A 55,377-nucleotide genomic window follows, 5' to 3' on the forward strand; every position below is an offset into this window, starting at 1 on the left:
AGAAATGCTGTCGGCTGGTTGCCGGATCAAATGCCGTGACGGTTGAGAACGCGGTCTGGATCAGTGTCGCTCCGTTTTGCAGCGGTTCCGCCATGGCAATTGCCCGAGGGGTTGGTTGCATGCCGTCACGTGTGCGGACGAACAGAGGGTCATCCGCCGCTTCCCGCAGGCGGGCCAGAGAAGCACTGACGGCGGATTGGCTCAGCGCCAGTCGCCGTGCCGCTCTGGAGACGCTGCGTTCTTCCCAGAGTGCCAGAAACGTGGTGGCCAGATTGAAATCGAGGCGTGAAATATCGACCATGGTGATTTTGATTATCAAAACAATCAATTTGCCCGATAATGGGAGAAAGTCCACTCTTCCTCTCACTGTAATCCGCTACATGCATGAGAGATCCGGACATGAGCCAGCGTCGCGTCGCCGTTATTCAGGCGGGAACCAGTCTTTTCGATACGCCCCGGACACTGGATCGGATGGAAGCCCATTGTGATGCGGCTGCCGCACAGGGTGTTGAGCTTGCAGTTTTTCCGGAAGCGTATGTTGGTGGATATCCAAAAGGGCTGAGTTTCGGCGCAATTCTAGGAAGTCGTTTTCCGGAAGGGCGTGAGGATTATCTGCGTTACTGGAAATCTGCCATTGACGTGCCAGGCGCAGAAACGGCGCGGATCGGCTCGTTTGCGGCGAAAATGAAGGCCCATCTCGTTGTTGGTGTCATCGAACGTGATGGGGCGACGTTGTATTGTACGGCGCTCTTTTTCGGACCTGACGGGGCGCTTTTGGGCAAACATCGCAAGCTGATGCCGACGGGAACCGAGAGGCTGGTCTGGGGGCAGGGCGACGGCTCGACCATTCCGGTTTTTGAGACGGATATTGGACGTATCGGGGCTGCGATCTGCTGGGAAAACTATATGCCGGACCTGCGTCAGAGCATGTATGCCCGGGGCATCAATCTCTGGTGTGCACCCACGGTGGATGAGCGCGATATCTGGCAGGCTTCCATGCGGCATATTGCCTATGAGGGACGGACGTTTGTTCTCAGTGCCTGTCAGTACATGACGCGTGCGGATGCGCCGGAGGAGTATGCCTGCCATCAGGGCAATAATCCGGACACCGTGCTTATTCGGGGGGGCAGTGTGATCGTCAGCCCGCTTGGAGACATCATTGCCGGACCAATTTATGACCGTGAAGCGATCCTTACGGCGGATATCGATCTGGATGATGTGATCCGGGGGAAATACGATCTGGACGTGGCAGGCCATTATGCCCGTCCCGATATTTTCAGTCTGCGGGTTCATGACGCACCACGGCGTCCGGTGTCATTCTCTGAAGCTGTGGAGGCTCTGCCCGATTGTAAAGAAGAAGCAACGGTCAAGCCCTGTTCTTAAGGGGAGGGGCTGACGTGGGCATGGGGACGAATCAGTAAAATTAAACATTCCCAATGCTGGCAACTTGGCATTGTCGGGAGGTGAGAAGAAATGTAGCCAATGCGAGTCATTCGCATCTGGAATTAAAGCATCATGCCTGCCTCTCTGCATTTTTCTCGTCTCCGCTCGTGTTCGTTTCTGTTGGGATGTCTTGCAGGAACAGTTTTGCAGTCCCGTGCTTATGGCGCGTCGACAGATTTGTCTTCGTCCGGTCAGAACACTGCTGCACACGGGCTGAACTATCAGGGCAGCAAGGTCTCGGGCGGGCAGGAGCGTTTGACGGTCTGGGGGAAGAATCATCCGCAATTGACCGGGACTTCTCCCAATAAAAAACTGACGGCGTCTTTGCTGGATACGCCCAGATCCATTTCCGTGGTGACGCAGGAGCAGATGAAACTGGTCAATGCGACGTCGTTTGAAGATGCCATGCGCACTGTCCCGGGGGTCAGTTTTCGGGGCGGGGACGCTTATGCCGTGCCGGGCGGGAATTATCCTGTCATTCGTGGATTTGGGTCTTACAGCAATATGTTCATCGATGGCCTGCGCGATAGTGGCGTTAGCCAGCGCGAGGTTTTTGATGTTGACGAGATGGAGGTCTTGAAAGGGCCGGGGTCTGTGTATGGGGGGCGTGGTGGTTTGGGTGGGCAGATTAATATCACGACGAAAAAAGCCCAGCTTGGCAGCCTGACATCCGGGCAGATCGGTTTTGGTACGGCGTCCTACAAGCGTGGAACCGTTGATATTAATCGCCAGATTGGCTCTTCCACGGCGTTTCGTTTGAATGCGATGGGGGATGATGGAGATACGGCAGGGCGGGCGCCAGCGGGTGGGCACAAATGGGGTGTTGCGCCTTCCCTGTCATTCGGGCTTGGCACACCGACCCGGCTGACGTTGGGGTATTACCATCTCTATTCATTCGACATGCCGGATTATTCAGCGCCTTATAGTAAAACGACGCATGAGCCGCTGAATATTCCCCGGCATACGGTGTTGGGATTGCAGGATCGCGATTTTGAACGGAGCACCACGGATCTGGGGCAGATCATACTTGAGCGTGATCTGTGGCATGATTTCGTCTTTCGCAATACGTTGCAGTGGACCAGTACGCAATATGATTACATTGCGACCAACCCCCAGTGGCAGAGCGCGTCTCCGGCAAACCAGACCATTTTGCTGGAGGCGAAATCAGGACTTTTCCATACGGACAATTTTCAGGAACAAGCCATGGTGTCGGGGAAATTCGATACCGGATTTATTCATCATGCGATCAATACGGGAATTGAAGTCTCGCGTGAGCGTCTGACCCGTAATGAATATTACATCAAGGATTCTGCTGGAAATAACCTCCGGAATGGCGGTCCATGCACCGTCGCTTATAACTGTATTCTTGCACCGAATGCAGGGCGCTGGAGTTCATCAAATCCCTGGACAGGCTCTTATTCTGTTGGCGAGCCGGGGATCGCGCCTTTGAATACCAATGTCGATACCGGGTCTGCCTATGCGTTTGATACGATGAGCATGTGGCACGATCATCTGTTGATTAACGGAGGCGTGCGGTTTGATCGTTTCATGACGTCTGCCGTGCAGGGGAATGTGGGTCTGAGTAATAATCAGAGCTTCATCAATTATCAGGCCGGTGCGGTTTATAAACCGATCAAGCCGGTCAGTCTGTATTTCTCCTATGCGACGGCGTCCAACCCTGTGGGTGTGGATGCCGGTGCGGATGGGCAGATTGCTTTGTCGACGGCGAATACCAAGCTGGCGCCGCAGAATGGCAAAAACATCGAAGTTGGAGCGAAAGCGGATCTGTTCAACGGTCGTTTTTCGATCACCGGATCTCTGTTTGACGGCAAGATGACGAATGCGCAGGTTTCTGATGGATATGGCAATCAGATCAATGCGGGAACCCAGCGGGTTCGAGGTGCTGAGATCAACGTTGCGGGGAACATAATGCCACGTTGGGAAATGTTCGGCGGCTGGACGTATCTTGACAGTACGGTTCTCAATGGTGGGCCAACGCATGCGAATGTGGGGAAGCGGTTTCCGTATACGCCGGGAAATTCCGTGGCGTTGTGGAGCACATACCGCGTGTTGCCGCATCTCAAGGCGGGCGGTGGTATTACATATATGAGCAAGCGCTATACCAACGTTAATAATCTGACTTGGGTGCCGGAATATGTGCGCCTTGATATGGTTGCGGATTATCAGATTACACGGACTCTGGATCTTCAGGCCAATTTACAGAACCTGACAAACAAGCGTTATTATGATCGGATCTATACCAATTACTCGCGCATTGCTGCGGGGCGTGCGGTGACGTTCCAGTTGAGCTTCAAGATGTAGGGAAAACGATCTCGCAGCGGAGGCCGGGATGATTATCCGCAAGCCGGATCGAACCTCCGTGCAGGTTCACGATGGCCCGGACCATGCTGAGGCCTAATCCGGTGCCGGGGACGGTTCGGCTGGTGTCGAGCCGGACCATCTTTTCGAAAACGCGCTCATGTTCTTCGACGGGAATGCCGGGGCCATTATCTGAAACGGTTATGATGATCCTGTTGTTCTGCATGTGAGCTGACAGAATGATAACCGTTCCGGATGGTGAATGGTTGATGGCATTTTCGATGAGGTTGGAGAGTGTCTGCGTTAAAAGAATGCGGTTGCCCTCAAGTGTCAGGTTTTGGGCGGGGCTGAGAATTGTCAGTATCTGCTCTTGTTCCTGTGCGACGGGCTGATAGAGGCCAGCGAGCGTGTTGAAAAGATCTGCAACGACCAGTGTCTGGCGATCGGGAATACGGTCTCCGGCTTCAAGCTGTGCAAGTCTTAAAAGAGACGAAAAAATTTCCAGTGCGTCCTGAAGATTGTTTTGCGCCTGTGTGAGCGCAGTGTTCTGGGTGTCATGGGTCGTGGCGGTCTGGGCCTTGTCGAGATTCTGGCCCAGTCGTGCCAGAGGGCGTCGCATATCATGTGCGATGTCGTCACTGATCTGACGGACACTGGCGATCAGTGTTTCATTTCTGTCGAGCATGGCGTTGAGGCTGTGGGCGAGATGATCGAATTCGTCGCCTGTTCCATTCAGGGCAAGTCTTTGGGAAATATCGCCTCGCATGATTTTGCGTGCCGTCTGGCTGATGACTTCGATCCTGCCGAGCACAAGGCGGCTGAGGAGAAATCCGCCGCCCAGTCCGATCAGAAGGAACATGAGTGCGCTCCAGGCCAGTGTCAGCCAGAGATCGTGCCGGAGCGACTGGAGAGGGGTTGCGTCAATTCCAACAAAGAAATAACCGCCGTCATTCAGTGCGGTTCCGTAACCGATGACAGGATGATGGTCAGGCGGGTGCGTCCGATGCGTCCATGACAGCCATCTCCAGCCCGCGATGGGGCGCAGATGAAACATATTTCCGACGACAACCTGTTCCTGCGCATTCTGTAGCAGATAGTAAAATCCTGGTTCGTTCAGGACCAGTTCTTTGACCGTGGATTGAAGATGTGTGACGTCTTGGCCCTGTGCTTCGGACAGGGCTTCGTCGCGTTCATTTGCGACAATGCGCTTTGTCTGCTGTGAGAGCAGGCGTTGGCTGTGATAGCCGGAGAACGCGGTTACGGTTATGCCTGTGAAGAGAAAGCACCCCGCGAACATGGCGATGATCCGAAAGGATGAGCTGCGTAAAACCGGCAGGCGGAGCGGGGCGCTGTGAAGAGAGGCTGGCATGCTAGATGCGCTTCAACATATAGCCCTGTCCCTTGAGTGTCTGGAGGAGGGGCGGGGCGTCTCTGCCCAGACGTTCCCGCAGCCGACTGACGTGGGTGTCCACCAGATTGGTATGGACTGGAAAGTCGATGTCCCACACGGCTTGCAGTATCATTTCGCGTGACAGTGTCATGTGTGGGTGTCGCATGAAATATTCCAGAAGTTTGAGTTCCTGCGCCTGAATGTAGAGTTTTTCTCCACCCCGGCGGACTTCACGCGTCAGGAGGTCAATTTCAAGATCGGCAAAAACCAGGCGGGTCTGATCATAGGATTGCTGTGTTCTGCGCAGCAGGTTTTCGAGACGTGCGGAGAGTTCCTGAACGGAAAAAGGCTTCACGAGGTAGTCGTCGGCGCCGTTTCGCAGTCCGGTGACACGGTCATGAATTCCGTCCATTGTTGTCAGGAACAGGACGGGCGTCTGAATACCGATGGCGCGCAGGTCTTTGAGGATGGAAAGCCCGTCGAGGCGTGGCAGGCGTCGGTCGAGGATAATGCAATCCCAGTGGCCTGATATGGCGGTGTCTTTACCCTGTTGTCCATCCGCAACGATGCTGATTGTGGTGTGTGGTCCTGACAGGGCTTTTTCAATGTAATCGGCTGTATCCAGATCATCTTCGATCAGAAGGATAGTATTCTGGGGATGTGACGGAGGCGCGTTCATCATGTCCTGCCGAGTGATGGTGCAAAGTTGTATTTTCAGCCGATCGAGCGCTCCAGATATAATAGGAGGGTGTGCATGGAATGTCAGCCCTGCCTTATGGCAAAGCTGACATCGGGAAAGCGGGCCATAGCGGTGAGGTCAGGGCTTTGAAGAGTTTTCCTTTTGCCTCTCAAGGCGATCCTGCGTTTTTGTCTCGAAATCGGAAGCGTCGTGACGTTCATGAAGCTGGCTGGAGAGGGCTCCGGATGTCCGGTTGACCATCCGTCCACGTTGCACGGTTGGGCGTTCCAGAAGCCGGTCTGCCCATGCCTTGAGGTGGGGATAATCCTGTACGCTCAGGAACGTTGCCGCATCATTGTAGAGCCAGCCTTCCACCAGGCCACCATACCACGGGAAAATGGCCATATCGGCGATTGTATAGTCTGGCCCTGCTATGAAAGGACTTTCCGCCAGGCGCCGATCAAGCACGTCCAGTTGCCGTTTGGCCTCCATGGCAAAACGATTGATCGCGTACTCGATTTTCTCCGGGGCATAGGCATAGAAATGCCCAAATCCGCCGCCGATATAGGGCGCGCTTCCAACCTGCCAGAAAAGCCAGTTCAGGCACGTTGTTCGATGCGCGATATCTTTGGGAAGAAAGGCACCGAATTTCTCGGCCAGATACAGCAGGATCGACCCGGATTCAAAAACGGCCAGAGGCTGATCGCCGCTATGATCGACAAGAGCCGGAATCTTGGAATTGGGATTGATGTCCGTAAAGCCGGAGCCGAACTGGTCGCCTTCGCCGATACGGATAAGCCATGCGTCATATTCGGCCTGCGTGTGACCCGCAGCAAGCAGTTCTTCGAGCAGGATCGTGACCTTCACGCCGTTGGGCGTGCCCAGGGAATAGAGCTGGAGGGGGTGTCGTCCGACAGGGAGCGCTTGTTCGTGTGTCGCGCCTGCTGTCGGGCGGTTTGTGCTGGCGAATTTGCCGCCGCTTGGTGCCGTCCAGGTCCAGACTTTGGGCGGCGTATAATCGGAAGGTTCGCTCATGACACTGTTCCTTTTGACGCTGGGGAAAAACTGGTCGGGTACATGGCCTGACGCGCCTCTTCGTCCATTGTGGTTTTGAAGGCGTGTCCGCTCATAATGGCTTGCGCGTGTTGAACGGCCGGGCGAGCATTGATCATGTCCATGAAACGGACAAGATTGGGCCAGCGTTCAAGAGGACGGTCTTCAGCGTTCATGACTCTTACGGCCCGGTCCAGCCAGCCCCATGCGGACATATCGACGATGGTATAACGATCGCGGACGATGAAAGATCGCCCTTCCAGATAATCGTTCAGAACCTGATAATGCCGTTCTGCTTCCCTGCGATATCGATTGACCGCGTAGTCCAGCCCTTTGGGTGCGGCATGCTGGAAATGCACAGCCTGTCCTGAGAAAGGACCGAGACCTGTTGCAATAAACATCAGCCAGGACAGAAGCTGGGGGCGGTCCTGCGCTTCTCCGACGAATTGTCCCGTTTTTTCGGCGAGATAAAGAAGAATGGCTGTGGAATCGAACACGATCGCAGGCCTGCCTTCTGGACCATCCGTATCCACGAGGGCCGGCACCTTGCCATTGGGATTGAGGGCCCGAAATGCGGCATCATGCTGGGCGCCGCGATAAGTATCGACGGGTCTGGCTTTGAAGGGCAGGCCGGTTTCAGCCAGAAACAGCGCAATCTTGAGCGGGTTCGGGCCCGGACCATAGTAAAAATCAATCATGTGCCACTTCCCTTGGGCCAATACAGGAAAAATGTTCGTCCGATGGCGACCGGAATGACCCCGAACGAGAAGGTTATACCCGGACGCCAGAAGACTAAGGGTCAGTTTGCCGGAGACTGGGCTGCTTTCCGAAGGGCAGGGAGCATGTCTTCCGGTTCCGGGCGGCGGGTATAGTCCGGATTGACCTCGGCATAGAGGATCACACCGTCCTGTCCGATAACGAAACGGCCGGGCATCGGCAGGGTCCAGCTGTCGTCACCGTTGAAGGACGGAAGATCGTTTTTCAGGTTGGTGTAGAGGTCGACGAGGTAGTCCGGCAGCGCGAACCGCAGGCCGAATGCGGCTGCAACGTCGTTGTGCGTATCTGACAGGATCGGGAAGTCGAGATGGTTCTGACGGACTGATTTGCGGCTGTTCACGGCTGTTTGTGGGGAAATGGCAATCAGGTTCGCCCCCAGTTCGCGGAAAGACGGAAGCGCCGTTTCAAGGGCCTGAAGTTCCATGTTGCAGTACGGGCACCACACGCCGCGATAGAAGCTGATGACCAGCGGGCCTGTTGCCAGCAGATCGGCAGAGGACACCGGATTGCCATCCGGATCGTTCAGCGTGAAAGACGGTGCCTTGTCGCCAGCTTTGAGAGCTTTTTCGGCTGCACCTGAAGCGACCAGTTCAGCGGTCGCACGATGCATGACTTCGATGACTGACGTGGGAACATTGTAAGGCGGCTTGCCTGCTTCGAAGTCCGCTTTGAAGGCATCGAGTTTTGCTTGAAGAGACATTGTTCTTTCCTTTGGAATGAGGCGACGCCTGACGTTAGGGCGACTGCGTTTTTCAGGGATGATGGCATGGAGGACTATTGGTCATTCCGTGCCGGAATAATCGTCAGCTGGAGATTCCGGCGCTTGGGCAATCGGTGGGTCCGTAAAGCCTCGGTGCTGCGTCGGTAAGTTTTCCACGATCTGAAGATGACGGGCCGGAAATGACATGCCCGATCAGGATCGAGACGACGTTCAGCAGGCTGCCTGACAGGTGAAAAGCCAGAAGACTGTCTGTGACGATGGGGCCGGACATGGTGCGTATGAGTGAACCGAACATCTCTGAGATCCTGCAAAACCCGGTTTGTCCGGGGTTATGCACAAGAGATGCCTATTCCATACTCGACATGTCAGATGGCTTAGGGCGATAAGGATCATTCCCTGGAGGAATATCATGGACCGTTATCAGGCAATGGCCACGTTCATCCGCGTGGTGGATACAGGCTCGTTCTCGGCGACTGCCCGACAGCTTGGGGTGGGGCAACCGGCGGTGTCCAAGACCATCGCACAGCTTGAAGCGCGTCTGCAGGTGAGTCTGCTGATCCGTTCCACGCATGGTTTGACGCCGACCGAGGCAGGGCAGAATTTCTACGAGCGGGCACGCAATGCCATTCAGGAGGCTGATGAAGCGGAACTTGCAGCCAAGGGAGCGGGTGCGGGTCTGTCAGGCCGGTTGCGGGTTTCGGCGGCAACGACATTCGCACGGCTGCACATTATTCCGGAATTACCGAGGTTTTTGGCAGAACACCCCCACCTGACAGTGGAGATCATTCTTGATGACCGAATGATCGACCTTGTGGCGGAAGGCGTCGATATTTCCCTGCGGATGGGAACACTTTCGGATTCCACCGCCATCGCCCGGAAGGTCGCAACGGGTCGACGTTCTGTTCTTGCCACGCCTGCCTATCTCAAGCGTGCCGGAAGGCTTCGCGCTCCTGCGGATCTGGCGAACCATGAAGCCATTATTTATAGCCAGTTACCGAGTGTGTGGTCATTCCTGCGCGATGGAGCGGCGGTGTCGGTGTCTGTCAGCGGACGGCTCAAGGTCAGTGCGGCCGAGGGGCTGCGGGCGGCCGTTCTGGCGGATATGGGGCTGACCATTGCGTCGGACTGGATGTTTGCGCCGGAACTCGAAAACGGAGCGGTCGTGCGTGTTCTCGAAGCGTGGACTCTGCCTTCGATCGATCTCTGGGCTGTCTTTCCCGCAGGACGGATGATGACAGCCAAGGCGCGCCATTTCGGAGATTTTGTGGAAAGCATCATGAAGGCCGCAGATGCTTCGCCTGTGTGAAAGGCGCGGTGTTAGGGTGTGTTGACAGAAGGTCTTTTCAGGCTGTTTGGGACGTGATTCAAAACTGGTCTTTGCGGAGACCTGTAGATACGTGGCGATCTGACGGACGAGGAGTGGGCAATTATTGGCGGCTTACTGACGCCTGAAAATGGCCGTTTCTAACGACCAGAACAGGATAATCGCCTGTTTCTCAATGGAATGCTTTATGTCCTGCGTGTCGGTTGCCCATGGCGGGACATGCACGCGCGCTACGGAACATGGAATTCGGTCTATGTCCGGTTCCGTCGATGGGCTGAGCAAGGCGTCTGGGATGCCTTGCTGGAAACGCTGGTCGAACTCGGCCTGACCGATGACTGGCAACACATGATCGACAGTATGCCCGCTCGAGGTCATAGCCAAGCAGCCGACGAAAAAGGGGGACCCATAAGGAGAACACAGTCTCTATGGTTGCCTGATCTTCACTGTAGGCCTCGACCGCTTCTTCTACACAGGCGCCGCTTGGCACCCCTAAGAGCACTAGTCTGCCGGGCTGAAGGCGCCCTTCGCCCCCCGTCTTGACACCTGCAGGCCAATGTCCCTGAATCCCCGCGTTGGCGTTATTGGGGCTTCGTGCATCACAACCCAAATGGTCGAAAAATACATTTCCATCTGGCGCAGTGTTGCAAGCCGCTTTAAATGAAAAGGAATGATGCGAAGTGCGCGGCATAGCGGAGGGAGTCTGGTCTTTTGGCCGCTGGTTCTGCTTGCCATCATTATTCGCCTCAGCGTTGGAAGTCTGCCTTTACCGCAGTTCCTTCTCAATGATCCGTTAAAACAGTTCACCAACTTGTCGACCCTTTGCGACAGCCAGGATTTTGGTCCGCATAGTCCTGATCATCATCACGCAGCGGATGTTGGTGATGGCATTGCAGTGGTCGACGACCTGTTAACAATCCTGATAATTGGATGCGTCGCTGCTGTTTTCCTCGTCCTGTCTGTGACAGGGCGGAGTTTTTTCTGGTGTTTCCCGCCCGTGCGGGGGCCTCCTCTATGGCGGCTATCGGGCATTTATGCTCAAGGACCTCCTAACCTGATCTGACAAAAACTTAGCGCCTTTATCGCATCTGCGATGGAAGGCTTTCTGCGTTTTTCAGATCAGAACGAACACATGAATACTTCTTTTGAATCAAGCCGTCCTCTCGGCTCGCTGGTGCTTGGCTGCGTTTTTCTTGGAGCCTTTCCAGCTCATGCACAACCTCTTCAGGTGCGTCCCCGTAAAACAGCCGCAGTTGCGTCTTCTGCACATCAGAATCAGCATGTCGAAAGCATTCTGGTTCGCGGTACGACGCGTGGCTCGGCACTGCTTCATCCAACCGGTGAAACAACCTACAGCGCGGAACGTACAGATTTCGCACACAGGGCAACACAATCGGTCGCCGATATGGTCGCAACCCTCCCTGGGGTAACTGTTCTGCAAGGTAATGGGCCGCGTGACAGCGTCGTTTCTGTCCGTGGGTCGGGCGCACGTCAGTCCTATGGTCTGAAGAATCTTCAGGTTACGGAAGATGGGTTTCCCATGACGCAACCAGACGGTACGGCCCGGGCAGATTTGATCGATCCGCATGCCTATGAGGGCGTGGACGTCTTTCAGGGACCAGCCTCTACGCTATACGGTAATTACGCGATTAACGGGGCGATCAATTTCCGCACCCGGAACGGCGCTGACATTCATGGTCTGGAACTGGGTTCAGACCTTGGCAGCTTCGGCCTGTTCAATAACTACATAACGATTGGTGCGGGCAATAAACGCTACGATTTCATGCTGTTTGGTAGCGATGTGCGCAGTAACGGTTTCATTGCGAACAGCCAGTACAACACGTCTACCGAAAATATGCGGCTGCGGGTTAATCTGACCTCATCAGATCGCCTCATTCTAAAATTCGTTAATAACGTCACGGATACATCGCTGCCGTTACGCCTTTCTCTGAACCAATTCCGCAGTAATCCCTACCAAAATGGTTGTGCCAATGCGGCATCGGCTGCTGCTGGATGCGCTTCGGTCAATCTTCTGGTGAATGGGGCCTATGGAGCCCGCCAGACGATGAGCCCGCAGCAGGCAGGGCTGGGTCGTTTTGACCGACGCAGCATTGTGGGGCTTCGATGGGAGCATGACTTTGATCCGAGAACAACCTGGCATACTCAGTTTACTTACGATCAACGTCATACCGATCAGCCAACTTCGACAACGGCTTTTGTCGGACCGTTTAATTCCTATAATGTGCAGACGGATCTGACGAACCGCGGCCGTATCGGAAAGACGCCCCTCACCAGTTTTGTCGGTGCCAGCTTCGACTACATGGATTATGGCTATCAGGTCTATAATCTGACCCCGCAAGGCGGCGCGACCCGCGGTGCTTTGAATTCCACGTCATACGGACATCAGTGGAACATCGGCCTCCGCTTTCAGGAAGACTGGCAGTTTTCTCCGCTTTGGCATGCTGTAATCGGACTTGGTGGGACGCAATCTGATGTTGGAGCAGTTCAGACGCTCTACAATAGATCGGCAAGTTCAACCTCTTTGCAGAATATTACGGCCAATCGACGCTTCTTCAATCTCGCACCTGAAGCCTCGCTGGTTTATACACCAACCAAAGACTGGACTTTGCACAGTCGTGTTGGAACAGCTTATGCCACACCTGGCTATTCCAGTTTCTTCGTAACCCCTCAGGGAACCTACGGGAACAATACGCAGCTTAAGAGCGAAACGAGTCTCGGTTTTGATTTGGGGGCCGAATGGCATCCGTCGCCCAGCATCAATATTCAGGCCACTGGCTTTTATGAGTTCTACCGGAACGAACTTGTCAGCCAGTCGGCGGGTGTCAATACACCCGCGGGAAGCTATACTTTCAACGCCCCGGCCTCAGAGCATCGTGGCATTGAACTGGGCGCGACATGGCAGCTATTGCATGCCTCTCTGCCCGGTGCGCGGCTGAAGCTGTCTTATACCTATGACAACCAGATCTACACGAAATACACCGAAACCCTGTCCAACAGCACGATGGCGCGGAATTTCTCGCGGAAGGGGAATCTCATTCCCGGTGTTATGCCGCATTTTTTAGATGCGCGTGTTCTCTATGATCAGCCAGACGGATGGCTGCAAGGGCTGGGAGGTTTTGCAGAAGTGACGTGGAGGAGTTCCTTTTACCTCGACAATGCCAATATTCTGAAAGCCCCCTCATACGCATTGCTCAATCTGGAGATTCATTACGACCCTCCAGAACGTCTGGGCTGGGCTCACCGTCTGCACAGCTACTTCGAAGTACAGAATGTAACCAATCAGGTTTATGCCGCAGGTGCGACTGACATCAGCGATACACTCCTCTCGACCGGGCAGCAGGCTGAGCGACGTGTTTTGGCCAATAAGACAGGCTCAATCTACGCCGGATCGCCAAGAGCGTTCTTTGGTGGCGTGCGGATCAAGTTCTGAAGGTATCCATGATGATGAACGCTTTCAGAACCCCGGTCTGGCCCGATTATCGAACGATCTGGCGATGGCATTTCTTTGCGGGTCTCTTCTGTCTTCCCTTTATTGTGTTGCTATGCCTCACAGGGTCAATTTACCTGTTCAAACCGCAGGTGGATCATTGGATCGACTGGCGTTACGACCATCTCGCAGGCGGTACGACACATTCAACCCCGGTACAGGAAGTCAGGGCCGCACTCGATGCTGTCCCTGGCAGCCATTTTCTAGCCTATGAACTTCCGGAGACGACTTCCGGTGCTGTCCGGGTGATCGTTGATCGTCAGGGCACAGCCATACGCGTGTATGTTGATCCGACATCATGCGTGGTTCTCAAACAGGTTCCTGAAGAAGACCGTTTTGAGCGCATCATCTTTAAACTGCACGGCCAGCTGTTATTGGGGAATACTGGCTCCATCATCATGGAAATGGTGGCCTCCTGGACAATCGTTCTGATTGCTACAGGCCTGTATCTTTGGTGGCCGCGCCGGATAAAGAGTCTGGCAGGTATTCTTTATCCACGGATTACCCGAAACGGTCGTGTCCGGTGGCGAGACCTCCATGCGGTAACAGGGTTGTGGGTCTCCTCGTTTTTGGTGCTTTTTCTGGTTTCCGGCTTGCCGTGGTCTTTTGTTTGGGGGCACGCCCTGGCTCGTGTGGAAACACAATTCAGCCGCCTGACTTCGGTTCCTGACTGGGACATCGGAGCTGTTTCTGAACGCAATCGGATTGCAGGGCGCTCGGTCTCGCCCCAGCAGACCGATACAATGCCGGGTATGGATATGGGGCCCATGGCGATGTCGGACAGCCCCTTATCAGATAGCCTGAACCACGTGGTCATGACGGCGTCCCAACTCGGATTTCCGGCACCTGTTCTCGTAACGCCACCTTCAGCGGGAGAAACAACGTGGACTGTTCGTTCCGACACGCAGAACCGTCCCAACCGCATCAGTGCGATGGTAGAGGCCTCTGGTCGGGTACGGTCAGTCCATCGTTTTGAAGAGAAAGCATGGACTGATCGCATCATCGGTTATGGAGTTGCGGCGCATGAAGGGCAGCTGTTCGGGAAGGCCAATCAGTTTTTGAATTTTCTTGTAGCGGTCGGATTACTTGCGATGAGCATCGCAGCACTTGTCTTGTGGTTTAGGCGCAAACCCCCAGGGAGGCTGGGAGTGCCGCCTGTCGATCCCAACAAGAAGATTGGCGTGGGCGCGTTGGTTATCCTGATTGTACTGGGATTACTCTTGCCAGAACTTGGAGTGTCTCTTTTGCTTCTCTGTCTCGCAACTCTGCTTTCACAAGCTGCCCGCCGTACGCCGTAACTAACTGGCAGGGACGAGACGGCGCAATCGTGTGGCGATTTCCTCTGGGCTTGTGTCGACTGGCAGAACGGACACAAGCCGATTATTGCCATCCATTAAGTAAAGAACGGAACTATGATCCATAAGATAGCCTGAGGACAGATGATCCGCCGAAGTGCCACGACGTCGCGCCATGACGTGGAAACTGTCAATAACTGCGTGGATCTGAGATTCAGTTCCCGTAAGTCCAACGATGTTAGGAGAGAAGTGACTGACATAATCGGCAACAACCTCAGGAGTATCACGCGATGGATCAACCGTGATGAAAATCGGCACAATCTGGTGTGACTCTTTTCCCATGAGATCGAGAGCCTGTGTGACCGTCGCGAGGGTTAACGGGCAGACATCTATGCAGTGTGTGTACCCAAAATAAATCAGTGTATAGCGCCCTCGGAATTGACGCTCCGTGAGAGGATGACCGTGCATATCGATGAGCGTATAAGGGCCGCCCAACGTGGCTGAGGCCCGATTTAGAAAAACTCCGCGCATTCCGATTGCCCCGAGAAAGAGGCCCGTGATGATTACCACCGGAGCGACTAGTTTCTTCGCTTCATTGAGACGAAAAGGTTTTTTCTTAACAGTCTGCTTTGGTTTTTTACGCCCTCCCTTGAGGTTTGGCATAATACCCTCCCTTGAGGATGTCTTCTTAGCACAGGAAGCATCTCAAGAGCATAACTGGCTTTAAAGGTATCGAAGAGACAACCACAATGTGGAGGGATCGAAAAACCTCCTTTTTGGTCGATTTATAAACATAAATCATTGATATTGTTACGTATAAAAATGCGTAAGAAGGGTTTTCCGAACCCGTCATTTATCCCGGTCGTCTCTTGGAATCAGATCAGCGCCATCCTAGGAATCCCTACCGATTCATTCAGTACAGAAAACGCTAGTGTAATGAATTGGGCGGCAAAGGCGAGATTTTCGCTCGGGAGTCGTTAATCCAGCTCTTGGTCAGGGTATAGGCGACGGAGAGGACCAGCGGACCGATGAAGATACCGACCAGTCCCAAGCCGCCAAGACCTCCGATGACGCCAAGCATGATGAGAATGAGCGGGATATCGGCCTGCTTGCGGATCAGAAACGGGCGCAAAACATTATCGATGATAATCGTGATAATAGTCACAATTAGCAGAAGCACTGCGGGTATCAGCCCCTGATCAAAATAGACCCAGATCACGGCCGGGATCAGGGTAACACCGGGGCCCGCCTGTAACAGACAGACCATGAAGGTGACTGCTGTCAGAATACTGACCCATGGCGCACCTGCGAGTTTCAGCCCGATCCCCGCCACAGCGGCTTCAACGACCGCCGTTAGCGTGACGCCGAATGCAACACCCCGGATCGTATAAGCGGCAAGCTGAAGCATCTCGCGTCCCCGGCTGCCCGCGAGAATGCTCACCAGACTCCCAGCCACCGCAATTGCCGATTCAGCGCGCATGAGAAGTACGCCCAGAATGATCAACGTAAGCACGAACTGGAGGGCGAGAAGACTGAAACTTCCCGCATAAGCCAGAAAACTATGAATCAAGGTCTCAGGAGACGGCATGACTTGCCTGACCATTTCCGGAAACTGCATATGCTGCATCCTGGCCCATAACGGACCAATATGCGGTCCAATTAAAGGAAGTCGTGCAAGCCACCTGGGCTCATCCGGAAGACGCAGAATGGACGCAGACGAGGCGAGGGCGGCGATATCGTCGAAGTGACTTGAGACTGTCGTAATGGCGAGCCACAATGGCAGGATGAACAGCACCATCGCGATCAGAATGGTCAAGGAAACGGCTGCTCGTCGGCTGTTTCCAACCCAGCCCTGAAGACGGAGCAGCATGGGCCAAGTCGTAACTGCGATCGTGATGGCCCAGATCGTCGCTGGCAGGAATGGTTTGAGAATCCAGATCGCGCTAATAACAACGCCGCAGGCCAGCAGGGCGACCAGAACGGACCGGGTGCTGTCCTGCGGACCATTCTGGAAAAGATCTGGCATCTGGTCGCCTTCGGTCTGAAAATAAAACCCTGAGAAACCTGTATCAGGGATACAGACCCGGACAAACCGTCAGGGTGCGACCAAATGCGCACTTACACGAATACGCCACCAATCCAACGGCACCGAGACGACTGAAAGGGCAGTAAGTGCCGCCTGCTCAGGGTCCGGATGGCCTCCATGTCCTCTCCCAAGGGCGAGCACCAGCGTTGCCCGGGTCTAGGACCGCTGCTCTAGAACAGGCAGGACTTCGGCCAAGTGGTCAGGGGGCGAAGGATGAGAGCGTCATGACTAAGAGTGTATAGGTGTTTCGTAACTTTCCACTAGAGACTAAAATCAATTGTTAGGCTTGGGAGCAGAATATTTGGTCTTGGGATCTGAATAATTTTCTTCGGGCTATACTGAATAAAGTGGATCTGGTGGCATCATATTCTTACGGAATAACAGTCTTTACAAAGCCCAACAGCGTGATGTTGGGATATTCTGGTCCGTTTGCGGATTAGGAGGGGTGAGCACACAGAGAATAGTCTGACCATGCTTCTCAAGCGTGAAGAGCGCCCCAGATTCTTCATAGCTTGTGGTTGTGGTGATCCGATATCCTGTTTTTAGTAGACTGTTTAGGGAAGCTGTGACTGGGTGAAGTGTCGTTGGGACGGCAAGTGGACTGTAAGGCGATTTAACACCAGATTCCGGCAACCAGTCGTGGGAGCTTTGCGCAAAAGCGCAGACTGGGAAGAGAAGGGCGCACAGGACAGGAAGTGGGGCCAAGGGATTGATCATAGAAAGCTCCAAGAGAAGGATATATTGAGGTCAGTGACCTGCTGACATTGACAAGAAGTTCATGACCAGAAGGCCTGCAATGACAAAGCCCATTCCGGTGATGGTCGGGAGATTAAGGCTTTGGCCTAGAAAACCATCTATGTCTCTAAGATCTAGGTCACGTTGACAAAAGACCTGATCCAGAGCTTTGCGACTGCGATATGGAGAAAACTCATGAATGACAAAGCGGTCTTGTCATGGCCCCGATCAGCCAGCATGGCTTTGAGGTTTGGAACCGGCAGCTTCATCAGAGCATTTATGGCTTTGTAGTCCGAAACCTGACCGCCGGTCAGGACAAAGCCGAGAGGGCGTCCCTGATTGTCACATCGGACATGGATTTTGCTCGTAAAGCCGCCGCGTGATCCACCAAAACCCTTCGAATAAGCCCCCCTTTTGCCCCAGTGGCCTGCGAATGGGCACGGACTACGGTGCTGTCGAGCATATGCTGTCAGTCATCAGTCAGGCCAAGGTCTACAAGGGTTTGCAGCAGGGCATCCCACACACTCTGTTCGGCCCAACGTCGGAACCGGACATAGACCGAGTTCTACTTGCCATAGCGCTTATGCATGTCCCGCCAGGGACAGCCTGTGCGCAGAACATGCAGCATACCATTGAGAAACAGGCGATTGTCTCCGGCTGGTCGAGCCCAACGTCCGCGCTCAGGCGGCAGAAGCGGACCAGTTATCGCCCATTCCCGATCCGTCAGATCCCCGCTCCACCTTATCGCCTTCGTCGAAGCAACCAGTGAATCAGATCTCAGGCCGATCGTATAGATCTTTTGTCAACGTGGCCTAATCGGGTAGCCTACTCGATGGCCCATCTCACAAACCAGACGTCGTCCGGATGGCTTTCAGACGTGACTGCGGCAAGCAGGCGCTCATATTCGCTAGCTTCTGTCGTGTTGGTAGCAGTAGGGGGCGTTGGGCCCTCCGGGGCGTCTTCCACCAGTCGTCGGTTGCGCTTGCGATCGGCGCCCGTTGGCCGCTTGATCATACGGCCTGAAGCCGGATTCAGCGTGAGCGGAACATCCCATTCGCTCATGGCATGATTGAGGATGGAGGCCAGAAGGTTGAGCCGCTTGACGACTGTCGCAGGGGCCAGATCCTTGCCCTGGCGGCCGCGAAAGCCTCGAACTTCTGGAACCGTCAGGCGAGAAAGCTTCAGGTCTGCGATGGGATCGCGAAGCAGTGCCGGGATATGGCCTGTCCGGTCAGCGTCGCGGTGAGCCAGGCATTCGTCACGGTAGCGCTCGATCAGAGTTCGAAGCACGAGGCCGTCCAGGGCCCGGACGTCGATATGACGCCCTTCGCGGACTTTGACCGAGGTTTCCTCGAGCCACGCGCGGGCAAGACGGGCGGTGTCAAATGTTCTGATGATCCGCTGGCCGTTGAGCAGCTTCCAGGCCCTGTGTTGCCTGAGCCCGCGGCAGTTCACGCCATGAGGCAGGGGCCGTCCTGTTGCAGGATCTTTAGCATTCTCGGCGGACTTTATACGGGCCATGAGACGAACTCCGAAATGAGACGGAATCGTCATTGGTCCAGAATTGGTCCAAAATCGCTACTTAATTTTTTAGCTCTGGCGCCCGATATAGCTTTAATCTGCTGATATCATTACCAAAAATTTGGTGTCCCGTACGGGATTCGAACCCGTGTTGCCGCCGTGAAAGGGCAGTGTCCTAGGCCTCTAGACGAACGGGACTGGAGGCGTGAGCGGGTGTATAGAAGGGGTTTCGGGGGGCGTCAAGCGGCTGTTGCGTCGGAAATGAAAAAAGATAGATTTTTTCGCTCCTGCCATGTTTCGGCGCGCAATGTGCCTGCGACGTGGAGCAGCGGCATGGCGCGGTCTTCCAGCAGGGGGGCGAAGGGTTTGTCGCCCGCACGGAAGACCAGACCCCGCAGGCGGGTGTTTCCGTCCTCACCTTGAAGGATGACGCGGAGCGTGTTGCCGTCTTTGCCAATGCGCTCGCTTTTCACGCAGCGGACGTTGCTGATGGCGAGGACAGGCTCTTCGTTGCCGGGGCCGAAGGGCTCCAGTCGGGCGAGCTGATCGGCGACGGCGATGGAGGCCCCGGCCAGCGTCATGATGCCGTCCAGCTTCAGCGCGTCCTGTTTGGGGAGGGACAGCGCGGTTGAAAGCTGTGCGTTCAGGCTGGCGTGGAACTCTTCGGCGCGGTCTGCGGCAAGGGAGAAACCGGCAGCCATGGCATGCCCGCCACCCGTGAGAAGGAGGCCGTTCTGGCGGGCAGCGATGATGGCGGTTCCGAGGTCCAGTCCGGGAACCGAGCGGGCTGAGCCTTTGATGACGCCATCGGTTAGGGCGGCGACCAGAGCGGGACGGTTGTAGCGCTCTTTCAGGCGGCCAGCGACGATGCCAACGACACCGGGGTGCCAGTTTTCACCGTGCAGGAAGATGACGGCATGGCCTGCATCGAGCTGCTGCTGGGCCTGTTCCATGGCGGAATCGAGGATTGTGGATTCGACGGTCTGGCGCTGACGGTTGACGCGGTCGAGCTGTTCGGCCAGGGCGCGGGCTTCCACGACGTCTTCGGACAGCAGAAGCTTCAGGCCCAGATCGGCCTGTGCGATGCGACCGCCCGCATTGATGCGGGGGCCGAGGGCGAAGCCGCAGGCCATCGCGCTGGCCTCTTCTTTTACGCCTGCGACGGAAGAGAGCGTGGCCAGCCCCAGGCGCTCGCCGCGGGACATGACGCGCAGACCCTGCATGACCAGTGCGCGGTTCAGGCCGGTCAGGGGCATGACGTCGCAGATGGTGGCGAGGGCCGTGAGGTCGAGGCGCTGGAGCAGGTCGGGGATGGCCTGTCCGTCGTCGAACCAGTTGGTGCGGCGCAGGAGGCGGATCGTGGCGACCATAGTGAGGAAGGCGACGGCGGTGGCGCAGATGTTGTTCAGGCCCGACGTGCAGTCCAGCCGGTTCGGGTTGACCACGATGCCTTTTGGCAGGGCGGCTCCGTCGGGTTTGTGGTGATCGAGAACGATGATGTCGGCACGGTCTGTCAGGCCGTTGAGGATGTCGATCGCAGCTGTGCCGCAGTCGATGCAGACCAGCAGGGTCGCACCTTGTGACAGCAGGTTTTCAAGGGCTGCGGTGTTGGGGCCGTAGCCTTCGGTTAGGCGGTCGGGGATATGGGTGCTGACGGTGCAGCCGAGTTCGCGCAGCGTGTCGCAGACGAGGGCTGTGCCGCAGGCGCCGTCCACGTCGTAGTCGCCGAACAGGCCGACATGCTCGTGGTTGCGGACGGCCTGTGCGAGACGTTCGGCGGCCCGGTCCATGTCCTGCAGGCAGGAGGGGTCGGGCATGGCGTCGCGCAGGCGGGGATTGAGAAACGAAGAGGCGTCGTGGGGTGCGACGCCTCGTGCCGAGAGGATACGGGCCAGAAGTTCAGGAATATTGGCCTGCTGGGCGAGAGCGAGAGCCAGCCGGTTGTCTGCTTCCGCCAGTCTGGGATCGCGCCAGATCCAGCGGCGGTTTCCTGCACTTCGGGTTACGCCGAGGACGGCGCCCGTATCGTCTGCGAGCATGGTTCTCCGTTCAGGACGCGGGTTCTGCCTGTGGTTTGAAGCTGTGATGGCTCTCTATATAGCGCACCGTGCGGGATTTTGAACGCATCACGATGGAATGCGTGCGGGCACGGGTCGCGCTTGGACGTTCCACGCCCTTCAGGAGCGGGCCGGACGTGACGCCTGTTGCGGAGAACAGGACGTTGCCGGCAGCCATGTCGTGCAGGTAGAGCTTGCGGGCCGGGTCGAGGCCGTTCGCCATTTCGCGGGCGCGCTGACGCTGGGTGTCGTCTTCGAACAGGAGGCGGCCCTGCATCTGGCCTTCCATACAGCGGATGGCTGCGGCGGCCAGAACGCCTTCGGGCGCGCCACCGGAACCGGCGTACAGATCCACACCGCCGCCGTCCACGCAGGTTGCGATGGCGGCTGCGACGTCACCGTCGCTGAGGAGCATGACGCGAGCACCGGCTTCGCGGGCGTAGGCGATCAGCTCTTCATGCCTTTCACGGTCAAGCGCGCACAGGACCATGTCCGACACGTTGCGCTTTTTGGCCTTGGCCAGCGAGCGGAGATTGTTGCCGATCGAGGCGTCCAGATCCACCACGCCTTCCGGAAGGTCCGGGCCGACGACGATCTTTTCCATGTAGATGTCAGGCGCGTGGAGGAACTTGCCGCGCTCGGCCAGCGCCACGACTGTCAGGGCGTTCGGCAGGCTCTTGGCGCAGAGATTCGTGCCTTCGAGCGGATCGACCGCGATGTCCATCGCAGGGCCGCCGGAGCCGACTTTCTCGCCGATATAGAGCATCGGGGCTTCGTCCATCTCGCCTTCGCCGATGGTGACGATGCCGTCGATGGCGACGGTGTCGAAGGCGGCGCGCATGGCCTGTACGGCTGCGCCGTCCGCCTCGTTCTTCTGGCCCCGACCGGTCCAGTGTGCGGAAGCGATTGCGGCCGCTTCCGTCACGCGGACGAGCTCAAGGGCAAGGTTGCGGTCAGTGACGCGATAGGGGGGGATGTTCTGAGGGTCGATCACGCAAGGGGATCCTCGATTTTGAGCACAAGCGGCTTTCCGGTCACGACAGGAAGGACGGCAAGTGCTGTTGCGGCTGCATGAATGGCTTTTTCAGGAACCTGATGGGTGATGATTGTCAGGTCGGCGCATCCGGTTGCAGCATCATGCTGGGAAACAAAGTGAACGGAGACATCGTGGTCCCGGAGAACCGATGTCAGCTCTGCCATTACGCCCGGACGGTCCTGAACGTTTAGACGTAAATAGAAAGCGCTGTTCAAATCAGCGAGACTGGCGCAGTCGGCAGCGGGAGAAACGGAGGTTGTGCCCCACACCGGAATGGCGGTTCCCCGCGCCAGATCGATCAGATCGGCGACGACAGCGCTGGCGGTTGGGCCTTCGCCCGCGCCACGACCGGAGATGGTCATTGGACCGCTGAAGACTCCCTGCGTGGAGACGGCGTTGAACACACCATCGACGGCGGCGATGGGGGCTTTGGCGGGAACGAGGCAGGGGCGGACCCATGCCGCGACGCTGCCGTTGTCAGCCTGCCGGGCCATTCCGAGGAGCTTGATGCGGTATCCGAGTTCGTCGGCGAACTTCAGATCTGTCGCGGTGATGTCGCGGATGCCCTGAACGGAGAGCGTCTTGAACGCGATGGGCCGGAAGGCCAGACCAGCCAGAATGGCGAGTTTGTGGGCCGTGTCCCAGCCATCCACGTCCGTGGAGGGTTCGGCTTCGGCATAGCCCTTAGCCTGTGCTTCGGTCAGGACGTCCGTGAAATCCCGGCCCGTAGCGCGCATTTCGGTCAGGATGTAGTTGCAGGTCCCGTTCAGGATGCCGCCCACGCTGAGGAGGCGGTCTGCGGCCAGACCTTCGCGCACGAGTTTGATGGCGGGAATGCCGCCCGCCACAGCCGCCTCGAACAGGAGGGGGGCGTTCTTTTCCGAAGACAGGCGGCTGAGGCTGTCGCCATGCAGGGCCACGAGCGCCTTGTTGGCGGTCACGACCGGCAGACCGCGTTCGAGCGCGGTGCGGACCATGTCATGCGCCGGACCTTCGGAGCCGCCGATGAGTTCGACGGCGACGTCGATCTCCGGGTCCTGCGCCACGGCGGTGGCGCTGTCGTGCCAGCGCATGGCGGACAGGTCGGCGCCACGGTCGCGCGTGCGGTCACGGGCCGTGATGGCCACGACTTCGATCGGCCGACTGGCCCGGGCGGTAATCAGGTCAGCGTTCTCACGCAGGAGACGAATGACACCGATCCCGACAGTTCCAAGTCCAGCCAGTCCGATCCGCAGTGGTTTCACGATGATGCAGCTCCAAGAAGGTCAGCGGTTCCGGCCCCGGCGCCGTGCCGGGTCATGAAGCTTTTGATGGCCCGCGTCGCCTGACGCAGCCGCTGGGTGTTTTCGACAAGTCCGATCCGGACAAAGCCCTCGCCGTATTCCCCGAATCCGAGGCCCGGCGCAACTGCAACCCCGGCTTCTTTGAGCAGGAGTTTGGAGAAGGCGACGCTGCCCATTTCGGCGAAGGCGGGGGGAATAGGGGCCCAGGCGAACATCGAGCCTGCGGGCACGGGCACGTCCCATCCGGCACTTTGAAGTCCGCGCAGGAGAACGTCCCGGCGGTCCTTGTACATGGCCCGGATTTCCGAAACATAGTCCTGCGGGCCGTTCAGCGCGGCGACGGAGGCGACCTGAATGGGCGTGAAGGCACCATAGTCCAGATAGGACTTGATGCGTGTCAGGGCCTGGATCAGCTTCGGATTACCGACCGCGAAACCCATGCGCCAGCCCGCCATGGAGTAGGTCTTGGACATGGACGTGAACTCGACGGCCACGTCCTTGGCACCCGGAACGGCGAGAAGGGACGGCGGCGGTTCGTTCTCGTTGAAATAGATTTCCGCGTAGGCCAGATCGGACAGGATCCAGATGTTTTCCCGGCGCGCGAAGGCCACAAGCTCCTTGTAGAAATCAAGGTTCGCGACAAAAGCCGTCGGGTTGGACGGGAAGTTGACGATCAGCGCTGTGGGCTTGGGCACGGAATGGCGGACGGCGCGGTCCAGAGCGCGGAGCATGTCCTCGTCCGGTGTGGCCGGGATCGAGCGGACGGAGGCTCCGGCGATGATGAAGCCGAACTGATGGATCGGGTAGGACGGGTTCGGGACGAGGATCGTGTCGCCGGGGCTCGTGATGGCGGCGGAGAGGTTTGCCAGCCCTTCCTTGGAGCCCAGCGTTGCGATGACCTCGGTTTCCGGGTCTAGCGAGACGTTGAAGCGGCGTTCGTAATAGTTCGCCATGGCCTTGCGCAGGCCCGGAATGCCGCGGCTGACGGAGTAGCCGTGCGCGCGCGGATTGCCGACCGTCTCGATCAGTTTTTGCACGACATGCGCGGGCGGTGCGCTGTCGGGGTTGCCCATGCCCAGATCAATGATGTCGTCACCGGCGGCTCGCGCGGCGGCCTTGGCCTTGTTCACTTCAGCGAACACGTAGGGCGGCAGGCGGCGGATGCGGTGGAACTCTTCGGTCATGACCAGCTCTGGGGCAGAGGGTGAAAGGGAGAGGCGACGATAGACAGGTTTTTTCAGGAGTGGAACAGTCTGACTGTGACAGATCTCACAATGTGTCTTTCGGCCTCTCGGTTCAGCCCCCTGTTAGCCTCCGATCGTGACGCGCACGCCGTCGCCGATGGCTTCGGCCTTGAGGATGATGGAGGAGGCAGGAACACCGCGTTCGATCAGGGCGCGGGCGACCACGCGGGCGCGGAGCAGGCCGAGGGCGATTTCACGGTTCTGATCCGCAGGGGCAAGAGCGGCATCCGCGCTCATGAAAGCGCCGAAGCCCCGGATGGTCAGGGGGCGGTTGCCGCGCTGTGAGACGATATGCTGGTAATCGCCCTGTGGGTTGCCCATGACGTGGTCGGTGGCGGGCTGAAAGCGGATCAGGGTGCCTTCGGGAGTTGAAGTGTCGATATCTGGCTGGACGGGATCGCTCAGCATGGCGTCACGCGGGAGGTCGAACCCCGGAAACTGCGGCGGTGGGGGCGGGAGGTCTCCGATTTTCGGAAATTCGCCCGGAGGGGTTGGCGGGATGGATTTGGCCACCACGGGAGGAAGTTCGGCTTCCGGGGCGGGGGGCTGTGCCTGAACAGGGGGCTTCTTTACCAGAGCCTGAGCTGGCGCAGGAGAGGCCGTGGAGGGTGTGTCGGGTGCCGGGTTGATGGCCGACGGGCTTTCGGGCTCCGGCTGGCCAACGGTTGTCATGGTCATGCCGCTCTGTTCGGCGTTGGCGGTCGTCACGGCGGCCGGTGTGGGTTTGGGCGGCGGCGGGATGGTCGGCAGAGCGCCCTGAGCAGCACTTTCGCGCTGGGCGAGGTTCCGCTGCGCCTCAAGGCGGGTCGTCAGCGACAAACGGGCTTCCGGGGTCGGGAGGTTCGGTGCCTGCGTGGGCGTGCGGCCGACATGGGGGTAAGGCAGGTTTTCTCCCGGCGGAGGGGCGCGCAGTTTTGCGATTTCGCCGCCTTCGAAGCCATGCCACCAGCCGGTGACGGTATCGGTCATGTCCCGATGCTGGCAGGCCGTCAGAAGTGGCGCGGTCATCAGCAGGAGAAACGGGATTTTTCCCGCAGTTCTGCGTGTTGCCGCTGTCATGGGCTGCCTGCTGATCCCTGGGGCCACTGTGCCGTTCCTGCCGTCTTTGGAATGTCGAAATATGGCGGACACTAGCCGTTCGGAACGGGGATGGCGAGTGGTCCTGTCCACCTGAGACGGAAGGAGGACTTGGCACCGACGAAAACGAAGCGCAGGATAGGGGATATGAAGATGCATGCTGGATCTGGAAACGATATGGATATCACCAGAATGAACCCGACCCGCCTGGATGACGAGCCGGATGCTCCGGAGCGCGAAACCCGCGAGGAAGACAACAAGACGCTGAACAGCCCGATCAGCGAGCTTGAAGGCCGTCTGTTCGATCAGCGGAAAGTTCTGATTTTCGGCGGTATCAACGACAAGATCGCCCGTGACGTGACGGGTCGTCTGCTGGCGCTGGCCGGAACGTCCGACAAGCCGATCGATGTCTATGTGAACTCGCCGGGCGGTCATGTGGAGAGTGGCGACACCATCCATGACATGATCCGCTTCGTGGATTCGATTGCGCCGATCAACATGATCGGGACCGGCTGGGTCGCTTCCGCCGGAGCGCTGATTTATGCGGCTGGCCGTCCCGAGCGGCGCGTCTGTCTGCCGAACACGCGCTTTCTGCTGCATCAGCCGATGGGCGGGGTGCGCGGTCCGGCCACGGATATCGACATCGAGGCGCGCGAGATCATCAAGATGCGCGAGCGTCTGAACCGTCTTTTCGCCAGAGAAACCGGGCAGACCTACGAAAAGATCGCCAAGGATACGGACCGCAACTACTGGATGTCGGCGCAGGAAGCGATCGAATACGGGCTTGTGAACCGTATCATCAATTCTGCGACCGATCTGAAGTAAAACTACAAGCTCCAAGGGGCACGGCGTGTCTTCGGGCACGCCGCGAAGACCATCATGAAAAGTCTGGCCGAAATCTATTCCCATCTTCCCGACGCACCGTCGGAGAAGACGCTAGAGCGCGTTGACTACGAAGCGCGCCACTGGAGCAGCCCGATCCAGGGTCCGCTCAAGCCCGGTACGGAAGAACACAAGCGGGCTGTCGCTGCGATGTTCCGCGACACGTTCAATCCGTACAAGCCTTCCGTGATCGACTGGCCTGAACTTGATCCGGAGACGCTGCATCGCATCACGTCCCTGCCGATCTGGGATATTGCGGTCCAGACCGAAGGTAAGGCACGTCTGCGGATGGCCGCCTATGCGGACATGATCACCGATCCGGACATGAAAGACGCGCTTTCGCGGAATGCGTGGGAAGAGAACCGGCACAAGGAAGTTCTGTCCAAGCTGGTCGAGGCCTACAAGATTCCGATGGCACCGGAGCCTCCGTACATCACGCCGAAAGACACGGAATGGGCCTATCTGGTCACGGGTTTTTCGGAATGTGTGGACAGCTTCTTTGCGTTCGGACTGTTTGCCCTCGCCGAGCGGGCCGGGCTGTTCCCGCAGGAACTGATCGAGACGTTCGAGCCGGTGATGCAGGAAGAATGCCGCCATATCCTGCTGTTTGCGAACTGGCTGGCCTGGCATCGGGCGACCATGCCGGTGTGGAAGCGGCCTTGGTTTGAACTGCGTGTGATCGGGGTGTGGCTGTTCCTCGCCTATGAGCGCATGGGGCTGGCCCGCTCGATTGACGAGAATGGCGACGAGCACACTCAGGACAACAATTTTACTGTCACGGGTGCCAAGGACATGACGGCCATGGACGTCAAGGTTCCGGACCTCATGCAGCTCTGTCTGGATGAAAACGACCGCCGATTTGCCGGCTATGATCCAAGACTGCTACGGCCGACGACGACCCCGGCGATTGCACGCGCGATCATCAAGGGTGCGAAGCTCTGGGATCGGGTTCGCAACCGGGTTGCCGCCTGAGCGGGCTTTTTCGCAAGAGACGCAGGCAATAAAAAAGGGCTCCGTTACGGGAGCCCTTTTTCGTTTCAGTCTTCCGAAGCGCCGTCTGCGTCGGGTTCGGGGTCCGTCATCAGAGCGTCGGCGAGAACACCGGCTTCGGCACGGATACGCCGTTCGATTTCGGAGGCCATTTCCGGATGGTCACGCAGGAACTGCTTGGCGTTCTCACGTCCCTGACCGATCCGCTGGCTGTCGAAAGAGAACCATGCGCCGGATTTCTCGACGATGTTGCCCTTCACGCCCAGATCGAGCAGTTCGCCCATCTTACTGATGCCTTCGCCATACATGATGTCGAATTCAACCTGACGGAACGGGGGGGCCATCTTGTTCTTGACGACCTTGACGCGGGTCTGGTTGCCGACGACCTCGTCCTTGTCCTTGATGGAACCGATGCGACGGATGTCGAGGCGAATGGAGGAGTAGAACTTCAGGGCGTTGCCACCCGTGGTCGTCTCCGGATTGCCGAACATCACGCCGATCTTCATGCGGATCTGGTTGAGGAAGATCACGAGCGTGTTGGAGCGCGAGACCGTTCCCGTCAGCTTGCGCAGAGCCTGGCTCATGAGACGGGCGTGCAGACCAACATGGCTGTCGCCCATGTCGCCTTCAAGCTCGGCGCGCGGGACGAGAGCCGCAACGGAGTCCACGACGAGAACGTCCACGGCGCCGGAACGGACGAGCGTATCGGCGATTTCCAGAGCCTGTTCGCCGGCATCCGGCTGGCTCAGGAGAAGATCGTCGATATTGACGCCGAGTTTGCGGGCGTAGCCGGGATCAAGGGCATGTTCGGCATCGATGAAGGCGACGGTGCCGCCCTTCTTCTGGGCTTCGGCCAGAACATGCAGGGCAAGTGTGGTCTTGCCCGAGCTTTCCGGGCCATAGATTTCGACAATGCGGCCGCGGGGCATGCCGCCGATCCCAAGCGCAATATCCAGCCCGATGGAGCCGGTGGAAATCACATTCGTTTCCACTTTTGGCCGTTGGCCCATGCGCATGATCGAGCCCTTGCCGAAAGCACGCTCAATCTGGCTGAGTGCGCCTTCAAGCGCCTTGGTCTTGTCCATTCAATCCTCGCAATAGGTTCGGGCTGGCGTTTGGAGACCACGATAGACCGGGCAGTCATTCTCGCAAAGTGCCATGTCAGTCATGGCTGTCGCCTGCCTGTGTTCGCAAATGTTCTTCTGGGACGCATATCATGTCTGCACCCTGTGACGCCAAGGGGAAGACAGGCTTTGGTGGAAGTTTTTTTTCCTGTGCGAGGGGCAGGCTTACCTCAAGGGGGCGGAAAGGCCTGCGGGGCGTTTGAGTTTCCACACATAAGCGATGATGGCCGCGACAACCTTGAAGTGCTCGGCCGGGATCTCGCTTTCCAGCGGGAGGGTGAAGAGGGCACGGGCCAGAGGCGGATTGGCGACGATCGGGACGCGGTTGTCCTGTGCGATTTCCCTGATTCTGGCGGCGACGTCATCCATGCCTTTGGCTACGATTTTCGGAGCGCCACCTTTGCCTTTTTCATAGACAAGAGCGACTGCGTAGTGCGTCGGGTTGGTGACGACCACGGTGGCTGTCTTGACGGCGGCCATCATGCGTTGTCTGGCGGCTTTGGCTCGCAAGGCTTTCTGGCGGCCTTTCACATGCGGGTCGCCTTCCGCATTTCGATACTCGTCCTTGAGGTCTTCGCGGCTCATTTTCAGCTTGGACATATGGCGAAAGCGCATCCAGAAAAGATCGAAGCCCGCGATTACCAGTTGTGCGCCGATCATGGAGGCCGCGGCACTGAATCCGAGATCCGTCATCATTTTCAGGAGGGGGCCGGGTTCCAATCCGACCATGCGTGACGCGGTTGGAATGGCGTTTTTACTGATATGCCAGAGAACTACGGCGAAGATTGCGAATTTTGCGAGGGCCTTGAACGTGTCCGGCAGGGTTCCGCCGCCTGCAATGCGCTTGAAGCCGGCGAGGGGAGAGACCCGTTCGAGTTTGGGGAGCAATGAGCCGGGGTGGATGAGAAAGCCCGTTTGCAGAAATCCGGCACCGAGACAGAAGGCGGCCACGGTGGCAGCTAGGGGTACGGCGAGAGACAGGCCGGCTTCAATGGCGTGATTCGTACTGTTCAGCAAACCGCCCTGTGCCATCGGGACGGTGCCTGCATTGGCCATGAGGGCTTTCATGCTGTGGACAAAATCCGTCACGAGGTAGGGCAGGATCATGAAGATTCCCGAAAATCCTCCCAGAAGAGCCACGAAACTCATGGCCTCGCGGGACATGACGATCTGGCCGTCCTCGCGCGCTTTCTGGAGGCGGTGGGCTGACGGGGCTTCTGTTTTGTCGTCGGAGTCAGACATCGTTCAGAGGCCCGGAAGGGCCCGGAGGACGTCGAAAGCCTGTCCCTGCCAGATGGCGATCATGGTGCTGAGGGTGAGGCCGAGAAGGGCGATGCCGCCCAGAAGTTGCAGGGGGCTGGCGGCGTTGTAGATCTGTAGCGTCGGCAGAAGGCGCGTCATGATGCCCAGCATGCCTTGCCAGACAAGGGACAGGATCAGGAAAGGGGCGCTGAGCTCCAGCCCCAGAGCGAAGCTGTGTTCCGTGAGCTGGATGACACCCTGTGCGGAATCGCCCAGCAGGTTCCAGTGCGCATGTGTGTTGGTTAGGAGGAGCGCACCGCCGGGAGGGATGAGGGTATAGCTACCGAGGATGGCGCGGATGGGCAGAATATAAGCCCCCGTCACGAGTAGCACGAGCGGCGCCAGAAGGTTGAGGAAACGGGCAGGAGCGGAACTGCCGGACCCGAGATCCGGATCGGGCTGAAGGACGCTGGAAATGCCCATGCAGACTGCAATGATCTGACCGGCAATTGGCAGGGCCATACAGATCAGTCGGGCCATCCAGCCGATCAGAACCCCCGCGAAAAGTTCGACGGCGATCATGCCGCACAGGGCGACAGGCGCGAGTGCGTCCAGATGTGTCTGCATGAGCAAGGGGGCGACGAGCGGAAGGAGCAGGACTGTCAGCGTGATGGCGCATCCGGCGCGGACCATCATCGGCATGGACTGTTCACCAACGCCCGGCATGAGCATGACGACCCCGCCAGTACGGGAGAGAACCAGCACGAAAGCGAGGGCCCAGACGCTCAGAACCGGGCCGCTGAGGTCAAGGCCCTGAAGCGCTATAGGGGCTGCTGTATTGGCAAGACCCGTGTTCACAGGACGGTTTCTTTGAGTGCGCGCATGTCAGTCAAATCCGGGTCTGAAAGGCGGCAGCCTCAGGTCGTGCCGACGAGAATGAGCTGATCGAAGAGGTGTCGGGCAAAACCGATGAGCGTCGCGGTCATGAAGGACCCTGCCATCACCATGACGGCCCCGATGGCCAGAACCTTTGGAACAAAAGACAGCGTGGCTTCATTGAGCTGCGTTACGGCCTGGACCAAGGAGACCAAAAGGCCGACGCCAAGCGCGGTCAGGAGGGCAGGGGCGCTCAGTTTGAGAGCAACAATGAACGTCTGCTCCAGAATGGCGCCCAGATCGATGGCCTGCATGGTCAGATCGTCATTTTCATCACGTCCTGATACGCCTGCACCATGCGGTCGCGGATCACGGTCGTGGTCTGTAGGGCAAGCTGTGCGTTTGAAATGGCGGTGACGATCTGGGTCATGTCGCCACCGCCTGTGAGGCCTTGCGCTGCCTTGGCTTCGGCATCATGGCCGCTGTCGATCACGCTGTTGACGGACTGCGAGAGGACGGATCCAAAATCTGTGCCCGAACTGCTGCTGCCTGCTGTGGATGGAGTGCGAAGGCCGTCCGCAATATCGTCCGTCACGCCCTCAAGGCGGCTCTGGAGGCTCTGGACGGCGTAGGCGTTGTGAGCGTGGGAAAGGGAGGTGAGCATCTGGGTTACTTCAGCAGGTCGAGCGTGCGGGACAGCATGGTCCGGCTGCTCTGCATGGCGTTCAGGTTGGCTTCGTAAGAGCGCTCGGCTTCGCGCATGTCCATCATCTCGGTCATGGAATCCACGTTGGAAACCTTGACGTAGCCGCGCTCATCGGCGGCGGGATGGGACGGGTCGTAACGGGTGTCGAAATCCGACATGTCCTGACCGATATTCTGGACGCCGACGGTTGAGGCACCGCTTTCGTTGTCCACCTGTTCGGCAAAGGTGATGGTTTTGCGGCGGTAAGGGTCTGCACCCGGCTGGGAGCCGGTTGTATCCTGATTGGCGAGGTTTTCCGCAACAATACGCAGGCGCTGGGACTGTGCGTCCATGCCGCTTGCGGAAATACCGATGGTGGTGGACAGGTTCATCCGTCAGCGTCCTTTATTTGCCGAGCGCTGTCTGGAACATGCTCAGATATTTGGAATAGACGTTTACAGCGAGGTGCTGCTGGTCGTTCACATCCGCGACCTGTTCCATCTGCTGGTCCAGTGAGATCTGGTTTCCGTCTAGAGACTGTTCCGACGACGTTTCGATGACGTGCGCGCGAGAGGCGGTGTATCCGATATGATTGGGCTGCGTGACGGTTGGTGTGATGTCGAATTCGCCCAGAGCGGCTTCGAACGGGGAGACGTCTTTGGCCTGATAGTCCGGCGTATCGGAATTGGCGATGTTGCCAGCCAGCACCTGCTGACGGGCCTGAAGCCAGTTCATGCGGTCACGGCCCAGAGAAAAGAGGTCGGTGCCGCCTGCGCTTGTTGAGTCGATGTTCCGCATCGCGACAGTCTCCGTCATGCAGGAACCGGGAAAATGCCGGCGAGGGGCATGATGGCGTGAAATCTTTAATAAATGGTTGCCTGAGCCGCAGATTCGGGGGTGGGCGACCGATATGCATCGCCTGTTTTGAGGAGTGCCGTCCGCCTCCTGCGTGAAATTCGTCATCAATTAAGCGGTCATTAACCGATCTTGGGCATCATGCCGGGGAATGAGGATGACTGACCTATGACCCTGCATGAATGCGCGAACGCGATTGCCGCGCTGATTTTTATTGTTGTGCTGATTTTCTGTAGCCGGCCCCTGTTGCGGTTGCTGGAGCAGAAAAAAAATGGCGCGCGGGGCGGGCAAGCTGGGTTGTCACTTGTGGGGCAGATGGCACTTGACCGGACGCGGCGTCTTTCAGTTGTGCGGTATGGCACGCGGGAAGTTCTGGTTCTGACGGGGGGCAATCAGGACATCCTGATGGACTGGACGGAGCGGGAGACGTTTGCCTCGGCGCTGGATGACTCCGCTGTGGAGGACGTGGCGTGAGGCAGGCTCTGATGCGGTTTGGAGCATTTTTGCCGTTTGTGATGCTGCTCGCGTGCGTGTGTGTGCCGTCGCTGGCGCATGCGCAGTCCGTGAGCATTGATCTGGGGCAGAACGGAGCGACGGGGGGAGCTGGGACGACCAGTCGTCTGGTGCAGCTTACGGCGCTGATTACGGTTCTCTCTCTGGCGCCGAGCCTGCTGGTGATGATTACGGCGTTTACGCGGATCGTGATCGTTCTGTCGCTGCTGCGCAGTGCGCTTGGCGCGCAGGGGACGCCGCCCAATACGGTTCTGATCGGGCTGTCGCTGTTTCTGACTCTATTTGTGATGCAGCCGACGCTTCAGAAGTCGTGGGATGCGGGGATCGAGCCGATGATGGCGGGGCGTGTTGGGGAAATGGAGGGGATGACGGCGGCGGCCCAGCCGTTTCACGACTTCATGGCGGTGACGGCGCGGCCTGCGGATGTGGCGACGTTCCTCAATATTGCGCATGAGAAGCCGCCTGCGAAGATCGGCGATACGCCTTGGCGTGTGCTGGTGCCGGCCTTCATGATCGGGGAGTTGCGGCGCGGTTTTGAGATGGGATTTCTGCTCTATCTACCGTTTCTGGTCATCGATCTGGTGGTGTCCAGCGTGTTGATGAGCCTTGGCATGATGATGCTGCCGCCGAGTACCGTGTCGCTTCCGTTCAAGCTGATCTTTTTCGTGGTCGTTGACGGATGGTCACTGGTCGCGGGAAGTCTGGTGCGAAGTTTTACCGGATAGGGTCCGGAGATGAAAAAGCCCCGCCGATTCAATAATCGGCGGGGCTTTTTTTGTTAGTGGGCGCTGTCGTTTGTGGTGCCTGCCGCGAGGCCTGCAGCGCGGGGGTCGGTGACGCCGCGGCACGAATCGTCGCCATGGCAGACAATCGCGTTGATGCGACCTGCGCCTTCATGGGGGATCGGGGCGTCATGGGCGGCGGCACGGGCTGCGTCTCCGACAGCGTCCGCGGCTTCGTTCTGGCCTGAAGCCGCAATGACGGCGCGCAGGCTGCGTTGGTCATGCAGGATTGCAGCGGAAAGCAGGGGCTGTGGCGTGCGGGCCGGGGAGGCGCTGAGGACAACGCCGGTGCTGCCAGCGATGCGGCCTGTTCCGAACAGGTTGTTTTCGCTCAGGGCGCAGGCGACGGCCATACCGGAATGGTCGGTCACGACGAAGGATGTCGAAGCGGGAAGGGGCGGCAGGTTGCCGCTGCCGGAACGGCCGCTGTCGAGGGCTGCCTGAGCGGCGGCGAGGGTCGTGTTGCCGGAGGCACGCCATGCGGCGACAGCACCCTGTGCGGAAGCGCCCGTCGTGTAGCGGATCGCCGCGCCGAGGCCGCCATCGGCGGGTGGGGCGAGGAATGCGGCGTTTATGCCGCCCTGATGGGTCGTCAGGGCGTCCGTCTGGACGGGAAGGGTCTGACGCATGTTGTCGTCATTCAGACCGCCGCCTGCTTTCTGAGCGGCAGTGACGTAAACGTCGGCGAGGGCGCCGTTATAGAGGTCGCCGACGCCTGCGACGCGGATGCGCTCTAAGAAGCCTGCGAGGCGTGGCTGGGCCAGACTGTCGCCGGCGGCGAGCGTGTTGGCTTCGCCGCGTCCGAAAATGGCGCGCGCATTTTCATCCGCGAGAAGGGCCGTGTGGACGGCGGCCAGATCGGTTGCCAGAGCGCGGCTGACGGTAATGCCGGTGCTGGCGAGATTCAGGGCCGGGGCGATCAGATCGTTGAACTCGACCGTGCCGAAATGGAGCTGCATCAGATACAGGCCACGGAAGCTGGCAGGTGTGCCGGCCGGGCGGTCGGCGCCTTTGCTGGTGCCGGGGTGGGGCAGGAAGGAAATGGACTGCGCCGCTTCGCCGGGTCGGCTGATCAGGCAGGCTCCGCCGCCGCCATAGGAAGCACGGGAGGGCAGGGTAACGCCGAGGGCGAGGGCCGTGGCGGTTGCGGCATCGGCAGCGTTGCCGCCGCGGGCCAGCACGTCATGGCCGACCAGTGCGGCCTGAGGCTCGTCTGCGACGACTGTGCCGATGCTGCCGCCTGCGGGGGCGGCTGTTTCGCTGATGCCCACGAGGTGGGAGCCCGGGATCCACGAGCAGGCGCCCAAAAGCAGGCCCGAGGCCACCGAGGCCATCAGTGAGGCCGGGAGACGGGACGCGATGCGACGGGTCTGTGTGGCGTCCGGGGTGGAAATCTGGTGCTGACGATGCGCCACCTGGCGTTTCTCCAATGTCTGGTCACGACTGTCCGGCCTCGTGGCCTTTGCGGAGGACGGGCGCGGGCAGACGGGTCTGCGCCGTGGGTCCGGTTCCGGCTCTTGTTCCCTCATAACGGCAATCTGCGGTTTGTGGGAGGGGCGAGTTGGTGTCTTCTCTTTGCGGTGGACGTTCTTTATGGCGTATGGATCAGACATTCTGTCTTTCTTTCAGCTGATCCGGAGCTTTCCATTGAAACACCATCTGCTTGCCACGGCGTCTGCTGTTGTTGCCGGAATGGCCTTTCTTGTGGGCGGACAGGCTCTGGCGGCTCCGGTCACGTCCTTCACGCCAGCCCAGCGCGCCGAGATTGTCGGCATCATGCGCGACGCATTGCAGAACGACCCGAGCATCCTGACGGATGCTATTCGCTCAATCCGTGAAAAGGCCGAGGAGCAGAAGCAGGATTCGACGCTTGCTGCTGTGAAGGCGCATCAGTCCGAGCTTCAGAGCGCTCCTGACTTTGCCATCCGGGGCAATCCGCATGGGAAGGTCACGGTGGTGGAGTTCTACGATCCGCGCTGTTCGTACTGCCGGTCCATGATGGGCGAGGTGGATCGTTTCCTGAGCCGTCATCCGGATGTGCGGCTTGTCGAGAAAGTCGTGCCGGTTTTGGGGAGCAACAGCGTTCTGGACACGCGGGCCATTTTCGCGGCCAGTGCGCAGGGCAAATATGACGTCATGCGCAAGGCGCTGATGGAAGACACCACCAAGCCCAGCATGGAGCGGATCGTCGCTCTGGCGCAGGCCAATGGTCTGGATGCGAAAAAGCTGACGGCGGATATGAGCTCGCCCCAAACCGTGGCGCTGATCACGACAAATCTGGATCAGGGACGCGCGGTTGGTCTGGATGGGACGCCGACCTTCATTTTTGGTACGGCGGCTGTCGCGCCGGGGGCGCTTGAGGCAGATCAGATGGATGCGTTTTTGGAGCGTGCGCGTAAAGCCTGAGGGTTTGGGTACGAGAAATCCTTGCTGAAAAGTTAAAAACGGCTGGTGTTTTTAACGTTCGCGAAGGGAGACTTTGTGAACGTTAAAGGAACTCGTGCGGAACCGGTTTTCCGGGGTTTGGCAAGCGCGTATTTGCCGGTATGGTTTTCCTGTTTTCGTGAAACGGCGTTCTTCTGATCCTGACGAAGTCGTTTCGGACTTTTGACGTGCTCCACTGGTATGATGGTGTATGAAAGACGACAGACAGTCCGGCGCGGGGAGCAGCGCTGGTGGGGAACGGGGATCCGGGGTTTCTGGCGCAGCAGGAGGGCAGGACGGGCCCTGTGCTGAGGAGCCGGACCGGCGGGCTTCTGGGGGAACGCGCCTGAGGCGGTGGTTCCGGCAATCGCTGGTGGTGCGATGGGCCGTCTTGGGCGTTTTTAACCGCAGCCGTTCCCCCGTTTTGAAAAAAGCCCTGGTTTTTCAGGCGACGCAGGTTCCGGCGTATTTTCAGACTGCGTTCAACAGGGGGCAGCTGCGTTCCCTGAGGCTCCTTTTTCCCATTCATCTTCTGGCGCAGGCGGTGAGCGCGCCGGTGGTGGCGCTGGGTGTGTGGTCATCGAGTTGGTGGCTGGCCCTTTTCCTGTTTGTGGGGATCGAAGGCGCTTTACTGCTCTGGTTTTCCCGGGTTCAGCCAAATATCAGAAGTATGCGGAGCTTTGCGGATTACGCGGCGATCCGCAGGGCGTTGCGGGTGTTGAACGGGGCGCTGGGGCTCGTCTGGTTCGTTTTCATTATTCTGGTGTTTCGGCTGCATTGTGAAGACATCCATCTTCTGACGCTTGGTGTGTGTTTTGGGCTGATGGCGCCCCTTCTGCTCTGTGCTCCGGTGAGTGGAGCCGTTGAGGCCATGGTTGTCCCGATCATCGCAGGGGCCTATGGGGCGCTGCTGGAGGGCTGTTTTTACCGGTCGGTCCTGTTTACGGCGTCGTTCTTTCTTATGGCGACGGTGTGCGGGCTTTTCGTTGTGGGGATCAACCGGCTGGTGGGTGTTCTGCTGTGGCGGATGCAGATGGCGCGTCTGAAACAGCGGGAGCAGGCAGATATCCTGTCGCTTCTCACGCGGCGCTCTGCGGCACCGACCGGGCGCTGGCTCTGGGAGACGGACGAGGCGGGTGTTCTGCGCAACCCATCGGCGGGGCTTTGCCGGATTCTGGGGCGTGATGAAACGCAGATCGCGGGCAGGACGCTGGCAAGCCTGCTGGAGATACCCGCGGCCAGCTTTGATCAGTCTGGTTCGATCTCTTCAGAACGACATCTGGCGTATTGTCTGACGCATCGGCTGGCGTTTCGGGAACTGGTGGTTCGGGCCGTGGCCGGGTCAGACGCGCGTTGGTGGATGCTGACGGGAGAGCCGGTGTTCCGGGGCGGAGTGTTTCGGGGATATCTGGGAGTGGGCGCCGACGTGACGGCTCTCCAGCGTGTGCGGGAGCGGCATTTTCATCGCGTGCGGCATGATGCTCTGACCGGGTTGCCGAACCGGCTGGCCTGTCAGGAGCATCTTCAGAAAAGGCTTCTGGAGACGATGCGTGGCGCTCAGGCGTTCGTGGTCGTTCTCATCTCGCTGGATGTTTCCAGTCTCGGGCGGCGACGTGTGGTGACGCCGGACGAGGCTGCAGAGGTTCTTCAGAAGAGCCTTTCGCGACTGAAGGCCTGTCTTGCACGGAATGTCCCCGCCCATCTGAACGGCGCGGAGGGATGTTTCGTAGCGCGGTACGGCGCGATGGATCTGGCGGTTGTGACAGGAATTCCGGTCGAGCGGAAACGCCAGTTTCTTGAGGCGCTGGCGCTGGAGATTCTGTTGACGCTGAGCGGCGCTGTTAGCATAGCCGGGGATGTCATCGACGTGGAGCCCGCGATTGGTATGGCGGTATCGACGACCGGTGACGGTGAGGTGCTGGTGGAGGCTGTCGAGACAGCGCTGCGGGATGCGCGGGGAGAGCGGGTCGGGCGTTACAGCATTTTTGATCCGTGCGAGGAGATGGCGGGAAGCCGTCAGCAGAGTCTGTTCAGGGATGTGCGCCAGGCTTTGCGGCAAAAAGCATTCGCGCTGGTGTATCAGCCCATCGTCAATGCCCAGACCGGGATGGTGATCGGATTTGAGGCGCTATCCCGCTGGAAAGGGGCAGGGCAGAGGAATCTGTCGATCGGGAAGGTCATCGACACGATTGCCGAGACGGGAGGCGGGCTGGAGTTCGATTTCTGGGTTCTGGAAAATGCGTGCCGGGCGGCGCGGCGCTGGCCTGTGCCCTTATGGGTTTCGGTCAATATGACGGCGACGCATTTTTCTCTCCCCGATATTGCGGGGCGTATCTTCCAGGTTCTGGCGCATACGGGGCTGGAGGCCCACCGGTTGCAGATCGAAGTGACGGAGACGCAGGCGCTTGAGGTCGGGCCCCGTGTGCACCATGCTTTTCGCGAACTGGAATTCAGGGGTGTTGGAATTGCGCTGGATGATTTCGGCAAAGGATTTTCGACGCTGATGTATCTGCGACAGTTTCCGTTTTCCAAGATCAAGCTGGATGCGGCCTTTATTCAGGACATGTTGCAGGATGCGCGTAGCGCGGCCGTGGTGCGGAATGTGATTGCGCTGGGACGGGATCTTGGCGTCGCGGTGACGGCAGAGGGCGTCTCGTCGCCGGAGCATTGCCGGCATTTGCAGGAGCAGGGCTGTACGGAAGTTCAGGGGTTCTATCTGGGGCGCCCGGTTCCGGAGGAAGACGTGCCGCTCTTCTGGGGGCGCCGGGTGGCGGATCTGTCCTGAAAAGATATGTGGAGACTGTGGATGGGAACGGCAGCATGAACCGGTTTGGAAACGGGCAGGTGGCGGTCATGGGGATTGTGAACATCACGCCGGATTCCTTTTCTGACGGAGGCCGCTTTTTTCGGCCTGAAGCGGCTCTGGCCCATGGGCGGGCGCTCGTGGCGGATGGGGCGGAGTTGCTGGACGTGGGGGCCGAGTCCACGCGGCCGGGTTTCGTGCCGGTTGCGGCGGAAGAAGAATGGGCGCGTCTTGCGCCGGTCGTGGGGCAGTTGGTCGAGGATGGAGTGGTCGTTTCGGTGGACACGACCAAGGCGTTCGTCGCGAAGCGGGCGCTTGAGGCTGGTGCGGCGGTCATTAACGATGTCTGGGGGTTGCAGGCGGACCCGGACATGGCCTCGGTGGTGGCGGATTCGGATGCGACGGTGATTGTGATGCATAATCGCCATGACGTGGACGAGGCGCTGGATCTGCGCGCGGACTGGCGACGTTTCTTCGATCGATCGCTGGAACTGGCGGAAAAGGCCGGGATTATGCGCGATCGGATCGTGCTGGACCCGGGTGTGGGGTTCGGCAAGACGCAGGCGCAGAATGTGGAGGCCGTGGCGCGGTTGGGCGATCTGCGGGCCGACTATGGGCTGCCAGTTCTGCTGGGGGTGTCGCGCAAATCCATGTTCGGGCATTTTCTGGGGCGTGCGGCGTCCGAGCGGCTGGCGGGGACGCTGGCGACCCATTTGTATGGGGTGGAGCAGGGCGCTGCGATCCTGAGGGTGCACGACGTGCGCGAGCATGTGGATGCGTTGAAAATTCGTCAGATTCTAAAGGATGTCCGATGATTGTGCCTCCCCTGACGTCCGTTTTCGTGCGGGATCTGTGTCTGTTTGGCTATCACGGAGTGCTGCCCGAAGAGACGCGGATCGGGCAGCGTTTCGTGGTGGATATCGAGATCCGTGCGGACCTGTCGGGTGCGATTGCAGGAGATGATTACGAACAGGCCGTCTGTTACGGGACGCTGTGTGATATCGCGTCGGACATCGTGACCGGAAAACCGCTTCAGCTCATCGAGACGGTCGCCGGGCGGATTGCGGAGAGTGTGCTGGCGAAGCTGGAGCGTGTGGAGTGGGTTCGGGTTGAAGTCCGCAAGCCTTCCGCACCGGTGCCGTATGTGGTGTCAGGGACGGCCGTGATGGTGGAACAGGCCCGGGCTCATGAGGTTGCGGTCTCTCTGGGCAGCAATCTTGGAGAGAGGGAGGCTGTTCTGGCGGCGGCGGTGGATCGGCTGTCGCTTGTGGACGGGCTGGAGATTGTGAAGGTGTCGTCGCTGTATGACAGTGCGCCCTGGGGCGGGGTGGAGCAGCCGGCATTCGTCAATATTTGTGCGACCGGACGGACGACTCTGGCGCCTCATGCGCTTCTGCGGGAGTGCAAGGCGATCGAGGCGGAGCTGGGACGTGTGCCGGGCGTGCGCTGGGGCGCGCGGGCCGTGGATATTGATGTTCTTTATTATGGCGCGCGGGAGGTTCGGGACCGGGTTCTGACGTTGCCGCATGCTTGTCTGTTCGAGCGGGCTTTCGTGCTGGAGCCGCTGGCGGAAATTGATCCAGATCATGTCATTGGTGGACGTCGCGTGCGGGACGCGCTAGCAGTCCTGCCGCGGAGCCCGGGGGATGTGACCCGGCGCGTCCCTGATGGCACGGGCCGTTGGGGCATAGAGGAGCCTGAACCCGCATGACCAACCTGAACGCCACGACCGTAGCCACCGCATCGGCCTATCAGTCGGACAATCAGGAGAGCCTCTCGTCCGAGGAGCGTCGTCCTATGGGAGCGTTGCCGCTGCCTGCGGATGCGGAAGTGCGGATTGCGGGGGCCGTGCGGCAGATTCTTGAGGCGCTGGGTGAAAACCCGGATCGTGAAGGCCTGCTCGATACGCCACAGCGCGTGGCGAAGATGTATCTGGAAGTGTTCAGCGGCCTGCATCAGGACCCGCGGGATCATCTGAAGACGCAGTTCTCGGCGGACCGGCATCATGGTGCGGTGATCGTCAAGGATATCCGCTTCCATTCAATGTGCGAGCATCATCTGCTGCCGGTTTATGGCAAGGCGCATGTGGCCTACCTCCCGGCGGGAGGCCGTCTGACGGGCCTGAGCAAGATTGCGCGGCTGGTGGAAGGCTTTGCGCGTCGACCGCAGCTTCAGGAGCGTCTGACGGACCAGATCGCGCAGGGCATGGAAGATGTTCTGGCGCCGGAAGCCGTGCTGGTCGTGATTGAAGCCGAGCATATGTGCATGAGCATGCGCGGCGTGCGCTCGCCCGGTTCCACAACCGTGACGTCCATCGCACGGGGAAGCTGGCAGCACGACAATGCGGCCCGGATGGAGATTATGTCCCTTCTACGCGGATAATCCGCGCCGGGCATTTCGGGACAATCTGAAAAACGGATGATTCTTCAGGGCTTTTGAGGCCTGCGTTTCTGCGCGTGGATGGCTTGCGAATCAAAACGCGGACTTATATGGTCTGCGTATGGCACTTTATGGCGCAAGCACCGAATACGTCCTGCACAGCCTGTTGTGGCTCGTGGAGCATCCCGAACCGGTCAGCAGTCTGGATCTGGCGGAGCTTCAGGACATTCCGGCGGCCTTTATCGCCAAGCAGCTTCCGAAGCTGGAGAAGGCCGGGATTCTTGCGGCCTCCGAAGGGCTGAGGGGCGGCTACAGGCTGGCCCGCCCTCCGACGCAGATCAGCGTGTTGGACGTTGTGGACGCGGCTGAGGGCCGGAAGAGCCTTTTTAACTGTCAGGAAATTCGCGGGCGTTGCGTCCTGTTCGACGACATGCCGCCGCAATGGGCCACGAAGGGCGTGTGCAGCATTCATGCGGCCATGTTGCGGGCCGAGCAGACCATGCGCGAGGAACTGGCGCGGACATCTCTGGCCGATCTGGCGTCCTCTGTCCGGGACAAGGCGCCTCCCGCGTTTCTGGGAGAGGCGCAGGGATGGCTTGAGAACCGCTCCCAGACACGCCGGACCAGCAAAGTCCGGCAGCGACGGTCTGCGGATACGGACTGATTTTTTCACATCCAACATCGGGATACAGAATGATGCGTCGTTTTATTGCGCTTGGCGCCTTGGCTTTGTGCGTCTGCACGTCGTCCCTTCATGCCGAAACGAAGGTCACGCCGCTTCTGGCCCATGATCTGCCGGGCATACCGGGAAAAGAAGGGGCCATGCTGACAGTCGATTATCCGCCCGGCGGGTCGGACCCGATCCATCGGCATGGCGCTTCGGTGTTCGTTTATGTGTTGCAGGGCAGTGTCGTCATGCAGGTCAGGGGTGGAAAGCCTGTGACCCTGCATCCGGGGCAGACGTTCTTTGAGGGGCCGGATGATGTGCATCTCGTCGGACGCAATGCCAGCCAGACCGAGCCTGCCCGTTTTCTTGCGTTTTTCGTCAAGGACAAGGCTGCGCCGTTCGTCTTGCCCGCGAAGTGACGTCTGAAGGAAACGGACCATGAAAATTCTGCTGGCTGGGGCAAGCGGTGCTGTGGGGCGCCCTCTGATCGCGCGTTTGGTGAAGGCGGGGCATGAGGTCTGGGGGATGGTGCGTCGGGTTGAAAATGCGCCTGTCCTTCAGGAACTGGGCGCACGGCCGGTGGTGGGGAATGCGCTGGATCGGGCGGAGATGTTCGCTCTGCTGGAGCGGGTGCGGCCGGAGGTTGTGATCGATCAGTTGACGTCTTTGCCGTCCAGCCCGTTCGATCTGGCGCAGCGGTTGCCTGCGGACCGGGTGCTGCGTCTGGAGGGCGGGGGCAATTTTCATGATGCTGCCCGGGCTGTGGGTGTGCGGCGTTATGTGCAGCAGTCCTGCGGGTTTTACCTGAATGGTGAGGGGGTGCTTGCGACTGAAGACTCGCGGTTGAGAACGGATGCTCCCGGCGGGATGGGGGAGAGTGCGCAGATGTATGAAGCGCTGGAACAGCGCGTTCTGGACGATGGCGTCATGGACGGTGTCGCGCTCAGATACGGGTTTTTCTACGGGCCGCGCACCTGGTACTGGCTGGATGGTGCGTTCAGCCTGCATGTCCGCAAGGGTGAGGTGCCTGTGATTGGAGCCGGGCAGGGCGTGTTTTCGTTCATTCATGTGGACGATGCGGCGCAGGCAACGGTTGCGGCTCTGGAGGCACCTGCTGGGATCTATAACGTGGTTGATGACCAGCCGACCGCGCTGTCCCGATGGTTGCCAGCCTATGCTGCGTGGGTTGGGGCCGATGCTCCGCCGCACATGGATGAGGCCGATACTGTCAGGCGGGGCGGTGAAGAGAGCGTCTATTATCAGAACAGTCTGAGTGGAGCCTGTAATCGCAAGGCGAAGGCGCTTCTCGGACTTGAGCCAGCAAGAGTGCCTTGGTTGAACGTCTGACATCACGTTTTCTCGAGGCGCATGGACTTCCGGTGCGACAGGGGCATGCTGTCCTTGCGGCTGCGGTTCTTCGTGTTTGGCTTCGGCTTTTCCGCAGGCATCAGCATGAAGGAATGAGCCCATGTCGTTTGGAAATCGCGCCTTTCAGGCCCTGACACGTTATGCGCTGGCGTATCAGCAGGATGAGTGGGGTTGGGAGATCGGCCCACATACCTATGGCGTCCCCGCTGTTCTGGAAGCCGGGGAGGCCGGGCTGCGAATTGGCGACTACTGTTCGATCGGCCCCGGTGTCACGATCATTCTGGGGAATCACCGGGCCGATCTGGTCAGCACCTATCCGTTCAAAACGCTCTCGCATTTCTGGCCTGCTGCCGAGGAGGGGCAATACGATCATTCCAGCAAGGGAGAGGTCGTGATCGGCAATGACGTCTGGATTGGAGCGCAGGCTACGGTCATGTCTGGCGTGACGATTGGTGACGGTGCCGTGATTGCCGCGCAGGCGCTCGTGACGAAATCGGTACCGCCTTATGCGATTGTGGGGGGTAATCCGGCAAAAGTGATCCGGTACCGGTTTTCGGAAAGCATCATTGCGCGACTGCTGGCGCTGGCCTGGTGGGAATGGCCGGAAACTCTGGTGAAAGAGCGCTGCGGAGCGCTGATGAGCGACGATATCGAGGCGTTTCTGGCGCTTTATGAAAATGGTCAGAACGGCTCTGAAGACAGCTGATCCTGATTTGGTGAGCGGTGAGCCGCTTCATCGGGTGTCGGGGGTGCGCTATGATTTTCCGAAGCTGTCGGGCAGGAACCATTCCGGGCGTCGGCGCGATTGGACTGTGTCGGGAAACGCACTGCGAGGCGGGGTGATCCGTGGGGTCCTTCGGGAGCGGTGACGGTTTTCCTGTATCGAAGGGGATCTTGATGAGCACCGCAGACAAGATGATGTCACAGATGGCCAACAAAGGCGGGTTTATTGCCGCTCTGGACCAGAGTGGCGGTTCCACGCCGGGCGCGCTGAAGCAGTATGGTATTGCCGAGAGCGACTATTCCGACGAAAGCCAGATGTTCGCGCTTATGCACGACATGCGGGTTCGGATCATCACGGCGCCTTCCTTCACCGGCGACAAGGTGATCGGGGCCATTCTGTTCGAGCGCACGATGGACGGCGACGTGAACGGTGAGCCCGTTCCGGCCTATCTGTGGCGCGAACGGGGCGTTGTGCCGTTTGTGAAGATCGATAAGGGGCTGGAGGCGGAAGCGGACGGCGTTCAGCTTATGAAGCCGATGCCCGATCTGGATGCCCTGCTGGCGCGTGCGGCCAAACTGGGCGTTTATGGAACGAAAGAACGCTCCACCATTCGCCTGCCCTCCGAAAGCGGCATTCGGGCCATTGTTCGCCAGCAGTTTGCTGTAGCCGAACAGGTTCGTAAGCATGGGCTGGTGCCCATTCTGGAGCCAGAAGTGCTCATCAAGAGCCCGGACAAGGCCGCGTGTGAGCAGCTTCTGCATGATTATGTCCTTGAAGAGCTGCAAAAACTGCCCGAGGACGCCCGGATCATGCTGAAGGTCACGATTCCGGAAGTTGCGGACCTCTATGACGATATTGCGCGTGATCCGCGGATGGTTCGGGTTGTGGCGCTGTCAGGAGGCTATCCGCTGGATCAGGCCTGCGAGAAGCTGCGGCACAACCACCGGATGATTGCGAGCTTCTCCCGCGCGCTGATCGGTGATCTGCGGCATCAGATGGATGATGCACAGTTCGATGCTGCGCTGGGAGAGGTGATCGGGGAAATTTACGACGCTTCGGTCCATAAGGCCTAAAGCTTGGTCCGGACGTCAGGAAATGCTGGCGTCCGCTTTATTCCACCAGCACTGTTCCGGGGGCCTTGAGACGGCGGGCAGGTAATGCTGTGGGTTGCCGCCGAGGCGCACAGTGTTGGTGGGGGTTTCTTCCAGTTCGATTTCATGAACGCGCAGAATGTCGCCCTGATCCGCGAGAATGGCGGTCAGTTTAGCGAGCATGAGGGCTGCCATCAGTTCCGTTGTCGGGTCGCCGGGCGTGACGACGATCCGGCTGGCGCGTTCGGGTTCATTGGCGCGGAACCAGGCGAGCAGCGGGTCTGTTTCAGAAAGCTGGAGCGCGTGATCGAGGCTGTTGTCTACGAAATGGTGCCAGCGTGTCTTGGCTTCTGCAAAGGGTAGGATCATGTTCGCATGGCCGTCCAGCCGGGTCTGTTTGGCCGGACGCAGCGTGACGCGGACATATTCGTTATGGCCATGCGGGATGGCGCAGCGTTCGCTTGATCCGGTAATGAGCCGGTGGCCCATGCAGAAACGCCGCGTAAAGACGAGTTCGGCGGTCATACGGCGCCTCCGTGGCGGCTCTGCTGGTAGCGGCGCCATCCGTCGGCCCGCAGATTGCAGGCCGGGCAGGTGCCGCAGCCATAGCCCCAGTCATGCTGATGCGCACGATCGCCCATATAGCAGGAATGGCTGTCCCGGTTGATCAGGTCCACGAGGGGCTGGCCGCCAAGCTGCTCGGTCAGGTCCCATGTCTGGGCCTTGTCGATCCACATCAGCGGCGTATGCAGCACGAAACGCTGGTCCATGCCGAGGTTCAGGGCGACCTGCAGGGCTTTGATTGTGTCGTCGCGGCAGTCTGGGTAGCCGGAATAGTCGGTTTCGCAGACGCCGGTGACGATGTGGCGCGCATTGCGGCGAACGGCGAGGGCGGCGGCGAAGGTCAGGAAAATGATGTTGCGGCCCGGCACGAACGTGTTGGGCAGACCGTTTTCGCTCAATCCGATCTCGGCTTCGCGGGTCAGGGCCGTTTCGGACAGCGCGCCGAGTGAGGCGAGGTCGATCGTGTGATCGTCGCCGAGGCGTGCTTTCCATTCCGGCGAAAACGCGGCCATCTGCTCGCGCAGGGTGTCGCGGCATTCGAGTTCGATGGCGTGGCGCTGTCCGTAGGCGTATCCGACCGTCTCGACCCGATCGAAGCGGGAGAGGGCCCAGGCGAGGCAGGTTGCGGAATCCTGCCCGCCGGAGAACAGGACGAGCGCAGTGTTGCTGCTGATGGCCGTGTTCGTGCTCATGGTCAGGGGATTCCGATCAGCTTGTGCGTCTGGAGCGACAGGCGCCAGCGCGGGTGGCGCAGACAGTATGCGACGGCGGCCTGTGTGTTGGCGATGCGGTCGGGGCCGTCCATGGGCTGAAGCCAGAAATGCCGGAAGGACAGTGTCTCGAACAGTTCGGGCGGCAGCTCCGGCTGGGGGTAGATCAGCTTGAGTTCCGCGCCTTCGGTCTGGACGAGCGTGCTGTTGGGTTTGGGGCTGACGCAGACCCAGTCGATTCCGGCAGGGGCTGCGATCGTGCCGTTGGTTTCCACGGCGATTTCAAAACCCTGAGCCTTCACGGCGGCGATCAGCGAATCATCAAGCTGGAGCAGAGGTTCGCCGCCGGTGAAAACGACATAGCGGCGACCGCTGTTATCGGCGGTGCCGGTCCAGCAGGCCGCGATGGTGGCGGCCAGAGCCTCGGCGGTGTCGAAACGGCCACCGCCTTCGCCATTCGTCCCGATGAAATCGGTATCGCAGAACGTACAGGCGGCCGTGGCGCGATCCTGTTCGCGGCCCGACCACAGGTTGCAGCCCGCGAACCGGCAGAACACCGACGCACGGCCTGTCTGTGCACCCTCGCCCTGGAGGGTCACGAACATTTCCTTCACAGCATAAGACATGACCGCAGCATGTCGGCGAGGATGGCGCAGGATGCAAGGGAAATCATCATGTCGGGCTGAAGGTGTTCTGCGAAGTGGGATGTTTCGCGGGCAAGGGGGATGGGCAGCGCCTGCTTTCATGGTAGGGAAGGCGCATGGAAGACATGAATGCCCGTTCTCCTGTTCTGACCCTTGAGCCTCTGCGCGGCTGGGGGCTCGTCCGCGCCGCGTGGAGCGATCTGCAGGCGGGCCTGCGGCTGTTGCCGCTGGCCGTGACGCTCGGCTGGCTGGATATCAAGATGCGATATCGCGGCTCCATTCTGGGGCCGCTGTGGCTGACGTTGTCCACGGCTGTCATGATTGGCGCGATGGGGGTGGTGTACGGCTATCTCTTCCACATGGATCTGAAAGCCTATCTGCCGTTCCTGTCACTTTCGATCGTGTTGTGGGGATATGGCGGGACCGTCATCAACGATGCGGGGACAGTCTTTACGCAGAGCACGTCCCTGTTCCATGCGATGCGGATTCCGGTCAGTCTGCCCGTCACGCAGGTGATTGTCAGGAATCTGCTGATTCTGCTGCATAACATGGTTGTCGTTGTTGTCGTGTTTGCGGTTTTCCATGTCTGGCCGCAGCAGATCTGGAGCCTGCTGTTCAGTCTGCCGCTCTGGATCGTGGACAGTTTCTGCGTCATTCTGTTGATCGGGATGTTGGGCGCGCGGTTTCGGGACATTGCGCCCATCGTGGCGTCTCTGATGCAGATTTTCTTTTTCGTGACGCCGGTGATCTGGAAGCCGGAACTGATCACGACCGGACGGCACTATCTGTTGCTTGATCCGTTTTATCCGCTGCTTGAAATCGTGCGGGCCCCGCTTCTGGGCCAGACGGTGGAGTCCATCGTCTGGGAAGCGGCTCTCGGGCACAGTGTGCTTCTGTGGCTTCTGGCAGCCATTCTGTTCTGCCGGATGCGGTCGCGCATTCCTTACTGGATCTGATCTGATGCCCGGGATTGTTGTTGATCGCCTCTGTATCGATTTTCCGCTGTATCATGGGCAGAGCCGCTCCCTGAAGCGGCAGGTCGGCAAAACGCTGGCCCGGTTTGCGCCATCATCGCCTTCGGCGCATCTGATGCATGATCTGCGGGAGCGCACGATCGTGAGCGTGCTGCGGGAGATCAGTTTCACGCTGAATTCCGGCGAGCGGCTGGGGTTGATCGGCAGCAACGGCGCCGGAAAAACCACATTGTTGCGTGCGCTTGCGGGCATTTATGAGCCTGTTGCGGGACGCGTACAGCTTGATGGAACGATGCGGACGCTGCTGGACAGCAGTCTGGGCATGAATCCCGAACTGACGGGGCGTGAAAACATTCGCCTCAAGGGACGCTATGAGGGCCTCTCACGCCAGAAGATTGAGCGGATCGAGCAGGACGTACAGGATTTTGCCGAACTCGGCCCTTATATGGACATGCCGATGAAGGTTTACAGTGCGGGCATGAGTGTCCGACTGGCCTTTGGTCTGGCAACAGCGTCTTCTCCGCAGATCCTGCTGATGGATGAATGGTTTCTCGCGGGGGACGGGGTGTTCATGAACAAGGCCAAGGCGCGCCTTGAGGAACTTGTCCAGCAGGCGGAAATCCTTGTGTTGTCCACGCATCAGCCCAAGATCATGCGGCAATGGTGTACGCGCGTCATCTGGCTTGAGAACGGACATATCCGCATGGACGGCACACCAGACGAGGTTCTGGACGTTTATCTGGAAGAGGCGGGCTGAGGGCCTGTCTCAGCCGCCTGTACCGAAACGGGCGAGCGCCCATGTCGTGCAGAGATATAGAACGATCGTCAGCGCGCATCCTGCCAATAGGGCGAACCAGAACGGCAGCCCTGCCCGGAGCAGTCGCGGAATCAGCAAAAACATGGGTAGCGAGGGCAGCACATACCAGAATGTCGCTTCCGCATGACGGCTCATGACGATGCGGTCCGGCTTTTCCAGCCACAGCCAGATCATGCCCAGAACCGATACGAGCGGCAGGGACGCAATCAGCGCACCAAAGCCGGGATAGCGCCGCGCAATACTGGAGGCGGAGGCGATCAGGAGCCCTGAAATCAGGCATTTTAGAATGAAGAACAGCATAGTCTTCCCTAAAAACGGGCAGTGGCTTCTTCAGAGTTTTTTTGGAGAATGTGGCCAACTCCATGAGAGGAGTGGCGCGAGTGACGGGGCTCGAACCCGCGACCTCCGGCGTGACAGGCCGGCGCTCTAACCAACTGAGCTACACCCGCAGAGACACTTTTCAGTGTCTTGGGACCTTCCGTCTGGAAGCTGTTTGGCTTCCTCTTGGTCGGTGGCGGTGATGTATCAGCCTGCCTGTGGGGTGACAAGAGGGTTTTTTGAAAAAAAAGCCTTTCGGATCAAAAAACTGCCTTGCCCGGGAGGAAAGGGGCGTGTCCTGTGTAACGGAACGATACAGGCGGGAGAGCCTCATGAAGTTGGGACGACTGGCGGCACTGCTGTTTCTGGGGACGGTGTTGGCCGGGTGCGAGACGGGGCCGCACCAGTGCAAGCTGATTACGAGCGGGAACATGCCGGTGCTGAATGACTGGGGTAGCCCGATTGTGCGGGCCGCGATCAACGGGCACCCGGTTGCACTTATTGTCGATACGGGGGCGTTCGCCACGACGGTTGGACAGAGCTTCGTCGAACCTCTGGGTCTGAATGATATGGGGAGAACGGTTCTGATCCATGGTGTTGGAGGTCAGGACTATGGACGTGTCGTGACGATCGACACGCTGGACATGGGGAGTTCTAAAGCCACCAACATCGCAGTTGCCGGTGCCGGAAAATTTGTCGGAAAGGTTGCTGGCCTTCCGGTCGTGGGGGTGTTCGGGCGTGATTTTCTTGGGCGCTACGATACGATTGTGGACATGCCTTCACACCGTGTCCGGCTGGTTGAGACGGAAGACTGTGATATCCCCACGCCGGGATGGGAGGGGCATATCCACGTCGTGCCGATCAGCCATATCTATAATGAAGGCCATAAAACCACGCTGGAAATACGTCTGAACGGCCATTCGGTTGATGCAACGCTGGATACGGGAGCCTCGACCACCCTGATCAGTCTGGACGCGGCCCGGGCAGCGGGTGTGACGCGTGCGATGCTGGAAAAAGATCCTGTTTCAACCGGATATGGGCTGACGCGAGATCCTGTGAAAAATTATCTCCATCATTTTGAGACACTTCAGGTGGGGGATATCGTTTTTCACGATGTCTCTCTGAAAGTGGGGGGAGGGTTGCCCGATACGGATGCGCTCCTCGGGGCCGATGTTCTGAAACATTACCGGATCTGGATCCCCCGTTACGGCAACCGGATGTTTGTTCAACACGATGTCGATATTCCAGCCCCCTCTTACTGAGACTGTCTGAAGGCGCATTAACGGAGTTTCAATCAACTGTTCTCTAGGAAGGAGATTATCTGGCCGGCTGCCTGTGGCCGGCATGGTGTGATCTGTGTTTCTGGAGAGACAGCCTGGCATGTCCGACATACGCTCTGTTCCCGTACAAGGGAGTTTCCTGCTGCGTCGGCGGCTGCTTCTGGCCTTTACCGTCCCGGTGGCCGTCGGAATCTGTGGGCTGATCTGGGAATTGCAGGCGAAGAGCTTTTCTGCCGCCTCTTTCAGGCAGTCGGTGTTGCCTGAAATCACGCTTCTAGTGCTTTTTGCGGTCTCCGGAATTTTTGCATTCTTTCAGGTGGGCACGCGTGGGGACACGCTGACGGATGCTGTCAGGCAACTGGCAGCACGAGGAACCCTGCCCAAAGATGCGTGCGAAGCCAGTCTGGTCCGGTTACAGGTCATGCTGGGTGAGGCGCGCACCAACTCCGAGAGAAGTGAAATCCTCGCATCTCAGGCGCAGTCTGCGCTTGCCGCTGTTCGGATCGAAGCTGAAGACGCACGGCAGTCGGCCCAGCAGGAAGCTGCCGAACATGAGCGGGTGATTGAGATTGTGGGGAATGCCATGGCGAATCTGCGCGATGGCGAACTGGGATTTCGTCTCGAAGAGGCCTTGCCCGCCCGCTACGACCGACTGCGGCAGGATTTCAACGAAACGGCGTTGAGCCTTCAGAAAGTGATGGTTTCGCTGAACGACAGCATTTCGACGATTTCATCGGGGTCTGCTGAAATTGCATCCGCGGCAGACGATCTGGCCCGTCGTACGGAACTTCAAGTTGCGCGTCTTGAAGAAACGACGATTTCTGTCGGCAATGTCACGGAAACTGTCCGCAAGACGGCTGCGGCCTCGGTTCATGCGAGCGAAGTCGCCAGTCAGACGCGTGATCGTGCGGAAAGATCTGGAGAAGTGATGATGGCTGCTACGGCGGCCATGCAGGACATTCAGAAATCGTCCATCCATATCGCACAGATTCTCGGGCTGATTGACGATATTGCTTTTCAGACAAATCTGCTGGCGCTGAATGCCGGTGTCGAAGCTGCCCGAGCAGGGGACGCGGGTAAGGGATTTGCGGTCGTCGCGGCCGAGGTTCGTGCGCTGGCGCAGCGATCAGCGGATGCGGCCAAGGAAATCAAGGGACTGATCACCTCCAGCACACAGCAGGTCAGTCGTGGCAGTTCTCTGGTCGAAGAGACGGGGGTCGCGATGAAATCGATCGTGGAGAACGTCAGTGAAATCAGTGTTCTGATCGGTGAAATTGCTACGGCTGCACGGAGCCAGGCGAATGACCTTTCGGAAATCAGCGTTGCGGTCAGCCAGATGGATCAAAACACTCAGCAGAATGCCGCAATGGTCGAAGAAGCCACGGCTGCCAGTCATAATCTGAGTGCGGAAGCCAAGGAACTTGTGGGAAGTCTCCAGCGGTTTCACTTGCAGGATTATGGTGATGACCAGTTTGGCTTGGCAAAAGAAGACTCCATTCTGCCACCTGCCACCACGCAGTGGGGAGAAAGTCCTTTTCAGACGTCTGATGAAGGTTGGGAGGAATTCCGGTAATGGAAGCCCTCATTCTCCCTGAAATATTGGATACCAGATATGCGGTTCCGTTTTCAGAACTTCTGAAAAAACAGGAGGGCGCCTTTCTTCTGGATGGAGAGAGTGTGCAGCGTGTTGGGGGACTCTGCTTTCAATTGCTGGTCTCCGCATTTGCGACTGCGCAGACGCTGGGCACGTCTTTTGAAATCAGAAACGTCTCCGATGAAATGAAAGAAAACCTTACCCTGCTTGGCGGAGATTTTCTTCTCAAAGGGGAAGGCGCAGCATGAATATTCTGGTTGTCGATGATTCCAGAACCATGCGGGATCTGGTTAGTCGTGAGCTTCGCGGAGGCGGATACGACGTCGAAACGGCTGAAGACGGCGTGGATGCTCTGGAAAAGATCAAGGGATTTTCCCCTGCCGTTATCATAACGGATCTGAACATGCCGCGTATGAACGGGCTGGAACTGACGCAGGCCCTGCGTACTCGGGATGAAACGAAGTTTGTTCCGATCATTTTTCTGACGACGGAATCCGGTGACGAGCTTCGGCGTGCTGCGCGCGAGGCCGGAGCGACGGGATGGATCGTCAAGCCATTTGACGGCCCTAAACTGCTTGCGGCAGTCAGGCGGGTCAGCGCATGAGTGCGACAGAGTTTACGGATGATATGGATGCCATCCGACAGATTTTCTTTGACGAGTGCGACGAACAGCTCGCTCTCCTTGAAGAAGAACTGACGACGTTGAGCGATGAGCCGGAAGACAAAGAAAAGATCAACACGATCTTTCGGTGCGTTCATTCCATCAAAGGCGGAGCAGCGGCCTTTGGGATGGAGGAACTGGTAAAATTCTCCCATCTTTTTGAGAGTGTGCTTGACCTGTTTCGGTCAGGAGCCTTGTCCGTCACAACTGAGAGTATCGCGACGTTTTTAAAGTGTAAGGATGCTCTGTTCGATATCGTTACAGCTTTTAAAAATGAAGGGACGGCCTGTGAGGCTGCCTCCGATACTGTGGCTGAACTGGAGCGATATCTTGATTCAGGAGCGCCCGAACCGGAGCCGTCCCCCGAGGATGTGGAGATGGATGACATCTTCGGGATGGCGTTTGCGCCAGTCAAAATTGAAATCGAGGCGCCGGTCGACCAGCGGTTTTCAATTTCCCTGAGAGTAACGACTGAGTTTTACGAGCGCGGCGATGATGTCCGGAATATTCTGATCGCATTGAAGGGACTGGGGGCGCTTCAGGTTGAAGTGGATACTGACGCGGTTCCACTGATTGGCGATATTTCACCTGAACGGAGTTATCTGACGTGGAATCTCCTGATGGAAACTCAGAAGTCGCGTGGTGAGGTCGAGGAAATTTTCGAATGGTCCGGAGACGATCTTCAAGCGACGGTTACGCTCATAGCTGACAATGTTGCTGACGGTCCCGCATCTCTGCCTGTGGAGATTGAAGAAAAAATAGACCTTCAGATCAAGAAGCCTGCTGAGCGCAAGGAATCCGCGACTGTCCGTGTCGACATCCAGCGGATCGACAAGCTCGTCGATCTGATTGGGGAGCTGGTGATCAATCAGGGTGCCATCCAATCACAGATGCGGCGTAACAAGGTTCACGGAGATTCTGTTCTGGGAAATGTCGTGACGGCGCAGGAGCAGCTTATTCACGAGCTTCAGGAAAACGTCATCACCATGCGGGCCTATCCGATCAAAACCGTTTTTCAGAAGCTGGGTCGGGTCGTCCGCGAGACGGCAAGGCTTACGGAAAAGCATGTTCGGCTTGTGCTGGAGGGAGAAGACACTGAGGTGGATCGTTCCATTCTCGAAAAGCTGTCCGACCCTCTGACGCATATGGTCCGTAATGCGATTGATCATGGTATCGAAAGTCCCCAGGCCAGATCGCTGGCTGGCAAGGATCCGGAAGGGCTGCTCAGACTTCGGGCGTTTCAGCGCTCTGGGCGGATTATTGTCGAAATTCAGGATGATGGCGCTGGTCTGGATGCCGACAGGATTTACGAAAAAGCGCTTGAAAAAAAGATTATTGAAAGAGGTCAAAGACTGGATCGGGAAGAAATTTATTCCCTGATTTTTGAGCCCGGTTTCTCTACTGTTGCCGAAGTCACCGATGTTTCGGGGCGCGGCGTGGGAATGGACGTGGTCAAGCAGAGTCTTCAGCAGATCAACGGGAGGATTTTTATTAGCTCTGCTAAAGGAAAGGGGACAACGTTTTCGATTTCACTGCCGTTTACGTTGTCAGTTATTGAAGGAATTATTTTCAAGGCCGAAGGCCAGGATTTTGTAATTCCGGTCAATAATGTCCTTGAGACAATCATATTCGACGCGAAAAAAGCTTTTCATGTTGGAGAAGGGAAATACGGATATCCTTATCGGGACGGCTATTTATCCGTGATTTATGCCTCTGATATTATTGGAGCGTCTTCTGATGGACTGAATCAGAAGATATGCTTTGTCATTGAGAATGAAAACGAAGAAAAACTTGCATTTATTGTTGATAAAATCATTGATCATTCAAGGTTTGTAGTAAAGAATCTTGAAGACAACTATAGAAAAATCGCCTGCTTTTCAACAGCGACCATTCTTGGGGATGGGAACGTGGCATTTATTCTGGACGTTGAATTTCTCTTTGGTGAGCTTCTGAGAAAACGGGAAGGTTCGTTGGAGGAAAGGGTATGATCATGGAAAAAGCTCTGGTCTTTTCCTTGGGGAGCCAGGAATTTTCTGTTCAGATTTCTGCCGTGAAGGAAATCAAGGAATGGGCGAAAGCGACGCCTTTTCCGGCAGCTCCGGCTTTTGTGGAAGGAGTGGTCAATGTCCGCGGTTCCGTGATCCCGCTTGTGAACATGGCCCAGATGATGGGGGTTTCTGATGATAACGATGAAAAAAAGGCCATTATTTTTCTGAAAGACGACAAGAAGATTATTGGTTTTTCGGTTTCGAATGTGACGGATATCTCGGATATTGACGAAGAAGACTTCCGACCCCTTCCAGAGCTTTCCAGCGATAATCTCAAATACTATTCAAACGGCATTCTGTCCTTGGGAGGGCGTCTGGTTTTTTCTGTGAATGTGGCCTCGCTGTTCGAAGGAAGTTTACAATGACAGTGATGGAACTTCGGGACCAACAGGAGATATCGGACGAAAATTTCCGGATTATTGCAGGGATTGCCAAGACATCTGCTGGAATTTCTCTATCGGATAAGAAGAAAAGTCTTGTCTATTCGAGAATTTCACGCCGTGTCCGGCAGGAAGGGTTTGGCTCTTTTGATGAGTATTGTGATTTTCTGGTAAGTGGCGCTGGAGTTAATGAAAGAAATCATCTTGTTTCGGCGCTGACGACAAACGTTACCAGCTTTTATCGGGAAAAGCATCATTTTGCGTATCTGGAGCAGTTACTGCGCCAGAAATTATACTCGCGCATTGAACGTGGCGAGGAACTCAGGATCTGGTCGGCGGCCTGTTCGAGCGGTGAAGAAGCCTATTCCATCGCTATGACAGTCTTGAAGTGTCTGTCTGGTATTTCGGGACTGAAAGCAAAGATTCTGGCGACAGAT

At 58.2% G+C, this 55,377-nt stretch carries 57 protein-coding genes, 2 tRNA genes and 1 pseudogene (2 of these 60 running past the window's edge); 29 read left to right on the top strand and 31 right to left on the bottom strand.

Translation table 11 applies throughout. The features are described 5' to 3' along the window. Positions 1 to 301 carry the 5' end (the start) of a LysR family transcriptional regulator gene (locus JK208_RS00250; protein WP_211573919.1) on the bottom strand. Its footprint begins 623 nt before the window's first position, so 301 of the gene's 924 nt are visible here — the first part of the coding sequence; the start codon lies at positions 299 to 301; its stop codon lies beyond the left edge, outside the window. Positions 302 to 399: 98 nt separating this feature from the next. On the opposite strand from JK208_RS00250, the gene JK208_RS00255 reads away from it, so the two are divergent. Beyond that, positions 400 to 1,383, top strand: coding sequence for a nitrilase-related carbon-nitrogen hydrolase (locus JK208_RS00255; protein WP_283091990.1), 984 nt, complete (start codon positions 400 to 402; stop codon positions 1,381 to 1,383). A 204-nt stretch (positions 1,384 to 1,587) separates the two neighbouring features. Next, the gene (locus tag JK208_RS00260; protein ID WP_211573921.1) at positions 1,588 to 3,765 is read left to right on the top strand and encodes a TonB-dependent siderophore receptor; all 2,178 of its coding nucleotides are present in this window, start codon (positions 1,588 to 1,590) and stop codon (positions 3,763 to 3,765) included. On the opposite strand, the gene JK208_RS00265 is transcribed toward JK208_RS00260, so the two are convergent. From JK208_RS00265 to JK208_RS00290, 6 genes are all read right to left on the bottom strand, one after another. After that, positions 3,755 to 5,131 carry a HAMP domain-containing sensor histidine kinase gene (locus JK208_RS00265; protein ID WP_211573922.1) on the bottom strand — a complete coding sequence of 459 codons (1,377 nt, stop codon included), beginning with the start codon at positions 5,129 to 5,131 and terminating at the stop codon, positions 3,755 to 3,757. The two genes, JK208_RS00260 and JK208_RS00265, sit on opposite strands and share 11 nt — an antisense overlap. Position 5,132: 1 nt before the next feature. Beyond that, a complete protein-coding gene (locus JK208_RS00270; protein WP_194261771.1) occupies positions 5,133 to 5,834 on the bottom strand; it encodes a response regulator transcription factor in 702 nt (233 codons plus the stop codon). A 135-nt stretch (positions 5,835 to 5,969) separates the two neighbouring features. Then, positions 5,970 to 6,866 carry a glutathione-dependent disulfide-bond oxidoreductase gene (gene yghU / locus JK208_RS00275; protein ID WP_211573923.1) on the bottom strand — a complete coding sequence of 299 codons (897 nt, stop codon included), beginning with the start codon at positions 6,864 to 6,866 and terminating at the stop codon, positions 5,970 to 5,972. Then, positions 6,863 to 7,582, bottom strand: a complete 720-nt coding sequence (locus JK208_RS00280; protein ID WP_211573924.1) for a glutathione S-transferase family protein — start codon at positions 7,580 to 7,582, stop codon at positions 6,863 to 6,865. Before JK208_RS00280 ends, yghU begins: the two co-directional genes overlap by 4 nt. A 101-nt stretch (positions 7,583 to 7,683) precedes the next feature. Continuing rightward, positions 7,684 to 8,361: a peroxiredoxin-like family protein gene (locus JK208_RS00285; protein WP_211573925.1), complete on the bottom strand. Its 678-nt coding sequence runs from the start codon at positions 8,359 to 8,361 to the stop codon at positions 7,684 to 7,686. Positions 8,362 to 8,464: 103 nt separating this feature from the next. Next, positions 8,465 to 8,677 (bottom strand): hypothetical protein, encoded by a 213-nt coding sequence (locus JK208_RS00290; protein WP_194267669.1) that lies wholly within the window; start codon positions 8,675 to 8,677, stop codon positions 8,465 to 8,467. Positions 8,678 to 8,791: 114 nt separating this feature from the next. Between JK208_RS00290 and JK208_RS00295 the strand changes: the two genes are divergently transcribed. From JK208_RS00295 to JK208_RS00310, 4 genes and pseudogenes are all read left to right on the top strand, one after another. Next, positions 8,792 to 9,688, top strand: a complete 897-nt coding sequence (locus JK208_RS00295) for a LysR family transcriptional regulator (protein ID WP_211573926.1) — start codon at positions 8,792 to 8,794, stop codon at positions 9,686 to 9,688. 174 nt (positions 9,689 to 9,862) lie between these two features. Beyond that, positions 9,863 to 10,246 (top strand): annotated as a pseudogene (locus JK208_RS16170) (transposase); the annotation flags it as partial. Between the two features lie 589 nt (positions 10,247 to 10,835). Beyond that, positions 10,836 to 13,154 (top strand): TonB-dependent receptor domain-containing protein, encoded by a 2,319-nt coding sequence (locus JK208_RS00305; RefSeq protein ID WP_249201848.1) that lies wholly within the window; start codon positions 10,836 to 10,838, stop codon positions 13,152 to 13,154. Positions 13,155 to 13,162: 8 nt separating this feature from the next. Next, complete coding sequence (locus JK208_RS00310) at positions 13,163 to 14,509, top strand: PepSY domain-containing protein (RefSeq protein WP_211573929.1); 1,347 nt, start codon at positions 13,163 to 13,165, stop codon at positions 14,507 to 14,509. On the opposite strand, the gene JK208_RS00315 is transcribed toward JK208_RS00310, so the two are convergent. From JK208_RS00315 to JK208_RS00365, 11 genes are all read right to left on the bottom strand, one after another. After that, positions 14,510 to 15,169, bottom strand: coding sequence for an SCO family protein (locus JK208_RS00315; protein WP_211573930.1), 660 nt, complete (start codon positions 15,167 to 15,169; stop codon positions 14,510 to 14,512). Between the two features lie 265 nt (positions 15,170 to 15,434). Further along, positions 15,435 to 16,532, bottom strand: coding sequence for an AI-2E family transporter (locus JK208_RS00320; protein WP_211573931.1), 1,098 nt, complete (start codon positions 16,530 to 16,532; stop codon positions 15,435 to 15,437). Between the two features lie 929 nt (positions 16,533 to 17,461). Then, positions 17,462 to 17,800, bottom strand: a complete 339-nt coding sequence (locus JK208_RS16175; RefSeq protein ID WP_211574302.1) for a transposase — start codon at positions 17,798 to 17,800, stop codon at positions 17,462 to 17,464. 92 nt (positions 17,801 to 17,892) lie between these two features. Then, the gene (locus JK208_RS16180) at positions 17,893 to 18,123 is read right to left on the bottom strand and encodes a transposase (RefSeq protein ID WP_408869889.1); all 231 of its coding nucleotides are present in this window, start codon (positions 18,121 to 18,123) and stop codon (positions 17,893 to 17,895) included. A gap of 29 nt (positions 18,124 to 18,152) precedes the next feature. After that, positions 18,153 to 18,848: a site-specific integrase gene (locus tag JK208_RS00335; RefSeq protein WP_249201850.1), complete on the bottom strand. Its 696-nt coding sequence runs from the start codon at positions 18,846 to 18,848 to the stop codon at positions 18,153 to 18,155. A gap of 122 nt (positions 18,849 to 18,970) precedes the next feature. Continuing rightward, positions 18,971 to 19,046: transfer RNA gene (locus JK208_RS00340), tRNA-Glu, on the bottom strand. A gap of 41 nt (positions 19,047 to 19,087) precedes the next feature. Next, complete coding sequence (gene recJ / locus JK208_RS00345) at positions 19,088 to 20,887, bottom strand: single-stranded-DNA-specific exonuclease RecJ (protein WP_211573932.1); 1,800 nt, start codon at positions 20,885 to 20,887, stop codon at positions 19,088 to 19,090. 10 nt (positions 20,888 to 20,897) lie between these two features. Then, positions 20,898 to 21,899: a class II fructose-bisphosphatase gene (glpX, locus tag JK208_RS00350; RefSeq protein ID WP_194261782.1), complete on the bottom strand. Its 1,002-nt coding sequence runs from the start codon at positions 21,897 to 21,899 to the stop codon at positions 20,898 to 20,900. Beyond that, positions 21,896 to 23,185, bottom strand: coding sequence for a homoserine dehydrogenase (locus JK208_RS00355; protein WP_211573933.1), 1,290 nt, complete (start codon positions 23,183 to 23,185; stop codon positions 21,896 to 21,898). Before JK208_RS00355 ends, glpX begins: the two co-directional genes overlap by 4 nt. Next, a complete protein-coding gene (locus JK208_RS00360) occupies positions 23,182 to 24,408 on the bottom strand; it encodes an LL-diaminopimelate aminotransferase (RefSeq protein ID WP_099286197.1) in 1,227 nt (408 codons plus the stop codon). Before JK208_RS00360 ends, JK208_RS00355 begins: the two co-directional genes overlap by 4 nt. A 123-nt stretch (positions 24,409 to 24,531) precedes the next feature. Continuing rightward, positions 24,532 to 25,527 (bottom strand): hypothetical protein, encoded by a 996-nt coding sequence (locus tag JK208_RS00365; RefSeq protein WP_211573934.1) that lies wholly within the window; start codon positions 25,525 to 25,527, stop codon positions 24,532 to 24,534. 165 nt (positions 25,528 to 25,692) lie between these two features. Between JK208_RS00365 and JK208_RS00370 the strand changes: the two genes are divergently transcribed. Next, positions 25,693 to 26,370: an ATP-dependent Clp protease proteolytic subunit gene (locus tag JK208_RS00370; protein ID WP_194261786.1), complete on the top strand. Its 678-nt coding sequence runs from the start codon at positions 25,693 to 25,695 to the stop codon at positions 26,368 to 26,370. Positions 26,371 to 26,424: 54 nt separating this feature from the next. Then, complete coding sequence (locus JK208_RS00375) at positions 26,425 to 27,399, top strand: ferritin-like domain-containing protein (protein ID WP_211573935.1); 975 nt, start codon at positions 26,425 to 26,427, stop codon at positions 27,397 to 27,399. A gap of 65 nt (positions 27,400 to 27,464) precedes the next feature. Here the strand turns inward: JK208_RS00375 and recA are convergent, their stop codons facing one another. The 7 genes from recA to JK208_RS00410 form a co-directional block, all read right to left on the bottom strand. After that, positions 27,465 to 28,502 (bottom strand): recombinase RecA, encoded by a 1,038-nt coding sequence (gene recA, locus JK208_RS00380; protein WP_194261788.1) that lies wholly within the window; start codon positions 28,500 to 28,502, stop codon positions 27,465 to 27,467. A gap of 204 nt (positions 28,503 to 28,706) precedes the next feature. Further along, positions 28,707 to 29,783, bottom strand: coding sequence for a flagellar biosynthesis protein FlhB (locus JK208_RS00385; protein ID WP_211573936.1), 1,077 nt, complete (start codon positions 29,781 to 29,783; stop codon positions 28,707 to 28,709). Between the two features lie 3 nt (positions 29,784 to 29,786). Further along, the gene (locus JK208_RS00390) at positions 29,787 to 30,641 is read right to left on the bottom strand and encodes a flagellar biosynthetic protein FliR (RefSeq protein ID WP_349291947.1); all 855 of its coding nucleotides are present in this window, start codon (positions 30,639 to 30,641) and stop codon (positions 29,787 to 29,789) included. Positions 30,642 to 30,700: 59 nt separating this feature from the next. Then, a complete protein-coding gene (locus JK208_RS00395) occupies positions 30,701 to 30,973 on the bottom strand; it encodes a flagellar biosynthetic protein FliQ (protein WP_194261790.1) in 273 nt (90 codons plus the stop codon). A gap of 2 nt (positions 30,974 to 30,975) precedes the next feature. Further along, positions 30,976 to 31,323 carry a flagellar hook-basal body complex protein FliE gene (fliE, locus tag JK208_RS00400; protein WP_194261791.1) on the bottom strand — a complete coding sequence of 116 codons (348 nt, stop codon included), beginning with the start codon at positions 31,321 to 31,323 and terminating at the stop codon, positions 30,976 to 30,978. A 5-nt stretch (positions 31,324 to 31,328) separates the two neighbouring features. Continuing rightward, positions 31,329 to 31,736, bottom strand: a complete 408-nt coding sequence (flgC, locus tag JK208_RS00405) for a flagellar basal body rod protein FlgC (RefSeq protein ID WP_194261792.1) — start codon at positions 31,734 to 31,736, stop codon at positions 31,329 to 31,331. 13 nt (positions 31,737 to 31,749) lie between these two features. After that, entirely contained in the window at positions 31,750 to 32,160 is a 411-nt protein-coding gene (locus JK208_RS00410) for a flagellar basal body protein (RefSeq protein ID WP_249201852.1), read from the bottom strand. A 207-nt stretch (positions 32,161 to 32,367) separates the two neighbouring features. On the opposite strand from JK208_RS00410, the gene JK208_RS00415 reads away from it, so the two are divergent. Together JK208_RS00415 and fliP are read left to right on the top strand one after the other, a co-directional pair. Further along, on the top strand, positions 32,368 to 32,673 hold the full coding sequence (locus tag JK208_RS00415) for a flagellar biosynthetic protein FliO (protein WP_211573938.1): 306 nt from the start codon (positions 32,368 to 32,370) through the stop codon (positions 32,671 to 32,673). 11 nt (positions 32,674 to 32,684) lie between these two features. Next, on the top strand, positions 32,685 to 33,437 hold the full coding sequence (gene fliP / locus JK208_RS00420) for a flagellar type III secretion system pore protein FliP (protein WP_211574304.1): 753 nt from the start codon (positions 32,685 to 32,687) through the stop codon (positions 33,435 to 33,437). Positions 33,438 to 33,490: 53 nt separating this feature from the next. Here fliP and JK208_RS00425 read toward each other — a convergent pair whose 3' ends face one another. After that, positions 33,491 to 34,909: a gamma-glutamyltransferase gene (locus JK208_RS00425; protein ID WP_211573939.1), complete on the bottom strand. Its 1,419-nt coding sequence runs from the start codon at positions 34,907 to 34,909 to the stop codon at positions 33,491 to 33,493. A 232-nt stretch (positions 34,910 to 35,141) separates the two neighbouring features. Here JK208_RS00425 and JK208_RS00430 point away from each other — a divergent pair, with 232 nt between their 5' ends. The 10 genes from JK208_RS00430 (at position 35,142) to JK208_RS00475 (ending at position 44,932) form a co-directional block, all read left to right on the top strand. Further along, positions 35,142 to 35,900, top strand: coding sequence for a DsbA family protein (locus JK208_RS00430; protein ID WP_249201853.1), 759 nt, complete (start codon positions 35,142 to 35,144; stop codon positions 35,898 to 35,900). Positions 35,901 to 36,129: 229 nt separating this feature from the next. Next, complete coding sequence (locus tag JK208_RS00435; protein ID WP_211573941.1) at positions 36,130 to 38,703, top strand: bifunctional diguanylate cyclase/phosphodiesterase; 2,574 nt, start codon at positions 36,130 to 36,132, stop codon at positions 38,701 to 38,703. Between the two features lie 35 nt (positions 38,704 to 38,738). Then, positions 38,739 to 39,536, top strand: a complete 798-nt coding sequence (gene folP, locus JK208_RS00440; RefSeq protein ID WP_211573942.1) for a dihydropteroate synthase — start codon at positions 38,739 to 38,741, stop codon at positions 39,534 to 39,536. Beyond that, positions 39,533 to 40,432 carry a 2-amino-4-hydroxy-6-hydroxymethyldihydropteridine diphosphokinase gene (gene folK / locus JK208_RS00445; RefSeq protein WP_211573943.1) on the top strand — a complete coding sequence of 300 codons (900 nt, stop codon included), beginning with the start codon at positions 39,533 to 39,535 and terminating at the stop codon, positions 40,430 to 40,432. The genes folP and folK overlap by 4 nt, the downstream gene beginning before the upstream one ends. Next, entirely contained in the window at positions 40,429 to 41,103 is a 675-nt protein-coding gene (gene folE, locus JK208_RS00450; RefSeq protein ID WP_249201854.1) for a GTP cyclohydrolase I FolE, read from the top strand. The genes folK and folE overlap by 4 nt, the downstream gene beginning before the upstream one ends. Before the next feature lie 118 nt (positions 41,104 to 41,221). Continuing rightward, positions 41,222 to 41,764, top strand: a complete 543-nt coding sequence (locus JK208_RS00455) for an Rrf2 family transcriptional regulator (protein ID WP_211573944.1) — start codon at positions 41,222 to 41,224, stop codon at positions 41,762 to 41,764. Between the two features lie 29 nt (positions 41,765 to 41,793). Beyond that, positions 41,794 to 42,186 (top strand): cupin domain-containing protein, encoded by a 393-nt coding sequence (locus tag JK208_RS00460; RefSeq protein WP_249201855.1) that lies wholly within the window; start codon positions 41,794 to 41,796, stop codon positions 42,184 to 42,186. A gap of 19 nt (positions 42,187 to 42,205) precedes the next feature. Then, positions 42,206 to 43,114: an NAD(P)-dependent oxidoreductase gene (locus JK208_RS00465; protein WP_211573945.1), complete on the top strand. Its 909-nt coding sequence runs from the start codon at positions 42,206 to 42,208 to the stop codon at positions 43,112 to 43,114. 121 nt (positions 43,115 to 43,235) lie between these two features. Next, a complete protein-coding gene (locus JK208_RS00470; protein WP_211573946.1) occupies positions 43,236 to 43,841 on the top strand; it encodes a CatB-related O-acetyltransferase in 606 nt (201 codons plus the stop codon). Between the two features lie 191 nt (positions 43,842 to 44,032). Beyond that, positions 44,033 to 44,932, top strand: a complete 900-nt coding sequence (locus tag JK208_RS00475) for a fructose bisphosphate aldolase (RefSeq protein WP_211573947.1) — start codon at positions 44,033 to 44,035, stop codon at positions 44,930 to 44,932. A gap of 15 nt (positions 44,933 to 44,947) precedes the next feature. Here JK208_RS00475 and JK208_RS00480 read toward each other — a convergent pair whose 3' ends face one another. Genes JK208_RS00480 through queE form a run of 3 tightly spaced genes read right to left on the bottom strand, consistent with a single transcriptional unit; the run spans position 44,948 to position 46,850 of the window. Then, positions 44,948 to 45,475, bottom strand: a complete 528-nt coding sequence (locus JK208_RS00480) for a 6-carboxytetrahydropterin synthase (protein ID WP_211573948.1) — start codon at positions 45,473 to 45,475, stop codon at positions 44,948 to 44,950. Further along, positions 45,472 to 46,206 carry a 7-cyano-7-deazaguanine synthase QueC gene (queC, locus tag JK208_RS00485; RefSeq protein WP_211573949.1) on the bottom strand — a complete coding sequence of 245 codons (735 nt, stop codon included), beginning with the start codon at positions 46,204 to 46,206 and terminating at the stop codon, positions 45,472 to 45,474. The genes JK208_RS00480 and queC overlap by 4 nt, the downstream gene beginning before the upstream one ends. A gap of 2 nt (positions 46,207 to 46,208) precedes the next feature. After that, positions 46,209 to 46,850 (bottom strand): 7-carboxy-7-deazaguanine synthase, encoded by a 642-nt coding sequence (gene queE, locus JK208_RS00490; RefSeq protein ID WP_211573950.1) that lies wholly within the window; start codon positions 46,848 to 46,850, stop codon positions 46,209 to 46,211. Positions 46,851 to 46,984: 134 nt separating this feature from the next. On the opposite strand from queE, the gene JK208_RS00495 reads away from it, so the two are divergent. Next, a complete protein-coding gene (locus JK208_RS00495; RefSeq protein WP_194261806.1) occupies positions 46,985 to 47,824 on the top strand; it encodes an ABC transporter permease in 840 nt (279 codons plus the stop codon). A 4-nt stretch (positions 47,825 to 47,828) separates the two neighbouring features. Continuing rightward, positions 47,829 to 48,599 carry an ABC transporter ATP-binding protein gene (locus JK208_RS00500; RefSeq protein WP_211573951.1) on the top strand — a complete coding sequence of 257 codons (771 nt, stop codon included), beginning with the start codon at positions 47,829 to 47,831 and terminating at the stop codon, positions 48,597 to 48,599. A 9-nt stretch (positions 48,600 to 48,608) separates the two neighbouring features. On the opposite strand, the gene JK208_RS00505 is transcribed toward JK208_RS00500, so the two are convergent. Together JK208_RS00505 and JK208_RS00510 are read right to left on the bottom strand one after the other, a co-directional pair. Next, positions 48,609 to 48,959 carry a DUF3147 family protein gene (locus JK208_RS00505; RefSeq protein WP_211573952.1) on the bottom strand — a complete coding sequence of 117 codons (351 nt, stop codon included), beginning with the start codon at positions 48,957 to 48,959 and terminating at the stop codon, positions 48,609 to 48,611. A gap of 72 nt (positions 48,960 to 49,031) precedes the next feature. After that, positions 49,032 to 49,108 (bottom strand) — tRNA-Asp (locus JK208_RS00510). Between the two features lie 201 nt (positions 49,109 to 49,309). Between JK208_RS00510 and JK208_RS00515 the strand changes: the two genes are divergently transcribed. From JK208_RS00515 to JK208_RS00545, 7 genes are all read left to right on the top strand, one after another. Next, positions 49,310 to 50,239 (top strand): retroviral-like aspartic protease family protein, encoded by a 930-nt coding sequence (locus tag JK208_RS00515; RefSeq protein ID WP_211573953.1) that lies wholly within the window; start codon positions 49,310 to 49,312, stop codon positions 50,237 to 50,239. A 118-nt stretch (positions 50,240 to 50,357) separates the two neighbouring features. Next, entirely contained in the window at positions 50,358 to 51,830 is a 1,473-nt protein-coding gene (locus JK208_RS00520; protein ID WP_211573954.1) for a methyl-accepting chemotaxis protein, read from the top strand. Then, positions 51,830 to 52,099 (top strand): STAS domain-containing protein, encoded by a 270-nt coding sequence (locus JK208_RS00525; protein WP_194266745.1) that lies wholly within the window; start codon positions 51,830 to 51,832, stop codon positions 52,097 to 52,099. The genes JK208_RS00520 and JK208_RS00525 overlap by 1 nt, the downstream gene beginning before the upstream one ends. After that, complete coding sequence (locus JK208_RS00530) at positions 52,096 to 52,455, top strand: response regulator (protein ID WP_194261811.1); 360 nt, start codon at positions 52,096 to 52,098, stop codon at positions 52,453 to 52,455. Before JK208_RS00525 ends, JK208_RS00530 begins: the two co-directional genes overlap by 4 nt. Further along, complete coding sequence (locus JK208_RS00535) at positions 52,452 to 54,500, top strand: chemotaxis protein CheA (protein WP_211573955.1); 2,049 nt, start codon at positions 52,452 to 52,454, stop codon at positions 54,498 to 54,500. Before JK208_RS00530 ends, JK208_RS00535 begins: the two co-directional genes overlap by 4 nt. A gap of 2 nt (positions 54,501 to 54,502) precedes the next feature. Then, a complete protein-coding gene (locus tag JK208_RS00540) occupies positions 54,503 to 54,925 on the top strand; it encodes a chemotaxis protein CheW (protein WP_194261813.1) in 423 nt (140 codons plus the stop codon). Beyond that, on the top strand, positions 54,922 to 55,377 hold the 5' portion of the coding sequence (locus JK208_RS00545; protein WP_211573956.1) for a protein-glutamate O-methyltransferase CheR. 402 nt of this gene lie beyond the right edge of the window; the window shows 456 of its 858 coding nt (coding positions 1-456); it begins with the start codon at positions 54,922 to 54,924; the stop codon falls past the right edge of the window. Before JK208_RS00540 ends, JK208_RS00545 begins: the two co-directional genes overlap by 4 nt.

The organism is Gluconobacter sp. Dm-74, from assembly GCF_018256135.1.
Classification (GTDB): Bacteria; Pseudomonadota; Alphaproteobacteria; order Acetobacterales; family Acetobacteraceae; genus Gluconobacter; species Gluconobacter cadivus.

Bases quoted from the DNA above. Each gene is read 5' to 3' on its own strand.
- JK208_RS00255 (WP_283091990.1), top strand. From the start codon at position 400: ATGAGCCAGCGTCGCGTCGCCGTTATTCAGGCGGGAACCAGTCTTTTC.
- JK208_RS00265 (WP_211573922.1), bottom strand. From the start codon at position 5,131: ATGCCAGCCTCTCTTCACAGCGCCCCGCTCCGCCTGCCGGTTTTACGC.
- JK208_RS00270 (WP_194261771.1), bottom strand. From the start codon at position 5,834: ATGATGAACGCGCCTCCGTCACATCCCCAGAATACTATCCTTCTGATC.
- yghU (WP_211573923.1), bottom strand. From the start codon at position 6,866: ATGAGCGAACCTTCCGATTATACGCCGCCCAAAGTCTGGACCTGGACG.
- JK208_RS00280 (WP_211573924.1), bottom strand. From the start codon at position 7,582: ATGATTGATTTTTACTATGGTCCGGGCCCGAACCCGCTCAAGATTGCG.
- JK208_RS00285 (WP_211573925.1), bottom strand. From the start codon at position 8,361: ATGTCTCTTCAAGCAAAACTCGATGCCTTCAAAGCGGACTTCGAAGCA.
- JK208_RS00290 (WP_194267669.1), bottom strand. From the start codon at position 8,677: ATGTTCGGTTCACTCATACGCACCATGTCCGGCCCCATCGTCACAGAC.
- JK208_RS00295 (WP_211573926.1), top strand. From the start codon at position 8,792: ATGGACCGTTATCAGGCAATGGCCACGTTCATCCGCGTGGTGGATACA.
- JK208_RS00305 (WP_249201848.1), top strand. From the start codon at position 10,836: ATGAATACTTCTTTTGAATCAAGCCGTCCTCTCGGCTCGCTGGTGCTT.
- JK208_RS00310 (WP_211573929.1), top strand. From the start codon at position 13,163: ATGATGATGAACGCTTTCAGAACCCCGGTCTGGCCCGATTATCGAACG.
- JK208_RS00315 (WP_211573930.1), bottom strand. From the start codon at position 15,169: ATGCCAAACCTCAAGGGAGGGCGTAAAAAACCAAAGCAGACTGTTAAG.
- JK208_RS00320 (WP_211573931.1), bottom strand. From the start codon at position 16,532: ATGCCAGATCTTTTCCAGAATGGTCCGCAGGACAGCACCCGGTCCGTT.
- JK208_RS00335 (WP_249201850.1), bottom strand. From the start codon at position 18,848: ATGGCCCGTATAAAGTCCGCCGAGAATGCTAAAGATCCTGCAACAGGA.
- recJ (WP_211573932.1), bottom strand. From the start codon at position 20,887: ATGCTCGCAGACGATACGGGCGCCGTCCTCGGCGTAACCCGAAGTGCA.
- JK208_RS00360 (WP_099286197.1), bottom strand. From the start codon at position 24,408: ATGACCGAAGAGTTCCACCGCATCCGCCGCCTGCCGCCCTACGTGTTC.
- JK208_RS00365 (WP_211573934.1), bottom strand. From the start codon at position 25,527: ATGACAGCGGCAACACGCAGAACTGCGGGAAAAATCCCGTTTCTCCTG.
- JK208_RS00370 (WP_194261786.1), top strand. From the start codon at position 25,693: ATGAAGATGCATGCTGGATCTGGAAACGATATGGATATCACCAGAATG.
- JK208_RS00375 (WP_211573935.1), top strand. From the start codon at position 26,425: ATGAAAAGTCTGGCCGAAATCTATTCCCATCTTCCCGACGCACCGTCG.
- recA (WP_194261788.1), bottom strand. From the start codon at position 28,502: ATGGACAAGACCAAGGCGCTTGAAGGCGCACTCAGCCAGATTGAGCGT.
- JK208_RS00385 (WP_211573936.1), bottom strand. From the start codon at position 29,783: ATGTCTGACTCCGACGACAAAACAGAAGCCCCGTCAGCCCACCGCCTC.
- JK208_RS00395 (WP_194261790.1), bottom strand. From the start codon at position 30,973: ATGCAGGCCATCGATCTGGGCGCCATTCTGGAGCAGACGTTCATTGTT.
- fliE (WP_194261791.1), bottom strand. From the start codon at position 31,323: ATGCTCACCTCCCTTTCCCACGCTCACAACGCCTACGCCGTCCAGAGC.
- flgC (WP_194261792.1), bottom strand. From the start codon at position 31,736: ATGAACCTGTCCACCACCATCGGTATTTCCGCAAGCGGCATGGACGCA.
- JK208_RS00410 (WP_249201852.1), bottom strand. From the start codon at position 32,160: ATGACGGAGACTGTCGCGATGCGGAACATCGACTCAACAAGCGCAGGC.
- JK208_RS00415 (WP_211573938.1), top strand. From the start codon at position 32,368: ATGACCCTGCATGAATGCGCGAACGCGATTGCCGCGCTGATTTTTATT.
- fliP (WP_211574304.1), top strand. From the start codon at position 32,685: ATGCGGTTTGGAGCATTTTTGCCGTTTGTGATGCTGCTCGCGTGCGTG.
- JK208_RS00435 (WP_211573941.1), top strand. From the start codon at position 36,130: ATGAAAGACGACAGACAGTCCGGCGCGGGGAGCAGCGCTGGTGGGGAA.
- folP (WP_211573942.1), top strand. From the start codon at position 38,739: ATGAACCGGTTTGGAAACGGGCAGGTGGCGGTCATGGGGATTGTGAAC.
- folK (WP_211573943.1), top strand. From the start codon at position 39,533: ATGATTGTGCCTCCCCTGACGTCCGTTTTCGTGCGGGATCTGTGTCTG.
- folE (WP_249201854.1), top strand. From the start codon at position 40,429: ATGACCAACCTGAACGCCACGACCGTAGCCACCGCATCGGCCTATCAG.
- JK208_RS00455 (WP_211573944.1), top strand. From the start codon at position 41,222: ATGGCACTTTATGGCGCAAGCACCGAATACGTCCTGCACAGCCTGTTG.
- JK208_RS00460 (WP_249201855.1), top strand. From the start codon at position 41,794: ATGATGCGTCGTTTTATTGCGCTTGGCGCCTTGGCTTTGTGCGTCTGC.
- JK208_RS00465 (WP_211573945.1), top strand. From the start codon at position 42,206: ATGAAAATTCTGCTGGCTGGGGCAAGCGGTGCTGTGGGGCGCCCTCTG.
- JK208_RS00470 (WP_211573946.1), top strand. From the start codon at position 43,236: ATGTCGTTTGGAAATCGCGCCTTTCAGGCCCTGACACGTTATGCGCTG.
- JK208_RS00475 (WP_211573947.1), top strand. From the start codon at position 44,033: ATGAGCACCGCAGACAAGATGATGTCACAGATGGCCAACAAAGGCGGG.
- JK208_RS00480 (WP_211573948.1), bottom strand. From the start codon at position 45,475: ATGACCGCCGAACTCGTCTTTACGCGGCGTTTCTGCATGGGCCACCGG.
- queC (WP_211573949.1), bottom strand. From the start codon at position 46,206: ATGAGCACGAACACGGCCATCAGCAGCAACACTGCGCTCGTCCTGTTC.
- queE (WP_211573950.1), bottom strand. From the start codon at position 46,850: ATGTCTTATGCTGTGAAGGAAATGTTCGTGACCCTCCAGGGCGAGGGT.
- JK208_RS00495 (WP_194261806.1), top strand. From the start codon at position 46,985: ATGGAAGACATGAATGCCCGTTCTCCTGTTCTGACCCTTGAGCCTCTG.
- JK208_RS00500 (WP_211573951.1), top strand. From the start codon at position 47,829: ATGCCCGGGATTGTTGTTGATCGCCTCTGTATCGATTTTCCGCTGTAT.
- JK208_RS00505 (WP_211573952.1), bottom strand. From the start codon at position 48,959: ATGCTGTTCTTCATTCTAAAATGCCTGATTTCAGGGCTCCTGATCGCC.
- JK208_RS00515 (WP_211573953.1), top strand. From the start codon at position 49,310: ATGAAGTTGGGACGACTGGCGGCACTGCTGTTTCTGGGGACGGTGTTG.
- JK208_RS00520 (WP_211573954.1), top strand. From the start codon at position 50,358: ATGTCCGACATACGCTCTGTTCCCGTACAAGGGAGTTTCCTGCTGCGT.
- JK208_RS00525 (WP_194266745.1), top strand. From the start codon at position 51,830: ATGGAAGCCCTCATTCTCCCTGAAATATTGGATACCAGATATGCGGTT.
- JK208_RS00530 (WP_194261811.1), top strand. From the start codon at position 52,096: ATGAATATTCTGGTTGTCGATGATTCCAGAACCATGCGGGATCTGGTT.
- JK208_RS00535 (WP_211573955.1), top strand. From the start codon at position 52,452: ATGAGTGCGACAGAGTTTACGGATGATATGGATGCCATCCGACAGATT.
- JK208_RS00540 (WP_194261813.1), top strand. From the start codon at position 54,503: ATGGAAAAAGCTCTGGTCTTTTCCTTGGGGAGCCAGGAATTTTCTGTT.